Origin of the sequence: Niabella sp. (genome assembly GCF_030150205.1) — a bacterium.
Lineage (GTDB): Bacteria > Bacteroidota > Bacteroidia > Chitinophagales > Chitinophagaceae > Niabella.
Genome location: NZ_JASLGT010000027.1, coordinates 173015 through 230685, shown reverse-complemented (window position 1 = coordinate 230685; position 57671 = coordinate 173015). Strand labels below are relative to the sequence as shown.

57 protein-coding genes (2 of these 57 running past the window's edge) are annotated in these 57671 nt (G+C 45.1%); 42 read left to right on the top strand and 15 right to left on the bottom strand.

Annotation, left to right across the window (positions count from 1 at the left end; all coding sequences use genetic code 11):
* The 16 genes from Q1V85_RS21090 to Q1V85_RS21015 form a co-directional block, all read left to right on the top strand.
* Nucleotides 1-566 carry the 3' portion of an AraC family transcriptional regulator gene (locus Q1V85_RS21090; protein ID WP_300602849.1) on the top strand. Its footprint begins 289 nt before the window's first position, so 566 of the gene's 855 nt are visible here — the last part of the coding sequence; the start codon falls outside the window, past its left edge; the stop codon is at nt 564-566.
* Nucleotides 567-695: 129 nt separating this feature from the next.
* Nucleotides 696-1475 carry a C1 family peptidase gene (locus Q1V85_RS21085; RefSeq protein ID WP_300602846.1) on the top strand — a complete coding sequence of 260 codons (780 nt, stop codon included), beginning with the start codon at nt 696-698 and terminating at the stop codon, nt 1473-1475.
* A gap of 146 nt (nt 1476-1621) precedes the next feature.
* Complete coding sequence (locus tag Q1V85_RS21080; RefSeq protein WP_300602843.1) at nt 1622-2737, top strand: C1 family peptidase; 1116 nt, start codon at nt 1622-1624, stop codon at nt 2735-2737.
* Nucleotides 2738-2765: 28 nt separating this feature from the next.
* The gene (locus Q1V85_RS21075; RefSeq protein WP_300602840.1) at nt 2766-3134 is read left to right on the top strand and encodes a hypothetical protein; all 369 of its coding nucleotides are present in this window, start codon (nt 2766-2768) and stop codon (nt 3132-3134) included.
* A gap of 217 nt (nt 3135-3351) precedes the next feature.
* Nucleotides 3352-3660 carry a protease inhibitor I42 family protein gene (locus tag Q1V85_RS21070; protein WP_300602838.1) on the top strand — a complete coding sequence of 103 codons (309 nt, stop codon included), beginning with the start codon at nt 3352-3354 and terminating at the stop codon, nt 3658-3660.
* Between the two features lie 339 nt (nt 3661-3999).
* Nucleotides 4000-4443, top strand: coding sequence for a 50S ribosomal protein L13 (gene rplM / locus Q1V85_RS21065; RefSeq protein ID WP_300602835.1), 444 nt, complete (start codon nt 4000-4002; stop codon nt 4441-4443).
* A gap of 49 nt (nt 4444-4492) precedes the next feature.
* Nucleotides 4493-4882 carry a 30S ribosomal protein S9 gene (rpsI, locus tag Q1V85_RS21060; protein WP_300602832.1) on the top strand — a complete coding sequence of 130 codons (390 nt, stop codon included), beginning with the start codon at nt 4493-4495 and terminating at the stop codon, nt 4880-4882.
* Between the two features lie 48 nt (nt 4883-4930).
* Nucleotides 4931-5842: a 30S ribosomal protein S2 gene (rpsB, locus tag Q1V85_RS21055; RefSeq protein ID WP_300602829.1), complete on the top strand. Its 912-nt coding sequence runs from the start codon at nt 4931-4933 to the stop codon at nt 5840-5842.
* Nucleotides 5843-6046: 204 nt separating this feature from the next.
* Nucleotides 6047-6883 carry a translation elongation factor Ts gene (tsf, locus tag Q1V85_RS21050; RefSeq protein WP_300602827.1) on the top strand — a complete coding sequence of 279 codons (837 nt, stop codon included), beginning with the start codon at nt 6047-6049 and terminating at the stop codon, nt 6881-6883.
* A 503-nt stretch (nt 6884-7386) separates the two neighbouring features.
* Nucleotides 7387-7962: an RNA polymerase sigma factor gene (locus Q1V85_RS21045; RefSeq protein ID WP_300602824.1), complete on the top strand. Its 576-nt coding sequence runs from the start codon at nt 7387-7389 to the stop codon at nt 7960-7962.
* The gene (locus Q1V85_RS21040; RefSeq protein WP_300602820.1) at nt 7922-8617 is read left to right on the top strand and encodes a hypothetical protein; all 696 of its coding nucleotides are present in this window, start codon (nt 7922-7924) and stop codon (nt 8615-8617) included. Before Q1V85_RS21045 ends, Q1V85_RS21040 begins: the two co-directional genes overlap by 41 nt.
* Before the next feature lie 26 nt (nt 8618-8643).
* Nucleotides 8644-9549: a hypothetical protein gene (locus Q1V85_RS21035; RefSeq protein ID WP_300602817.1), complete on the top strand. Its 906-nt coding sequence runs from the start codon at nt 8644-8646 to the stop codon at nt 9547-9549.
* 262 nt (nt 9550-9811) lie between these two features.
* Nucleotides 9812-12169 (top strand): TonB-dependent receptor, encoded by a 2358-nt coding sequence (locus Q1V85_RS21030; RefSeq protein ID WP_300602814.1) that lies wholly within the window; start codon nt 9812-9814, stop codon nt 12167-12169.
* 344 nt (nt 12170-12513) lie between these two features.
* Nucleotides 12514-13224: a hypothetical protein gene (locus Q1V85_RS21025; protein ID WP_300602811.1), complete on the top strand. Its 711-nt coding sequence runs from the start codon at nt 12514-12516 to the stop codon at nt 13222-13224.
* A 9-nt stretch (nt 13225-13233) separates the two neighbouring features.
* Entirely contained in the window at nt 13234-14343 is a 1110-nt protein-coding gene (locus Q1V85_RS21020; RefSeq protein WP_300602808.1) for a hypothetical protein, read from the top strand.
* A gap of 27 nt (nt 14344-14370) precedes the next feature.
* A complete protein-coding gene (locus Q1V85_RS21015; protein ID WP_300602805.1) occupies nt 14371-15387 on the top strand; it encodes a hypothetical protein in 1017 nt (338 codons plus the stop codon).
* Between the two features lie 362 nt (nt 15388-15749).
* Here Q1V85_RS21015 and Q1V85_RS21010 read toward each other — a convergent pair whose 3' ends face one another.
* Nucleotides 15750-16235, bottom strand: coding sequence for a hypothetical protein (locus Q1V85_RS21010; RefSeq protein WP_300602802.1), 486 nt, complete (start codon nt 16233-16235; stop codon nt 15750-15752).
* A gap of 373 nt (nt 16236-16608) precedes the next feature.
* Between Q1V85_RS21010 and Q1V85_RS21005 the strand changes: the two genes are divergently transcribed.
* On the top strand, nt 16609-17124 hold the full coding sequence (locus tag Q1V85_RS21005) for a hypothetical protein (RefSeq protein ID WP_300602800.1): 516 nt from the start codon (nt 16609-16611) through the stop codon (nt 17122-17124).
* 504 nt (nt 17125-17628) lie between these two features.
* Here the strand turns inward: Q1V85_RS21005 and Q1V85_RS21000 are convergent.
* The 3 genes from Q1V85_RS21000 to Q1V85_RS20990 form a co-directional block, all read right to left on the bottom strand.
* A complete protein-coding gene (locus Q1V85_RS21000; RefSeq protein ID WP_300602797.1) occupies nt 17629-18462 on the bottom strand; it encodes a tetratricopeptide repeat protein in 834 nt (277 codons plus the stop codon).
* Nucleotides 18462-20093, bottom strand: coding sequence for a hypothetical protein (locus tag Q1V85_RS20995; protein WP_300602795.1), 1632 nt, complete (start codon nt 20091-20093; stop codon nt 18462-18464). The genes Q1V85_RS21000 and Q1V85_RS20995 overlap by 1 nt, the downstream gene beginning before the upstream one ends.
* Nucleotides 20094-20525: 432 nt before the next feature.
* Entirely contained in the window at nt 20526-21032 is a 507-nt protein-coding gene (locus Q1V85_RS20990) for a hypothetical protein (protein WP_300602792.1), read from the bottom strand.
* Between the two features lie 389 nt (nt 21033-21421).
* Here Q1V85_RS20990 and Q1V85_RS20985 point away from each other — a divergent pair, with 389 nt between their 5' ends.
* Nucleotides 21422-22294, top strand: a complete 873-nt coding sequence (locus tag Q1V85_RS20985; protein ID WP_300602790.1) for an alpha/beta hydrolase — start codon at nt 21422-21424, stop codon at nt 22292-22294.
* Between the two features lie 318 nt (nt 22295-22612).
* Here the strand turns inward: Q1V85_RS20985 and dinD are convergent, their stop codons facing one another.
* Entirely contained in the window at nt 22613-23449 is an 837-nt protein-coding gene (dinD, locus tag Q1V85_RS20980) for a DNA damage-inducible protein D (RefSeq protein ID WP_300602787.1), read from the bottom strand.
* Between the two features lie 326 nt (nt 23450-23775).
* Between dinD and Q1V85_RS20975 the strand changes: the two genes are divergently transcribed.
* From Q1V85_RS20975 to Q1V85_RS20960, 5 genes are all read left to right on the top strand, one after another.
* The gene (locus Q1V85_RS20975) at nt 23776-24006 is read left to right on the top strand and encodes a hypothetical protein (RefSeq protein ID WP_300602784.1); all 231 of its coding nucleotides are present in this window, start codon (nt 23776-23778) and stop codon (nt 24004-24006) included.
* Nucleotides 24007-24264: a membrane protein insertion efficiency factor YidD gene (yidD, locus tag Q1V85_RS25250; protein ID WP_366914024.1), complete on the top strand. Its 258-nt coding sequence runs from the start codon at nt 24007-24009 to the stop codon at nt 24262-24264.
* Nucleotides 24265-24310: 46 nt separating this feature from the next.
* Nucleotides 24311-24838 (top strand): hypothetical protein, encoded by a 528-nt coding sequence (locus Q1V85_RS20970; RefSeq protein WP_300602781.1) that lies wholly within the window; start codon nt 24311-24313, stop codon nt 24836-24838.
* A 23-nt stretch (nt 24839-24861) separates the two neighbouring features.
* Nucleotides 24862-25083, top strand: coding sequence for a hypothetical protein (locus tag Q1V85_RS20965; protein WP_300602778.1), 222 nt, complete (start codon nt 24862-24864; stop codon nt 25081-25083).
* 404 nt (nt 25084-25487) lie between these two features.
* Nucleotides 25488-28763: a DEAD/DEAH box helicase family protein gene (locus Q1V85_RS20960; protein ID WP_300602775.1), complete on the top strand. Its 3276-nt coding sequence runs from the start codon at nt 25488-25490 to the stop codon at nt 28761-28763.
* 527 nt (nt 28764-29290) lie between these two features.
* Here Q1V85_RS20960 and Q1V85_RS20955 read toward each other — a convergent pair.
* Nucleotides 29291-29512, bottom strand: a complete 222-nt coding sequence (locus Q1V85_RS20955) for a helix-turn-helix transcriptional regulator (protein WP_300602772.1) — start codon at nt 29510-29512, stop codon at nt 29291-29293.
* 423 nt (nt 29513-29935) lie between these two features.
* On the opposite strand from Q1V85_RS20955, the gene Q1V85_RS20950 reads away from it, so the two are divergent.
* The 3 genes from Q1V85_RS20950 (at nt 29936) to Q1V85_RS20940 (ending at nt 32555) form a co-directional block, all read left to right on the top strand.
* Nucleotides 29936-30400, top strand: a complete 465-nt coding sequence (locus Q1V85_RS20950; protein ID WP_300602769.1) for a hypothetical protein — start codon at nt 29936-29938, stop codon at nt 30398-30400.
* Nucleotides 30401-30620: 220 nt separating this feature from the next.
* Nucleotides 30621-31184: a hypothetical protein gene (locus tag Q1V85_RS20945; protein ID WP_300602766.1), complete on the top strand. Its 564-nt coding sequence runs from the start codon at nt 30621-30623 to the stop codon at nt 31182-31184.
* A gap of 294 nt (nt 31185-31478) precedes the next feature.
* On the top strand, nt 31479-32555 hold the full coding sequence (locus tag Q1V85_RS20940; RefSeq protein WP_300602763.1) for a family 43 glycosylhydrolase: 1077 nt from the start codon (nt 31479-31481) through the stop codon (nt 32553-32555).
* A gap of 225 nt (nt 32556-32780) precedes the next feature.
* Here the strand turns inward: Q1V85_RS20940 and Q1V85_RS20935 are convergent, their stop codons facing one another.
* Nucleotides 32781-33479 (bottom strand): DUF4290 domain-containing protein, encoded by a 699-nt coding sequence (locus Q1V85_RS20935; RefSeq protein WP_300602760.1) that lies wholly within the window; start codon nt 33477-33479, stop codon nt 32781-32783.
* Between the two features lie 137 nt (nt 33480-33616).
* Between Q1V85_RS20935 and Q1V85_RS20930 the strand changes: the two genes are divergently transcribed.
* The 8 genes from Q1V85_RS20930 (at nt 33617) to Q1V85_RS20895 (ending at nt 40254) form a co-directional block, all read left to right on the top strand.
* Nucleotides 33617-34684, top strand: a complete 1068-nt coding sequence (locus Q1V85_RS20930; RefSeq protein WP_300602758.1) for a hypothetical protein — start codon at nt 33617-33619, stop codon at nt 34682-34684.
* Nucleotides 34685-34821: 137 nt separating this feature from the next.
* Nucleotides 34822-35169 (top strand): gliding motility protein GldC, encoded by a 348-nt coding sequence (gene gldC / locus Q1V85_RS20925; RefSeq protein ID WP_300602755.1) that lies wholly within the window; start codon nt 34822-34824, stop codon nt 35167-35169.
* Nucleotides 35170-35286: 117 nt separating this feature from the next.
* Entirely contained in the window at nt 35287-35739 is a 453-nt protein-coding gene (locus Q1V85_RS20920; RefSeq protein ID WP_300602752.1) for a GatB/YqeY domain-containing protein, read from the top strand.
* A 7-nt stretch (nt 35740-35746) separates the two neighbouring features.
* Nucleotides 35747-36262 (top strand): CvpA family protein, encoded by a 516-nt coding sequence (locus tag Q1V85_RS20915; RefSeq protein WP_300602749.1) that lies wholly within the window; start codon nt 35747-35749, stop codon nt 36260-36262.
* A 128-nt stretch (nt 36263-36390) separates the two neighbouring features.
* Nucleotides 36391-37173, top strand: a complete 783-nt coding sequence (locus tag Q1V85_RS20910; RefSeq protein WP_300602746.1) for an alpha/beta hydrolase — start codon at nt 36391-36393, stop codon at nt 37171-37173.
* Between the two features lie 32 nt (nt 37174-37205).
* Complete coding sequence (locus Q1V85_RS20905; RefSeq protein ID WP_300602743.1) at nt 37206-37865, top strand: CBS domain-containing protein; 660 nt, start codon at nt 37206-37208, stop codon at nt 37863-37865.
* A gap of 21 nt (nt 37866-37886) precedes the next feature.
* A complete protein-coding gene (locus Q1V85_RS20900) occupies nt 37887-39374 on the top strand; it encodes a POTRA domain-containing protein (protein ID WP_300602740.1) in 1488 nt (495 codons plus the stop codon).
* Between the two features lies 1 nt (nt 39375).
* Entirely contained in the window at nt 39376-40254 is an 879-nt protein-coding gene (locus Q1V85_RS20895) for an NAD kinase (protein ID WP_300602738.1), read from the top strand.
* A 471-nt stretch (nt 40255-40725) separates the two neighbouring features.
* Here the strand turns inward: Q1V85_RS20895 and Q1V85_RS20890 are convergent, their stop codons facing one another.
* From Q1V85_RS20890 to Q1V85_RS20870, 5 genes are all read right to left on the bottom strand, one after another.
* A complete protein-coding gene (locus Q1V85_RS20890; RefSeq protein WP_300602735.1) occupies nt 40726-41181 on the bottom strand; it encodes a hypothetical protein in 456 nt (151 codons plus the stop codon).
* Nucleotides 41182-41274: 93 nt separating this feature from the next.
* The gene (locus Q1V85_RS20885) at nt 41275-41520 is read right to left on the bottom strand and encodes a hypothetical protein (protein WP_300602732.1); all 246 of its coding nucleotides are present in this window, start codon (nt 41518-41520) and stop codon (nt 41275-41277) included.
* Between the two features lie 36 nt (nt 41521-41556).
* Entirely contained in the window at nt 41557-42198 is a 642-nt protein-coding gene (locus Q1V85_RS20880; protein WP_300602729.1) for a ribonuclease HII, read from the bottom strand.
* On the bottom strand, nt 42195-43094 hold the full coding sequence (locus tag Q1V85_RS20875; protein WP_300602726.1) for a YegS/Rv2252/BmrU family lipid kinase: 900 nt from the start codon (nt 43092-43094) through the stop codon (nt 42195-42197). Before Q1V85_RS20875 ends, Q1V85_RS20880 begins: the two co-directional genes overlap by 4 nt.
* 15 nt (nt 43095-43109) lie before the next feature.
* Complete coding sequence (locus Q1V85_RS20870; protein ID WP_300602723.1) at nt 43110-44159, bottom strand: beta-ketoacyl-ACP synthase III; 1050 nt, start codon at nt 44157-44159, stop codon at nt 43110-43112.
* A gap of 179 nt (nt 44160-44338) precedes the next feature.
* On the opposite strand from Q1V85_RS20870, the gene Q1V85_RS20865 reads away from it, so the two are divergent.
* From Q1V85_RS20865 to Q1V85_RS20845, 5 genes are all read left to right on the top strand, one after another.
* Nucleotides 44339-44923, top strand: a complete 585-nt coding sequence (locus Q1V85_RS20865) for a sigma-70 family RNA polymerase sigma factor (protein WP_300602720.1) — start codon at nt 44339-44341, stop codon at nt 44921-44923.
* Between the two features lie 19 nt (nt 44924-44942).
* Nucleotides 44943-45956: a FecR domain-containing protein gene (locus tag Q1V85_RS20860; protein WP_300602718.1), complete on the top strand. Its 1014-nt coding sequence runs from the start codon at nt 44943-44945 to the stop codon at nt 45954-45956.
* Between the two features lie 6 nt (nt 45957-45962).
* Nucleotides 45963-48638 carry an outer membrane beta-barrel family protein gene (locus Q1V85_RS20855; protein ID WP_300602715.1) on the top strand — a complete coding sequence of 892 codons (2676 nt, stop codon included), beginning with the start codon at nt 45963-45965 and terminating at the stop codon, nt 48636-48638.
* A 389-nt stretch (nt 48639-49027) separates the two neighbouring features.
* Nucleotides 49028-50836, top strand: coding sequence for a translational GTPase TypA (gene typA, locus Q1V85_RS20850; RefSeq protein ID WP_300602713.1), 1809 nt, complete (start codon nt 49028-49030; stop codon nt 50834-50836).
* 163 nt (nt 50837-50999) lie between these two features.
* Nucleotides 51000-52127, top strand: a complete 1128-nt coding sequence (locus Q1V85_RS20845) for an ATP-binding protein (RefSeq protein ID WP_300602710.1) — start codon at nt 51000-51002, stop codon at nt 52125-52127.
* Between the two features lie 14 nt (nt 52128-52141).
* Here Q1V85_RS20845 and Q1V85_RS20840 read toward each other — a convergent pair whose 3' ends face one another.
* On the bottom strand, nt 52142-53932 hold the full coding sequence (locus Q1V85_RS20840) for a TlpA disulfide reductase family protein (RefSeq protein ID WP_300602707.1): 1791 nt from the start codon (nt 53930-53932) through the stop codon (nt 52142-52144).
* Nucleotides 53933-54445: 513 nt separating this feature from the next.
* Here Q1V85_RS20840 and Q1V85_RS20835 point away from each other — a divergent pair.
* On the top strand, nt 54446-54667 hold the full coding sequence (locus Q1V85_RS20835) for a hypothetical protein (protein ID WP_300602704.1): 222 nt from the start codon (nt 54446-54448) through the stop codon (nt 54665-54667).
* Between the two features lie 57 nt (nt 54668-54724).
* Nucleotides 54725-55330, top strand: coding sequence for a hypothetical protein (locus tag Q1V85_RS20830; RefSeq protein WP_300602701.1), 606 nt, complete (start codon nt 54725-54727; stop codon nt 55328-55330).
* A 190-nt stretch (nt 55331-55520) separates the two neighbouring features.
* Here Q1V85_RS20830 and Q1V85_RS20825 read toward each other — a convergent pair whose 3' ends face one another.
* Nucleotides 55521-55937, bottom strand: a complete 417-nt coding sequence (locus tag Q1V85_RS20825; RefSeq protein ID WP_300602699.1) for a VanZ family protein — start codon at nt 55935-55937, stop codon at nt 55521-55523.
* Nucleotides 55938-56037: 100 nt separating this feature from the next.
* The gene (gcvH, locus tag Q1V85_RS20820) at nt 56038-56415 is read right to left on the bottom strand and encodes a glycine cleavage system protein GcvH (protein ID WP_300602696.1); all 378 of its coding nucleotides are present in this window, start codon (nt 56413-56415) and stop codon (nt 56038-56040) included.
* A gap of 314 nt (nt 56416-56729) precedes the next feature.
* Between gcvH and Q1V85_RS20815 the strand changes: the two genes are divergently transcribed.
* Nucleotides 56730-57671: the 5' portion of a TonB-dependent receptor gene (locus Q1V85_RS20815; protein ID WP_300602694.1), read on the top strand. Its footprint extends 1497 nt past the window's final position; 942 of the gene's 2439 nt are visible here — the first part of the coding sequence; its start codon is at nt 56730-56732; its stop codon lies beyond the right edge, outside the window.

Genomic DNA, 57671 nt, shown 5'->3' with positions numbered 1-57671 from the left:
CCTTGCTGGAATACCCGGAATGTACCGGTATTGCCACACTGTTGCGGAAGTCTGAAAAGGGGCTTTTTTTTGACAGGCGGAAGGATATAGTAACGGAAAAAATAAAGCGACTATCAACGGCAATCGGTATGGAAAAGCTCCTGGGATTGATCGATATATTGCATCACCTGGGCAAGCTGCCGGCAATATCTTTAAGTACATCCGTTCTACCTCATACGTCAACAGATGTTGCAGAAGCGCGTATTAACAAAGTGTTTCAACATTTGTACCGGCATTATAAAAAGCCTTTGCATATCGATCAGCTTGCCCGGCTGATCCATTTGTCGCCTGGTGCATTCTGTAAGTTTTTTAAGAAAATCACCGGTAAAACATTTTCCGATTATGTAAACGATGTACGGATTGCAAAAGCCTGTACACTGCTCCTGGAAACGGACCGGAATATCACGCATATTGCTTATGAAGTGGGCTTTGAAAGCATTACTTATTTCAACAGGGTGTTCTTTAAAAAGAAGGAAATGACGCCGCGTGCATTCCGGGCCCGGTTGAAGCAATTGGAAACGGACTAAAACGGATACCGTAAAAATACGGTCTGCCCTGCGTACTATTCCTTTCGCCCGATTCAGGTATTGACATCCCTTGCATGGCGGTGTAATATTGTATCGTTAAAAAGATACACCACACCAAAAATAAATACCATGGCAAAGCCTTCTCAACAATTACCGAACCGCTCTCTGGGCTGGATACCCGATCTTCCCGATGCAAGAGATTTTCTTTATGCAGCGCCACTTAAAGTGATGCAGAAGCTGCCTGTGAAAATGGATCTGCGAAAAACCTGTCCGCCGGTGTATGACCAGGGAAGCCTGGGCAGTTGTACGGCCAATGCCCTGAGCGCGGCATTTGAGTTTGAAAAAAAGAAACTGCATAAAAAAACGTTCCGTCCCTCCCGGCTGTTTCTTTACTATAATGAACGGGTCATGATGAATACCGTACAGTCTGATAGCGGCGCCTATTTGCGTGATGGTATTAAATCGTTGAACAAACAAGGCATTTGCCCCGAGAAGGACTGGCCATATCATGAAGCGGCATTTACGCAAAAGCCCCCGGCCACCTGCTACAAAACAGCTCTGCAAAACCAGGTACTTTCATACTGGCGGGTTCCTGTGAATTTGACATCTGTTAAAGGATGCCTGGCGGAAGGGTACCCGTTCTCATTTGGTTTTACGGTGTATGAAAGTTTCATGACTAAAAAAGTTGCGGATACCGGCATCATGCCCATGCCCAATATTGCAAAGGAATCCGTAATGGGCGGCCACGCCGTATTGGCTGTGGGTTATAACGATGAATCACAAGCGGTGCTGGTGCGCAATTCCTGGAGCAAAAACTGGGGCATTAGCGGTTACTTCTGGATGCCCTATATGTATATCTCCAATCCCTCGTTCTGCCAGGACTTCTGGACCATCCGGGATGTAGAATAATTCACCTGATCATAATATCTGTACCTGCAACAGCGGTTCAACCGGTTTGAATCCGCAACAGGAGATGCATGCCCGCCGGCACCGGGTGGGAACCTGTGCTCTGTCATCAATTAAATCCCATTTTTTTAATAAGCAAAAACAAACACATGTCAAAAATCAACGTTGCGGCCATTCAGTCGTCCATCACTGAATCGGGCTTAACCTGGCAAGCCGCCAATAACGAATTTACCGCTATGACGGAGGCGGAACGTAAGTATTTCCTGGGTTTTACACCCGGTCCTCAGGAGCGGTCACTGGCGGCCCGCGAAGATGCTGCTGAAAAAGCCCTGCGGTCCTTTCAGCTCTCTGCTGCAGGGAAGGGTATCAAAAAGAAAAAAGCATTTGGATATCCGACGCTCTTTGACTGGCGCAACCGGAGCGGTCAAAATTTTGTTACTTCCATTAAGAACCAGAGTTCCTGCGGATCCTGCGTGGCTTTTGGGACCATTGCCACAGCGGAAACGGCCTACCGCATCCAGCGGGGAAATGCTGCATTGGCCATTGATTTTTCGGAAGCGCAGTTGTTTTATTGTTATGCAAAAAGCGAAGGGCGCAATTGCGCCAATGGTTGGTGGCCGGACCGGGCCCTGATTGCCTTCCGCGATAAAGGGCTGGTAGACGAAGCCTGCTTCCCGTATACACCCGGAGACCAGGCCTGCAATACCTGCAGCAATGCGGCAGACCGGCTGCTGAAAATAAGCGGCTTTACAAAGCTGACCACCACTGCCGCTATGAAAGACTGGATCAGCACCCGTGGTGCGCTGGTTGCCTGTTTTACGGTGTACACCGATTTCTTTAGCTACCGCTCCGGCATTTACCGGAGAGCCAATAACCATGTGGAAGGCGGTCACTGCGTATCCATAGTGGGCTATGATGATGTAAACCAGTGCTGGATCTGCAAAAACAGCTGGGGCGTTGGTTTTGGAGAATCCGGATTTTTCCGCATCGGTTATGGCCAGTGTGGTATCGACGCAGAAATGTATGGGGTGAATGGTATCGTGGAAACCCTGTGGACCGGAGCTCAGAAGATCATCGGCCTTTGGGCGAATGATGCGGCCAATAACGCATGGGCTTATATTGCTGATTTCGGATGGCGCAAGATTTCACCTGCCAGCGACAATATTCACCTGAACCTGCTTACGCAATGCATTTCTGCCAAGAACCGCGGAGCGGCCGTGAGTATTCACCTTACCAATGGCATCATCGACCAGATCTATAATTAAATGTTTCACCGGATTAAATAATCATACAATGAATGCAGTTAAAAAGGCATCTGCCAAAAAAACAACAAAGAAAAGTGCAACCGCTCCGGTTGCAGCGGTTACTACCACAGCGGCTGCGGCGGCTAAAAAAGCTAACGAACCTACATTGCTGCCTCCGGGCGCAGGCGGATTGACGGCCTGGAATAACAATGTAAAAATTGTGGGCACCTGGGGCATTGCAGAAAATAACAATGCATGGCTGAATGTGAGTGGTATGGGATTTCGAAGAATCAAGGAAAGCAATACCCAGGCATTACTGGCCATTTTAATGATCGGGGCACATGCACGCGATAAGAACAGTGTTGTAAATGTGCGGATCGAAGCCGATAATAAGGTTTATGAAATATACGCCTGGTAAGTAAAACAGGAAATAGAAAGGATTGCTTTCTGCTCCGGATAGAGTAAGATAGCAATCCTTGTTTTGATAGCAAAGGGCGTAAAAAGTTTATTTTAATTTTGATTTCCCGCTAATCTTCGCGGATTAAAATGCAGCGCAGATTTTCGCCGACTGATTTTGGTATTTAGCCAGGAGAAAGGCTGCCAAATAATAGTTTAAGCAACTTTTATAAACAACCATGGAAAAGAAAATTACATTAAAAGTGAACGAGGTTTTTCAGCTGCAGCTGGACAGCCTTGGAGGGGCGGGGTACAGCTGGGTAGTTACAGAAAACAATGAAGCCGTTACAGAGGTTATAGTGGGCACAGCCGGAGATAATGCAGCTGCGAAGAAGCTACCTCCCGGTGCGGCTGTAACGCTGAATGTGGCGATCCGCGGATTAAAACCGGGAAGTTCGCGCATCACGATCGTTCAAAAGCGGGTATGGGAAACGGATAAAGCACCGGCAGATACCTGCAGGATCACTGTGGTGGTAGCCGGTAAATAAAACTGCCTTGCTCTGGCATCATGCATTCACTACAGTGAGGAGGGCTGCTCCTGTTATTGGCATCGGGCTTTTCCTGTTTATTATATGAGGTCCGGTGTGTTTTAAAATTTCACCTGTTTTGACCAGGTTTTTGTGGTCCAAACAGACTTTTAACGTTCATTGGGACTATAGGATGTATTTTTTAGATCAAAATTATTGCTGATAGTCAATTAATTACAAAGGATGTGTTAAAAATACTTCCTTTTTTCGTTGTTTTTTAAGCAATACTCGTCTACCTTTGCACTCCCTTAGAAAAAGGGCCGGGGGATAGCCCGGGTCACTAAAAAATTAAATTTTAAAATGAGTAAACAACATTTCACTACGAAACATGCGAACGAGGCTACCGTGCAGCGTAACTGGTACGTTGTAGATGGTACTAATCAAACTGTAGGACGTATGTGTTCCCGTATTGCTGCTATTTTACGTGGAAAAAACAAAGCCATTTATACACCTCATGTGGATACCGGCGACTACATCATTGTGATTAACTGTGAGAAAGTAAAGCTTTCCGGTAGCAAAATGGATCAGAAAGTATATGATACCTACAGTGGTTATCCCGGCGGTCGTAAAGAGGAAACTGCATCTGATCTTCAAAAACGCCGCCCGGAAGTAATTATTGAGCGGGCTGTAAAAGGAATGCTTCCTAAAAATCGTTTGGGACGTAAAATGTACAAAAAGTTATTTGTATATGCCGGCGGTTCTCATCCGCATATTGCACAACAACCCAAAGAACTGAAGTTCTAATCATAAGTTACAAATCACATCCCAATCGGGATCAAATAAGAAATAAATAATGGAAAAGCAAAAAAATGCTGTAGGACGCCGTAAAGAAGCCATTACCCGCGTTTTCTTATCTAAGGGTACTGGTACTATTACCGTTAACGATAAAGACTATAAAAATTATTTTTCGCTGGTATATCTGCAAAACCAGGTAGATCGCCCGCTGAGAACCGTTGAAGTAGCGGATAAATTTGATGTAAAGATCACTGCTACCGGCGGAGGCGTAAAAGGCCAGGCAGAAGCAGCCATGCTGGGTATTGCCCGTGCACTGGTGGAAGTGAACGCTGAATTCCGTCCTGCTTTGAAAGCAGCTGGTTTATTAAGAAGGGATCCCCGTTCTGTTGAGCGTAAGAAATTCGGTCATAAAAAAGCAAGAAAGAGCTACCAGTTCAGCAAGCGTTAATCCTTGTATCTTCAAATTATCAATTTATCAAATTTTCAAATTAGTTAGATGGAAAATAATAATACATCCTTACAACAGCAGCTTCTGGAAGCAGGTGTACATTTCGGTCACTTAAAAAAGAAATGGAACCCTAAAATGTTGCCGTACATTTTTGCTGAGAAAAAAGGCATCCACATCATCGACTTAAACAAAACCGTAGAATGCCTGCAGGAAACTGCAGCTGCAATGAAACAAATTGCACGCAGCGGTAAGAAAATACTTTTTGTAGGTACCAAGAAACAAGCGAAAGATATTGTAACGGAGTGCGCACAAAGAGTAGGAATGCCTTATGTAACCGAGCGTTGGCTGGGTGGTATGCTTACCAACTTCAATACCGTACGTAAGTCGGTTAAGAAAATGCAGAGCATCGAAAAAATGCTGGGCGACGGTTCTTTCGACAGCATCACAAAGAAAGAGCGCCTGACATTAACCCGCGATAAAGAGAAAATGGAAAAAGTATTGGGAGGGATCGCCCAGCTGGGTCGTGTTCCTGCTGCTTTGTTCATCGTTGATATCGGTCATGAGCACATTGCACTGGCTGAAGCAAAACGCCTGGGCATCGGTACTTTTGGTGTGGTAGATACCAACGGAGATCCTAATAAAGTAGACTTTGCAATTCCTGCGAATGATGATGCTACTAAATCCATTGCCATTGTTGTAAACTACATCACTGCTGCTATTGCAGAAGGATTGAGCGAAAGACAAGCTGCAAAAGATGAGGATGTAGAAGATAATTTTGCAGACGAAAAAGAAAAACAAGCTGCAAAAATGCAGGCTGAGGCTGAAGCAGAAGCTGGCCGCGGTGGTCGTGGACGTGGAACCGGTACAGGTGCCGGTCAGGGTCAAGGCCAGGGCCAGGGTCAACGTCGCAGAACAACTACCGGTGGTGGTGGTTCAAGAGGCGGAGCTCCCAGAAGATAAATAAACGTTTAAGGTTTAAGGTTCAACGTTTGAATTTAAGGCAGGGCCTTAGTATTCAGATCCTGAATCTTAAACCTTACTCACTTTCATCCGGCGCTGTAATACATAGCCGGATTGATAACAATAAGATTCCATAAATAAGTCCGGTTTAAGATCTGAAGTGCCGAACTTCAAACCTTGAATCTCAAACTTTAAACAAAAACAATGAGTACAGTAACTATAACCGCACAGGATATTAATAAGCTGCGCCAGGCAACCGGCGCCGGTATGATGGATTGTCGTAAGGCATTAACAGAAACAAACGGTGATTTTGAAGCTGCAATTGACTGGCTGCGCAAGCAGGGTCAGAAAGTAGCGGCAAAAAGAAGCGACCGTGAAGCAAAAGAAGGTGTAGTAGTAGCACAAACTACAGCAGACAATAAGTCTGGTATCGTTGTATGTGTAAGCTGCGAAACCGACTTCGTTTCCAAAAATGAAGACTTTGTTGCTTTTGTAAAAAGCATTGCAGATACGGCAATCGCCAACGACATTAAGAGTGTTGACGAACTGAATGCTGCTGAAATCGGCGGTGCAAAGATCGCAGACCTGGTAAATGATAAACTGGCGTCTATCGGCGAAAAAATCGGTATCACCCGGTTCGAGAGAGTAGATGCTCCTTATGTGGCTGCTTATATTCATGGTGCTTATCGCATTGGTGTACTGGTAGGATTGAATAAAGAAGCTGCTGAAGTAGGTAAAGATGTGGCGATGCAGGTAGCTGCTCTTAGCCCGGTAGCAGTAGATGCGGCAAGCGTTCCTGCTGATGTGGTGGCACGCGAGAAAGCGGTGATCATCGATATCATGAAAGAAGACCCGAAGATGGCTGGCAAACCGGAAGAAATGCTGGCTAAAATTGCTGAAGGTAAAATGGCTGCATTCTTTAAAGAGCAGACCTTAACGGCCCAGGCTTTTGTAAAAGATGGCGGTAAATCTGTAGCAGATTACCTCAAAGAAAGCGGTGATGTAACCGTTACCGAATTCAAAAGAGTAGCATTAGGATAAACCTCACCGGTTTTGTAAAATAGCTTTAAGCACTCCGAAAGGGGTGCTTTTTTTATGTGCATTTCCGCGCAAATTCCTGTTATACGAAAGTGAATTATAACTTAGATCGATGTTTTCCCGTATAATGCCGATGAGATAGCCGTTTAGGCCAATGAAATTGGTCTATTACGGATCAATGTCGTTTCCTTAAGCAATTTTTATGATTGCCACAGATGCACAGATTGCGCCCGCGGCGCTTTTCTGCGACATTATTGTAGTTAAAGCCGATACCAAATCTGCGCATCAGCGGCTTTAAGGAAACGACATTGTATTACGGATATCCAATCGGTATTACCGGCTTTTTTTATTGTGGATCGATACCCCAAAAATACCTGGTGAAAGTTCAGGTGGCCTGCTTACCGGAGGTCCCCCGACCCAAAATATTGTTCATTTCTCCAGAAATCTTACTTTCTTACTGTAACAATTTTCAGTTTTTGTTATTACAAAATAAGAGGTAGACGCATTTGAATGATACTACAAACCAGGACGCATTGGTAGAACGTTGCCGTAAGGGGGATAAACAAGCCTTTTATGAGGTATACCACCGTTATGCGAAACTGATGTTGAACAGCAGTATGCGTATACTCAATAACCCGGCAGATGCGGCAGATATGGTACAGGAATCTTTTGCAATTGCATTCGACAGGCTGGAGACGTTCACGTACAAAAGTTCTTTTAAAGGGTGGTTAATGCGTATTGTGATCAATAAATCGCTTGGGTTGCTTCGGGAAAGAAAAAAAGTGCGATGGGTTGATGTGGATCTGATCGATATAGAACAGGATGTGGGAACGGAGATTCCGTATAACGGATATGCGTTTACGAATGACCAGGTAAAGGCGGCCATTGATCGGTTGCCGGAAAATTACCGGATCATTTTCACCTTATATGCAATCGACCACGTTTCGCAGGAGGAAATTGCTAAAATGCTTAAGATCAGCTATAGCAATGTGCGCACGATTTATCACCGGGCAAAAAATAAAATAAAGGAGTATTTACAAAATGAATACAGATCAAGATCCGCTGGAGCAGTGGATGAATGAAAACAGCGACTTCTTTAACGCACAGGAACCCCCAGCGATGCTCTGGCAACGGGTAAAGCATGATATAGATTCCCGGCATGAAAAACGGGCTAAAGTCCTGGTTGCGAAACCCTGGTTATATGGAGCCGCTGCGGCCATACTGGTGCTGATCCTTGGCGGCATGTTTTATTTTTCCAGGCATGGTAACACCGGTTCCGGCGGAGATCAACCGGTGGCAAAACGGGAGCCTATTGCTTCCCCTGACAGCATTGCGGAAAGACGGGAGGCAACAGTGCCGGTACCTAAAGATACCCGGCATCCGGAGAAAAGCAGCAACAAAGAACCGGAAGAAAAAGAAGAAGATGAAGCACTGTTCCATTACACCCGGCTGATTGAAATAAAACAAAACCAGCTCAATGCATTACTGCATACCGAACCGCGCTTATACAAGGCATTTGCGCAGGATATGAAGGCCCTTGAGAACTCTTATAAAGACTTAAAAGAACAGTTCCGGCAAAATGGAAACCAGGAACAATTGCTGGAGGCGATGATTGAAAACCTGAAAATGCAGACCGAATTATTAAACAGTCAGCTGGAAATCTATAAGGAACGCCGCAGGAAGGATAGCACATTAAAAGAGAATAAATCGTTCTCATTCAATGCGCGGATTTTATAACATCCATAAAACAACTGGTAAAGAACATGAACTACGTAATAAAAAGGAACCGGCTGCTGATCGCTTTTTTTAGTATCCTGGTCTTTTCATTTACCGCAAAGGCACAGGAACATGAGGCGCAAAAAAAAATGGAACAACACTATCCATTGAGTAAAAAGCAAGGCGTATCCGTTACAAACAGGTTTGGTACCGTAGCAATTCATAGCTGGAACCAAAACCAGGTAAAGGTGGAAGTAACAATCATTGCCCGGGCGGCCGATCCTGCTGCGGCACAAGACATCCTTGATGCGGTTACCATGGAAAGCAAAGAGGGGGAAATGATCAGTTTTGCAACACATATTACAGAAAATGTACAGGCTGGCAATAAAGGAATATCTGTTAATTATGCAGTGTATGTGCCTGAAGGCAACCGGCTTGATGTACATAACACGCTGGGCAATACCTTTGTTTCCAGTCGCAGCGGTACAACCAATATTACACAGCTTTTGGGCGACCTGACAACAGGCGACTTAACAAACGGGGGCAACATCGATAGCAAACTGGGAAAAGTAGCTATGGGCTTCTTGAAAAACGTCCATCTTAAAATTGGTCATGCGGAGGTAGATATCAAAGGTCTCGCTGGTACTATTAACGGAGATTTCCTGCTTTGCAAGCAGTTGAAACTGGGACTGACAGATCAGCTTAAAGCATTGGATCTGAAATTGTCTTATTCAAAAAATGCCGTGCTTTCATTGCCCGCATCTTTCAGCGGGAAATTTAATATCGAAACAAAATATGGAAAACTGGAGAATCAAACGACTGCCAACATCACTCAAACAACGCCGGAAGAATCATTCGGGTTCTCCTTTAAACGGGCTTATGCCGGGCGCATGGGGTCGGGCAAGGTACCGGTAACGATTTATAGCGATTTCGGGAACCTGTTATTGCAATAGTGCAAAAAGCCTTTTTGTATTGAACTGTTCTACTATGTTATATGCAGCAAACGGAAACAGCAAAGGAGTGGTATGCTTTAAAATGCCAATTTATTTTTATTAACGCCATTTCCTTAAGCAGTTTTTATAGCTGCTGCAGATGCGCTGATTACGCCTGCTGCGCCTTCTCCGCAATGCTATTGAATACGATTAAAGCCGATGCGAAATCTGCGCATCTGCGGCTGTTAAGAAACGACATTCATTCAATTATAAAACAACCCATATGAACAAAGGCTGGAGCTATATGTTTACAATGCTATTGTTGAGCACGCTGGGATTGAGTGCCCAGGATATTTCAGGTACTATAAAAAACGGACAGGGCGCAGGGTTTGGGAATGTTACTGTAGCCTTATTAAAGGAAAAGGATTCGTCTGCCATTAAATATGCTATAACAGACAGTTTCGGCAGGTTCCTGTTTGAAAAAGCGACCCCCGGATCGTATATCATCCGTGCCGGTCACACCGCTTATATAGCGCAATTTTCTGCCCCTTTTTTGGTTCGGGACGAGATGGTAACAGTTCCTTCGATCGTGTTGTACAGGGATGCAAAAGAACTTCAGTCTGTTACGGTGAATACCACAAAACCGTTACTGGAACGGAAGGTAGACCGGCTGGTGTTTAATGTAGAAAATTCAATTGCTGCCCGGGGAAGCTCAGTGGAGGAGGCCCTGCGGATCACGCCGATGCTGCAGGTAAGGGAGGATGGTATTTCCATGATTGGGAAGGGCGGACTGCGGGTAATGATCAACGACCGGATGGTTTATTTAAGCGGCGCCGATCTGATGCAGTATTTAAGAAGCCTGCGATCCGATGATGTAGCCCAGATAGAAGTGATTACCTCGCCGCCTGCTAAATATTCGGCGGCCGGTAATAGCGGCTTAATTAATATCGTATTAAAAAAGAACCCGTTGCTGGGCTGGAGCGGCGCTGTTGGTGCTACGTATTCCCAGGGGATACGGGCAGGGTTTAGTAATAATTTTACATTGAACTACCGGTCGGCACGCATCAGCAGTTCGCTTAAGTTGCGGCAGAACGTGCGGCGGGGTTTTACCGATGAAACGGCCGACCAGATTGGAACTACTTTTCAGATACTCAATCGTTTTCCACGTGCTACAGCTGCATCGGGGGTGGGCGCCAACCTGACCCTGGATTATAAGTTGAGCAATAAAAATAATATCGGCTTTATTTATGATGTTAATAAGTCGGATTATAAAATTGACCAGCAAGGTTCTACCACTTATCAAACCAATCGTATCTCCGATTCCGTATTATTTACGCCCTCCTATACAAAGCAGCCGGCAACAACGCACACCCTGAACGTTTATCACGATTTTAAGATCGATACCCTGGGCAAGCTGTTAAATACCAGTTTCAGCTTTTTTTCAAACGGACCGGAAAGCAGGCGGTCCTTTACCACAACATCCAGCCGGTCATCAATGGTTGACCAGGTAATCAATAATAGTAATGCGCAATACAACGTTTGGGCCTTGCAGTCGGATGTTACATTGCCCTATAAATGGGCGAAACTGGAAACCGGGGCAAAGTATACGTATTTTGATAATACGGCCGCGAATGATTATTATAATCTTTCAGGAACAGATTATGTTTCAGATACGGCAAAAAGCGACCGGTACAATTATGCGGAACAAAACATTGCGGCATATATCAGCACTGAAAAACGCTTCAGTAAGCAATGGTCTGCAAAGGCGGGGTTAATATATGAATATGCCGTTGTGGATGGGTTTTCGCCCACAACAAAGACCGGAACTAACTATGCGTACGGCAAGCTGTTTCCCACCGCCTATGTTACCTATAAAATCAATGATGTAAATACCTTTTCATTGAATTATTCCAAACGGATCAATCGTCCTTCCCTGAGCCAGATCAACCCGCGCAAACTTTATACAAATCCTTACAGTTATTATGTAGGAAACCCGTTGCTACAGCCTTCGTACAGTCATAATATCGAATTATCGTACCTGTACAAAAGTATGTTATCGTTTACCGTATTCGGGCAGCGTACATTGAACGGGGCCGGCAGCATCGTAAAAGTAGATGGTAGCTCAGTTATCATCAGTTCGGCCAATTATCTGACCCAAAATAATTTTGGTGCCTATGCGTCATTCAACTATAAAATTTTTAAGTGGTGGGAAAATAACAGCTCTGTTTCTTATAGTGGCTCCAGCTCGCAATCATCCCTGCAGGATATTGTAGTAAAGAGTGGGGCAATGCTCAATTACGGCACCAACAACACATTCATGCTAACAAAATGGCTGCGTTATTTTTTAAGTGCGTCGTATATGCCGGGCAATACGCGGGCCAATGTGTATACGTATGGTCAGTACTATGTCAATTCAGGCTTCAGGGCTTCGTTTATGGATAATAAACTACTCATCGGCCTTTCGTTCCTCGACGGATCCAAAAACCGGTACCGGCTCTATTACAAAGATTTTACCCAGTATACCAATACCAACTACCACTACCGCACATTCAGCTTGAATATTTCTTACCTCTTCGGCAAACCAAAAGTAAAGGAGAACGGGAAGCGGGTTGACTTCAGGGAAGCACAACGGGCCAATTAAAAGCAGCGTTACCGGCAATGCCTGTCCCTGGTCATAAATTTGGCAGGAGGGATGATGCCATATCAATCTTATCTCCTGTAAAACAACCGAATATGCCAAGGAATCAATAGTGAATGCTGACAGGGTATTTGCCCTTGGATTCCTGTTGGCTGATGGTTATAGTTGCTGTACTAAACCTATAAGGATCATCCGGTGATTTATTTGCCGGTTAGGCGAATGCCCTCCGTCCCGATGGGGAATTCCAGACCTCTTTTTCAGCAGTTCACCGGCAATCGACCTCTGTTCGCCGCCGGGGTACTGCTTTTTCTGTGGAGTTTTTGTATTTTAGCTTAGATTTATTGAATATGGATACAAAGCCTGGTAAGACGAGCTTCGGAATTCTCCGGAATATTAAAAAGCTGATTTTTGAAGATGAACATGTAGAAAGTACAGGAACACCCGATCCTGCTCCTGTTACGCCTGTAAAAACACCAGAACCTGTGGCGGCTACACCCGTTGTTCCGGTTTATGTGCAGCCCGTGCATACGGCAAGCATGCCCGGTACCGACCTTAAAGAAATGAAAGGAAAAGTGCTGGACCTGCTGGAAAAGCTCAATGAAGACGGGATCGACTTTTTTGAAGTGTGGAACGCTGCTGCAGATATGGGCACCATCGACGCTACCTCTATAAAGGCGGCATTTACCTCTTTAAAGTATGTAGACAAATCGCTCACCAAAGAGAAGTTATTAAAAACCGGTCGCAACTATGCGGTGCGGATACAGGAGGTGATTGCCCAGGATGTGGCACAAAAGGAAAATCAGAAACAGGGCATTCAAAATAACCTGGTAAAGGAGAAGCAATCGCTTGAAAAGGAGATCCAGGACCTGAAGGCAAAAATTGCAGACCTGCAGCAACAGCTTGCTGCAAAGGAGCAATCCTATAAAACGCTGGACGGCGCTTATGATAGCCAGCTTACAGATATCGATCAGAAGATCCTTATCGGTAAGGCTGCGGTAACCGAAGTGGTGACCGACATTGAAAAAGCGCTTTCAATTATTGAACAAAACATAAACTAAAAATTGACAATGGCAGAAAAATCTCAGGTAATCAACATCCCGGCAGAAATAAAAAGTCAGTTACCCATTTTCCAGGTACTGGGCGATAAATTGCCGGCACAGGTAATGACGCCGGAAGGTAAAAAAACAATCTCCGCTGTTTTTTTCTGGGCCCTGGTTATTGGCGGTGCGTTTGCATTTTTTAAATACCTGCCCGTGCTGCTGGAATATGCCCAGAAGAGCGTGCTGCTGGTAATTTTTGGTATCCTGCTCGTATCTCTGTTATTGCTGGCACCCAAGATCATTTCCCTGCTGAACCGCCTGGGAACCGTGCTGTTGTTTAAGGGGGAGAAAGAGATCATCCGAAAGAACCCTATTGAAACCCTGCAATTATTGGAGCGGGATGCAAAAGATACCTTAAAGCGCGTAAAGAATAAGATCGCCAATGTAGACGGCGTGCGTATCGATATGATCACCAGTGGTGAGAACGCGCAAAAAACAGCCGAAGAAAAATACCAGTATGCCCGGCGCTTTACCACCGAAGCGGGCAACCTGGAGGAAAAAGCCAAACAGGCGGCAGCCGGCGGCAATAACGAAAAGGCCAATGAATTTACCCGTGATGCAAAGGAAACCCGCACCAAGGCCTTCCTGCTGGGTAAAGAAGGCGAGGCAGAAGAGCAGAATGCCCGCAGCTATGCGCAATATGCCAACCAGTTCAGCAAAGTGCTGGAAGTATTAAAAGATAATGAGAGTGCCGCGCGCATTTATGTAAGCACGCTCAACAGCAGCATTTCCATTATTGCCAAAAAACTGGAAGCCACCCAAAAAATGAAGAGCGCCACGGAAGGGTTGGCGGATGTATTTAACATTAAGGACGGCTGGGCCTTCCAGGAAGCCATGAATGCCGCTACCGGCGCCATTAGCCAAAACATTGCCTCCATCCGTTCCAACCTCGATTTCCTGGATCAGAACAACAATATTACGGTTGGGGGAACGCCTTCCCAAAGCGAACTGGAAGACTTTATCAAAAAAGTGGATGAGCGCAATCTGAAAGTGCTCAATGTAACCGAAATGGCCAGTGCCAGTTATGAACTGAAGCCGGAAGAAAAAGTAGACCGGGGCTTTTCACTGCTGGATTAATCAAACAACAAAACACAGACACATACTATGGAACAAAGATCAACCTGGTCGCGGTTACGCTGGCCGATTAAAGCGTTTATTATTGCGATTCCCATCTTCCTGGTCGGCTATTGGGGATATAAAAGCGGCGTATTTAACAGCCATGATGATGTAAAAACCGAGGCCACCACCACTACTACCGGCAGCGACGAAGGCGCTAAACCTTCGGAAGCAAAAACAAAGACTACCGCTTCCGGCAGAACTTTTAACTATGAGCCGGAAAAACCCGTAAACGGCGAATTGAAAGGTGTGGTAGAAGTAGGCGCCTCCGGGTTTAATTCATTTATCATCAACATGGATGCGGAAAAGCGCTGGGAGATCGTTTCCAAAGATTTTGGCCAGTCCTTTGCCTATGAGGGCATGGCTACTACAGAAGATATCCGCGCGGGTTTGAAGAAATACATCGGCGATATGTTTGATAAAGGCGTACGCTCAAAGAACGTACATTTTGTGATCAGCTCCGGAGCGCAGAAGGAACCCAAAACACAGGTCATTGCATCAGAGCTTAAGAAGATGGGCTATGTGGTAAACCTTGTAACACCGGATCAGGAAGGCAAGCTGGCGCTCAAATCCGTGCTGCCCGCGGCTTACAGGGATAATTCTTTTGTAACCGATATCGGCTCTGGAAATACAAAAATTTCCTGGGTGGATGCTAGCGGCAGTGTACAGGCCGTAGAAACACCCGGGGCCAAGTACTATGAAAAGGGATTGAAAGATGATGCCATTTACAACGAGGTAAAAACCGCAGCGGCAAAAGTACCATCCGGCAAACGCGAGGTATGTTTTATCCTGGGTGGGGTGCCTTTTGAGCTGGCCAAGGAGATCCGTAACGGTGAAGAGCGGTATACCGTGTTGAATGGCCCCGATACCTATAAATCGGATAAAATAAAAACCAAGAGCGGTGTAAATATTTACAAAGCCATTATGGATGCGACCAATTGCGACACGTTTGTGTTTGACTGGGATGCGAATTTTACCATTGGCTTTTTGCTGTCGCTGAAATAACGCGCAGCTACGCAAGGGAAAGGTCTGGTTACAAGTGTAGCCAGACCTTTTTGTGTGTTAGGCGCAGAGCCAAAGAGCCTCAAAGGCTGGTGCCTGTATGCAGGGGACTGGTGAGACAGGGGAGACCGTTTTATCTGCGTGCGATGTTATGCAGATGTTGCCAATGCAAGAAGGTGGGTCATCGCCTTATTGTTTGCGGTCAAAAAAGGGGGTGTCTCACAAGTCACTTAATAGTGTGTTGTCATTCTGAACTTGTTTCAGAATCTATTGATAGATAATTATTATTAGATGCCGAAACTCGTTCGGCATGACAAATGAAAGACTTTTGAGACAACCCCTTTGATATATAACCCCGCAGCTTCTTAAAACCGGTACGCCAGTTTTGCTGAGCGGTTGCCCATATCAAAAGACATGCGGTTTGTGTATTTTTTTATCCGGTTGTTGCTAATAGCCAACATCGTGATACCCCCGCCCAGGGCCATAATGCCACCTGCAATACCCATCGCACCCACCACCACTTTTGCTTCTCCCGGAGTATCGGTTGAGGAGTAGTTATACCCGTTATTGGCCTGGTTATCTCCTGCAGCAACCAGTACAATACCACCGACGATACAGGCAACACCCCCGCCGGTTAATATAGCCCCCGACCTCCGGAGTTTTTGCCAATGCTCAATCGTTTTAGCCGCACGCATCTGCGCCTTTGCTGCATCGGGAGATTGGAATATGGTTTTCGATTGAGGGTCTTTCAAAAGAAAGGCAGCAGAAGGGATTGTCGTTTTTGCCAGGTCATTTTGAGCGCCGGCAGTAATCGCAGCTCCCATCGCCATAAACAGTAGTAGCTTTTTCATGTTAAATGTTTTTAGATAAAGATGTCGTCAAACGAATATAATTGTTTTGATTTCAAGATGGTAAAAGATTCTGTTAAAAGCCTTCGCGGGATGGGTTGGGGAGCGCTTTCGCCAGGATGTTCAACAGCAGGAGTCCTTCATTGCGATCGTTGCGGATCCATAGCGCACTTTGCCCGCCCGGATGACCAGTCGGACGGGCGTTAAAAAAGGAATACCGAAAACGTGAAGCATCCATATACAACGTAACGAAAATCTGCTAATTACCGGTATGGCGATACATGCCATACAGAGGACGCATTTCACGAATAAACCCTGCTATTGTTGCGTTTTGATCAAATACCTCGTTTTATTACCCAAAAAGCAAAACAAATTTATGAGAATCATTGCATCCATTGCCTGCCTGTTAACGGTTATTGCAGCCTGTAAAAAAGACAACAACCTGCAGGACGGCTATACTTTTACCATGGCGTTTAAAAATGAACTTTCGGTACCGGTAGAGATAAGAAGGGGACAGTTATGGCCCAGGAAACCGCTGATGCCCGATACGCTTGTGTACAGGGATACGCTTAAAATTGCAGCCGGCGGCGTATATGAAAATAAACAGTTCATTTGCACCGGAAACTGCAACCCCTTCCGGGTTCAATATACCAGTGTGGCACCGGCATATAACATAAGCAAAATAGTGATCCAGGGTAAGGAGCGTATGGATACCGCCTGCAATACAAAAGCCCTTATTTTAAAAGATCCGCTTTTCAAATGCGAAGATGGGCCCACCGGCACTCCAAATATTTACGCATACTATCAGTATAAGGAAACACAAGACGCAAAAGGAAATGTTATCCGCAGAGAGTATGTGTTTGATGCGGAGGACCTGGCGACGGTGAAATAACTTCCACAGTCGCCGGCGCAAAGGCCATGGCTTCCATCATCCTTGCTGCGTCGGAGGGGATAGCGATCTCCATCCCTTATTTAACAGGTTTTCTCTTTTTATCCTGTATTCTGAAAAATATTCTATTTTTATTGGTACTATATGCAAACAAAAGAAATCACCTTACTGTATCGTCCCGTCAACCAAACCGAGCTGGATCTTATTGCACGGTCCGGCTATAAACGGTTTCCGCCACGGTTGCCGGATCAGCCCATTTTTTATCCCGTAATGAACGAGGGATATGCCATCCAGATCACGAAAGAGTGGAACGTTCCGGCCTACGGCGTAGGATATGTAACCCGGTCTGCGGTAGACAGTATATACCTGCAAAAGTTTGCCGTGCAAATTTACAAAAACAGGGAGAGCTCATTGCCGAAGGAAGATAAAAGCCCAGCCATCTTCATCCTACCGTGCGGAAGTTTGACTAAAAGCCTACAGTGCTTCCCACGCTCTACTTCAAACAAGTTACAACGATTCCAGCATCCCTCTAAAATAGCACCCTTTCAGCTTTGCCTGAATGGCGGCCCTGTCTGGCTCATCGGCAGACATATAGAATAAATCCGGGATCTTAATTTCCGTTTTTCTAAAAATGATGCTATAATTTTTCATTGCCGGGTACCGGGAGTCGGCTTCTTCCTTTAGCAGGTCAACAGCTTTATCAAATTCAAGCGCCAGGCGCTTATACTCGCGGTATTTGTACAGAGAGATTAACCGTTGAACGACTTCCGTATTGCCTTCAGATTCGTGAAATATTGTTTGTAACAGGGCTTTTTCGCTGCTTGTGCTATCCTTTAGGTGCTCAAAAAGATCAGCATATCTTAATGACATATAGATATCCTTGCTTGCCTGGGCATTGCCACAAAAATGTTCATAGGAGTTTACATTGTTCGCCTGGTTCAGGTATACCAGTGCGCTGTCGTACTGTTTCAGACTGTCATACGCCTCATAAATGCCCATAGATGCGTAATGCTTCAAATTTCCAAAAGGGCTGGCCATAATATCGCCGCCAACCAGTGTTTTATCATCATATCCACTGTTTACTACTTTTTCATAAGCTGCTATTGCCTGCCGGTAGTCCTTCTTAGTGGCAAATGCATTTCCCAGATTGTAAAGTGCATTTACATATATCTTATTCCTGGGGTGGTGCTTAATAATGTAGTGGTAATTTGCAATTGCTGCGTCCGGTTTGCCGGCTCCTTCCCACTGAACAGCTTCATTGAAATAATCCTGCGGCATTTTTTGAGCATACGCGGCGGTCATTAATAAAACAATAAAATATGTCAAAATAAACCGTTTCATCAGTAGTTGATTTTTAGCTGTACAATATTTTTGTTTTCAAGGGCGTAAAAGATCAATAGGTGATTGTTAAAGAAGGCATAGGATGGGTATATATAGCTAAACTGCTCCAGCTTTTTATACACACGGTTATTGATATTTAAGAAATAGCTTCCTTCACCGGTTTTTTGAATTACGAAAAAGCCATCCGCTGTCAGGTCTCCCAATACAATTTCTCCGGGCTCCTTGTTGTTGCAGAAACTCATTTCCTTAAACGCCAGCATTGGGCCAGACAGGCGCCCTTTATAAATCAGGTACCCCTTATCATTGATCTGCAAATATCTTAAAGGCTCCTGCTCCCGGGCATTTTCCATCTGTTTGTAGGTAGGAGAGAAGTAATTGTGTACGGGAAAAAGATGGATGGTATCCCTCCGGTTATCATAGCCACCCAGTACCCGTTGGTGACCCCGGTATACATAAAAAGAATCATCAGTTACAAAAAAATGAGTTGAAACGCCTTCCGGGGTTATGTAAATGGGCGCGGCCCTTACTCCATAACGGGTAATGGGTTTGGGGATCTCTTTTCCATTAACAAATTTGTATAAATAATAATTTCTTTTTCCATAAACCGAAAAATTACCCTTATGATCCATAGCCGGGCTGTATATTTCATCATAGTTCAGTGTGTAATCCACCCCATTTACCACAAGGTGCGGGGTGCTGTCCTTTATATAACTGAACAAAAAGTTCTTATGGTCTACCACCTGCAGGTTTTGATACTCCTTTATATTTTCAAACAGATGGTTGTTAACAATCAGGATGCTATCTCTTCTTCCATCAATAAAATAGCCATTGTTGTTTTTAAGAAAGGATCCGGAAGGCTCACTTCCAAGGCGATAAGTACCTCCCGGGGTATATACCACATGCCTGAAGGCCGATGAGTCCCGGGTATTTCGCTTGCTGTAGCGGCTATAAATAAACCCGTTTTTATCATTGATCTGCAAATTGGAGAAAGCAAAATCAGCGGAATCAATATATTGATTACCGGCAAACAGCTTATAACGGCCTTTATCAAAAACGTAGTAGATGTAGCGTCCATTGTCACTAAAGCGTATCCAGCGTTCATAATCAAAGCTGATCTCCCTGGCTTTAATCTCCAGGGGGGATGGCGCCCCTCCATTAAGCAACCGGGATCCGGTCATCATGGTATCCGTATCGATAATTTTGCTGCCATTTACGTAATAGTTGATCCGGCCCTCCTTCCATTCCGGAACCGCAATAAAACGCTTGTCATAGGACACCGGGTACTTAAAGTCGATAAGATCTTTGCCTGTTACCGGGCCAAAAATATAAGGCTGGTTTATCAGGTAATACTTGTGCGTCTTGTTAGCTGTAGGGGTTAAGGTTTCTATTTGGCCGTAGGACTTTCTTTTTAGCGGGCCGGTGGTATCCTTGCCGGATATAAAATACTCCTCGTTTTTATTTTTTTCAACCCGGACCAGGTAATTGCCATTTTCATCAAACCGAATCTCTTCTGCATGCAGGATGCTGCTGTCAATATCTTTTAAAATAATTTTCTTTTGAAGCTGTTGTGCCCTGGCAGGGGTTATAGCAGCAATGCTTATGATCAGCGATATAAAGCAGCGATATTTCATGAAGTTTCCGGTATGAATGAAGTGCCAAATTTACACAATCCTGTAATATAATGATTGAAACAAGCGTAACGGAGCAATAGAGACGGATTCTCCGGCATTTCGTATTTCGCAGCAGATTCGCAGATCCAAACAACTTGATGCTGCCATATTCATCACCCTTACCCCTCTTAAACATGCCTCCTCCAAAAGCAAAAGCCCCACCCATCCGGCTGCGCCCCGTACCTGAAATCCTACCCATCTTACCTAAAACCCAAGCGGCCTTAGCTTTTTCCCAAACCCACCCACCTGTACAGGTAGGGGTACCCATCTCCAGGCTCCGGCGGCTGAGGTAAAGAGGTACCCCCGGGTATAAAAAAAAGCTCCGCGAGCGAAGCTTTAAGGTGGGTGGGGTACCTTATAAGGCGGGCCCTCCCAGGTATTTGCAATACGGGTTTAGGAATTAGGTACCGGCCCCCGGCTTTCAGGTGGAGGTACGGTACCTTTACCCTGACCGCTAAACCGCTGCCGCAGCTGCTCATACACCGTTTTCGTGCCCTGCACGCCCGATTCCGCCGCTGCGCCCAAAATTTTATACATTGCCAGGGCGCTGGAATACGCCTCACTGCCCGCCAGTAGCTGCGTATCCGCCAGCTTTTCTCCCAGTTGCTGCACCAGCATCACCAGCTCGTCCAGGGCATGGAACAGAGCCAGGTCCTTCTTCATATTCTCCACTTTTATAAACGCCGGCAGCAGTGCTGCATTATTGGCTGCCGCCTGTATGGCATCCTCGGTAAACACCTTGTTGCTCACACTAATTTTAGGCAGTGCCATGCGCTCTGCGTTGGTAAGGCCCACCAAAAAGGGTAGGGCCTGTTCAATAGCCATCAGCTGGTCTTTTACGGTTTGTACAACAGCGGGGGTAAGGGTAGCATCTACCCGGTTAAAGGTTGCATTTGTCATAATGGATGTTTTAAATTGTTAGGGAAAATTGTTTGCGTTGTTTTGATGTGTTTTAATATATAGCAGTTTTTATTACTGGTAAAAAGAGTGCTGCATTAAAGATAAAACAAATGAGTGTTATTTGATATATTTTAAAATATAAGAGGCTGTTAAAATAGCCGCTTTAGCTATAGAGCGCCCCCGCATAACGAAGCGAGCGCAGCGTAACGAATAGGTTCCTCCCGTATAGGCCTCCCGGCCTGTGCGCATCCATAACTTACCAGCGTTCAATGCCACCCCCCGGCAAAATCCACCCCCAAACTTGTCGTTTTCACCCAATATCCAATTCCCCAATCCCATCCATCTTTGTAGGTTCAATAAAACAGGCATACAACGCAAAAACAGTCGTTATGAAAAAGAGCATGAATACCCGCAATATTTTCAACCCCCTACTTTTAATCACCATTATTATGCTTACAGCAGCTACATCACAGGCACAACCCACCCCGGCCGACAGCGGCTATGCGCCCCTCAACGGCATCAAGGTTTATTACAAGGTATATGGACAGGGTCAGCCCCTGGTGTTATTGCACGGCGCTTTTATGACCATCGACGGCAACTGGGGTCCGCTTATTCCCGAGCTTTCAAAAACCCGCAAGGTCATTGCGCTGGAGCTGCAGGGGCACGGCCACACCCCGTACTCCGATCGGCCGTTGTCCCACGCCACCCTGGCCGCCGATGTGGCCGGCGTAATGGATTACCTGCATATAGACAGTGCGGATGTGGTGGGCTATAGCTTTGGCGGCGCCATCGCCTACCAGTTTGCCATACAACACCCAAAGCGCGTAAAAAAACTCGTCATCATTTCCGCCACTTATAAAAGTGAAGGCTGGCTGCCCCAGGTAAACGCCGCCTTTAAACAAATGAAGCCCGGGCTTTTTGATCAATCGCCCATGCACACCGCCTACAATGCCGTAGCGCCGGATACCACAAAATGGATCCCCTTCCTGCAGCAAATGATCGCCTCCGCCCAGCGGCCCTTTAACCTGGGCGATGCCAACATTGCAAAAATTACCGCCCCCGTGCTCATCATTGCCGGCGATAACGACGGGCTGGATAAACTGGAGCTCATCAAAACCTACCAGCTGCTGGGCGGCAATGTGGTGGCCGGTTTTGGCCCCGCCCCCGCATCCCAGCTGGCCATTGTACCCGGGCAGGGGCATGTAAGCCTTATGGAGCAAACCACCACGCTGTTGAACCTCCTCAACGGCTTTTTAAAGTAGGGGGGCATTAGTATTATCGTCATCCCGACCGAGCCCGCAGGACGAGCGGAAGGATCTCTCCTGCGGCGGTTTTTATGAATCCGGTCCCGGAGGTTTTCGGGATGCCTATGGCGGCGGAGTGGAGCCTGTCCCGCAGAAGGCGGGATCACTTACTTCAGCTGTGGAATAAGCATCAGCCATCGCCCACACCAGGGGCTATCGGCCCCATACATAACACTCTATGTCCCCCGGGTCTCCCCGTCCCCAAAATAGTACCAGTACCTTTAAACGCAGGCTTCCCGGCCTGCGCCGCGCCAGCGCCGGTACTACAAAAGCCATTCACTTTTTCCGGGTATCTTTCAATATCTTTTTTGCATCGCCATCCAGCTTACGTCTCAGTTTTGCAATGTCTTCTGCCGGGGGCAGTGTTTCCGGTTGTACGCCGCGCTCGTTCAGCATATCTCTTACGGCTTTATTATTGTCTACATGCTCTTTTGATATTTGCTGACCGCCTTTCAGGTCTTTTTCCACTACGTTATGACTGGTGAGCTCTGTAGCAAAATCCTTGGCTTTAATGGTAAGCGTAGGCAAAAAATCCGCCAGGGTCCGATTCGCAGGTACGCTCAGCTTCTTCTTCATATCCGCCGTGCTAAAGCCGCCAAACAAGGCCTGGTCGCCTTTAGAGCGGATCAACGCAAAACTTTGCTCATCCACCCCACGCTCGTAAATAATGCCCGACAGTTTTTTCTCCGATTTGGTCAGCTTCTCCCGGGCCGATACCCTTGCCACATCCAGCAGGCGCTGTTCAATAATTTCTTGCTTACGGGTTTGTACCGCAAAATAAGTTTGAGCAAACGCAACGGCCGGCTTAGCGGGGTCGCCGTTCTGCGCTACCAGGTAGCAGGCGTAGCGGGTAAGCGCAATATCCAGAACAGGACGTTGTGCTCCCTTAGCCAATTCGATCATTTTCGTGACATCACGAAAATGATCCGTCACTGCTTCCCCGGCGGCTTCGCAGGATTTACGTGCTTTATCCAGCGCATTCAAAAAATTTTCCCAGCGGCTATAGCCCAAAATAGGTTGAAGTTCCCGGGCGCTCCAGCATTCCACGCCTTTTACTTCATAGCAGGCGGCTTCAAATTTTTGTAATAATTCGGTGATTAATTCTTTTTTCATGGTTATATATTTTAGGTAAAGTTAAAAATAAAGCTTGATGAATAGTGGAGCATTCCCGTTCATCCCGACCGGCCCCGGTTGACCGAGGGAGGGAGGAAGCTCTGTGGGATCTTGTTTTTAGGTGCATTCTTGCGCAGGCCTCCCGGCCTGTGCATACCCGTAACTTGGGTGCTACCTAAAGCGGCTTCTGTAATTATTGTACTGCAAAATATATTAAGCTAAGTAACAACGCCGCACAGGCCGGGAGGCCTGCGCGAGTAATGTGCTTTACGGTTTTCCGTAATTTTTGTTCTTTGAGCGCTGATACTTTTGTATCAAAAGCAATTATGAGAACGTACAAAGTAGTGCCTTATGTGGCCAATATTACGGTTAAAGAGACCACAGGGAGCGTGGCACAAAAGCTGGAAGTACTTATTAACGATTTTGCATCTCAGGGCTGGACGTTCGAATCGGTAGAGAAATTTGAAACCATAGTTGATGATCCCGGGTGTTTTGGTATCAACGCTAAAACGTCCACCACTTTCTTTCAATTGGTCGTGTTTTCTAAAGAAAATTAAATGCGATATTTTCTGCTGCTTATAATACGATTGTACTGGCTGACGCCTGAAAAGAACCGGCGGCGCTGCCTCTTTAAAGAGACCTGTAGCCGGTATGTATACCGGATCACCCGGCAGCAAGGGTTAAGAGCCGGCCTTGCCGCTTTAAAAGACCGACGCAGGAAATGCAGACCTGGATATTATTATATTAATAAAAATGCAGTGCGTATGGCAGATTGTTGCATTGTGCCTGCTGAACTATTAAACATAAAAGCCTGAAAGGCTACAAGAAAAGACGCATAAAAAACATTTAAAAAATTTGCCAATGAGACCTTTAAATTTGACCATCCTATTAATCATTATTGTTCTGAGTTCATGCAACCGGTACTACTTAGTTGAAAGTTCAGATCCGGTAAAATATTCCTCAAATGATTTTATTTCGAGTCTGGAATCAGAATATAATACAGATTTTGTTGCTCCATATAATTACTTCCTGTTGCGGAAAAAGAAAAACTTCGGACAGTCGAATTATGGAATTATTTATGGAGACCAAGCTGGATACATTTCCAGCTCCAACGGTTTTACATTATCTCGCCCCATATCAAAGAAGAGGTATAAAAAGAAGTATGGCGCATCATTTCGGGCATACAAACAAAAGAGCAATGAAGTAAAAATCGCCTACTTTCAAAAGAAAAGAGCAGAAGACGACAGCGCCTATAAAGCCAGATCTTCTGGTAGTTCTGATACATATACGCCCGGTACCGGCGGTCCAGTTCATGTGCAGGGATATTATCGAAAAGACGGTACCTATGTACGTCCTCATACAAGGAGCGCGCCCAGCAGAAGAAGATAAAATAAGATCTAAAAATTGGAACCATGACACAACGCAAACCGTACAATCCCAATACCAAATATGGCAGGCGCAAGCTTAGAGAGCAAGCCCATTATAATTATGTAAATGGAACTCCCGAGTACAGGAAAGATATTGATAATATAAAAGCAATTGTTTGGGTAGTTATTATCGCTATAGTTATAATAATAGGGTTTATTATTTATTCGGTTTCCGGTGTGGAGGGTTTGCTCAGATGGCTTAAATAGAAACTTAGGCCTTACCTGGTTTACTCCATTCCTTCATCCGCTTCTCCATTTCTGCAACCAGCTCTCGGTTATTTTGAAAAACAATATTGGATTGAATTAAGTGTTACAGTTTGGCGGATGCTTCTTCCAAACGTAACAGACAGTCCCTCCTGGCCTGTGCCCATCCGTTATTTGACAGCTGCCTGCAGCTGGTGTTTATAATCGCTATATCCCCAAGGCAGGTCACACTGAGTAACAGCGCCGCGCAGGCCTTTGGCCTGAGCGTGGTAGATCTTTTTTACTTATATTTATGATATACAAAGAGGCATTATAAGAGGCTGGCTTATTTTCCAGATATTATTGGATAACTCAAATATAAAACTTACTAGCTGATAAGATTTAATGCTTATTATAAAATACCAAATATGAATCGCTTGTTTCCAGAAGAGAAAGTGTGGATTACTTTCAATGGCATATATAAAGACAAATTCAAAGGCAATCGTAGAGAGTATTTCATCGGAACGGAGAAAGGCCTTCTGCAAAAATTTTCAGGAGATGTCTACTCTGGATATGAGTTCATATCAGACAACGGTTGCAAATACTTTATTTCCACAAATAAAAGTCAAATCCCACCGAATTATGATGCAGCATTTGTAATAGAAAAACCGAAAGAAAAACTGACTATTCCAATACTTTCTAAATGTAAAAAGAAACTAGAGTATATTAAACCGCCCTCTATTCAAAATGTTATAGAAAGTTGGAAGGATTGTTTTACTTACAAAAAAGAACTTAAGGACAGGTCAGGAAACATAATACAATTTGGTCTTAGGCCTCCTCAAATTGGCGCATTACATTCGATTCAGGCTCATTGGAGTATTTCACCTAAGCCTGCGTTAGTTGTAATGCCAACCGGAACTGGGAAAACCGAAACAATGCTTTGTCTAAGCGTTGCTGAAAAATGCCAAGGACTATTGGTTATAGTCCCATCCGATTCATTGAGAACTCAGATTTTTAATAAATTCAAAACACTCGGCATTCTAAAAAATAGTGGTTTTGAAGTTATTGCTCAAACAGCCAAGAATCCCATAGTGGGGTTTCTCAAAACAGGTATAAAAAATATTGATGACGCAAATGGTATTCTAAATTCAAATATTATTATATCTACTCCGCAAATCATCACAACGATTTTGAAAGATGATTCTAAAATCAAAGATCTTTTTCTTAACTGGTGTGGTTATTTAATTATGGATGAGGCCCATCATAGCCAGGCAAAGGAATGGAATATTATCAAATTACAGATTGAATCACTAAATAAACCAATACTTCTTTTCACTGCTACTCCATTCCGAAACGATAAAAAACGTTTAGCAGGAAAAATTATATATGATTACCCTCTGTCTTTAGCTCAAAAAGACAACTACTATAAAAACATCATTTTTCATCCTATTCTTGAATTCAATCCCAAAATAGCAGATAAAAAAATAGCCGAAAAGGCTATATCATTGCTAGAACTCGACAGATTGGAAAAGCTTGATCACATATTAATGGCAAGAGTTGACACAATGAAAAAAGCGGAAGAAATATTTGAGTTCATTTACAAACCATACAAAGAATATAATCCGGTTTTTATTCATAGCAATATAAAATCTGCCGAAAGGAAGATGATTTTGGAAGATATCGTAGCAGGGAAGCATAAAATAATTGTATGTGTAGATATGCTCGGGGAGGGATTTGACCTACCGCAATTAAAGATTTGTGCCTTACATGATATTCACAAAAACATCACTACATCATTTCAGTTTTTTGGAAGATTCACAAGAGAATCGTCTTTAAATCTGGGAAAAGCTTCTATAGTTGCCAACATCGCTGACCCTAAACTAAAGGGAACATTGAAAAAACTATATCAAAAAGATTCTGATTGGGACAAAATCATTAGACATGCTAATGAAGACATCATGGGTGCGGTAAAAAAAGAGCAGGATTTTTTTCAAAATTTCTCTGATGTAGAAATTTCGGCAAAAATCCCACTTCGGAATATAACACCTGCCATGAGTACTGTAGTATTCAAGCTATATGATACAGAAATACAATGGACGCCGGAAAATTATGTCGCTTGTTTTACCAATGAAAAGTATGAAACAGTTTCTGTTGAACATGAGGAGGAAAACCTATTAGTAATTATCGCAAAAAAAACTGACACAGTTAAATGGGGTCAAATTGAAGACCTCTTAACTTGTGAGTACGACTTATACATTCTTTATTTAAATCTTGAGCAAAAGCTGTTATTTATCAATAGCACAAATAATGGCACTACTCACGACAAACTTGCAAAAGCTGTTGTTGGTAAAAATTTGAGCTTATTTAATGAAGCTGAAATATATAAATGTTTAGATGGCATTTTTCAATTAGAACTCTTCAATCTGGGTTTAAAATCAATTTTAAGTGGTCCTATTAGTTTCACTATGTATGCTGGAAGTAGTATTATAAGTGGATTGGACGAATTAGACAAAAACACAAAATCCAGCTCAAACCTTTTTGGCGTAGGTTACGAAAATGGAGAAAAAATGACTATAGGATGCTCATCTAAAGGACGAGTGTGGACCAAGTTGGTCAAAACGATTCCCGAATTTTGCTTGTGGTGTGATGCCCTTGGAAACAAACTATTGGATGACACTATTGATGTTAAAAACATTTTCAAGTTCATACAAAAACCCGAAAGGAAAACAAACTTTCCTTCCGATAAAGTACCCATAGCGATCAAATGGAACGAAGAACTATATATAGATTCCAATATGGCAACGTACCTTGGTACACCCATTGTGGATTTCACTATGACTATCCTCGCTTATAGCAATAATTCATTAGATTTTCAAATATTCTCGAATCAAGCTGCAACACAATATCGACTAGTCATTAAAAAATCTATCCGAGGATATGAATATTCTCGGATAGCGGGAATGCCATTTAACATTAACTATAAAGGCGATCAAATTGAAATCATTCAGCTATTTCATGAATTTCCACCGATTATTTGGTTTCATGACAACTCCAAAATGTACAATAACATATTTTTTTCTTTCAAAGGCAAAATATCAATATTCGACACCAGCAAGTTAATTCCTTTAAAATGGGATGGGGTTAACATTAAAAAAGAATCACAAAAAAAGGAAAAAAGAAATGATTCCATTCAGTATTATATAATAAATAAACTTAAAACTCAAGGAGATTACAAATTAATATTTGATGACGATGATGCCAATGAAGCAAGCGATATTATAGCAATTAACTTTGATGAAACAAATAACATTCGGATAGAGCTTTATCATTGTAAATTTTCTTCAAAGACCCAAAGTGGGAGTCGCCTCAAAGATCTATATGAGGTTTGCGGTCAAGCTCAAAGGAGTTTTCATTGGAAACACAATACATTTGAACTTTTGCAGCATATGGTAAGACGACAAAACAAACGTATGGACCAATATAAAAAAAGCCGGTATGAGATTGGGGGTGATGAAGAGTTAAGGACGCTGACTAATATGATAACATCAGGATACTGTAACTTGGATTATAGCATTTATGTTGTGCAACCTGGTATTTCCAAAAAGGCAATAGAAAAGGAAAGCGAGCATTTAAAAATACTTGGGGCTACGGACTTACTTTTAAAAAAGACGGGTAACACATTTTATGTAATAGTTAGTGACTAAAGTTGTAGGACCTATTTAACTTCAAAAAATCAATAAAGATAACTTCATGGCTCGAGAAGCAGCTATAGTCACTTCTTGCTATTTTTTAGACGAATAAGGCAAATTACCTTTGCCTTTAATGGCAAAAGAAGAAAATATAAAAATCAGTTTTTGGGGAATTAAGTTGGAGGCCAACAACCCAAGCAAGAAAAGTATTACCATATTAGTACTGGTTATGGTGTTCCTATTAGCGCTGCTAACTTTATGCTGGCTGCTTAAAATAAATAGCGTTCTAAATACTATTGGAAATTGAACAACATTCACAAACGTGAATTATTTCTTCTTCCGTATCAGGATGTATGCCAGCACCACAAGCATAACGGCTGCACAGCCAAATTTTATATTCTTTTCATAAGCCGGGGCAAATAGAAACGCAAAATTGGCGGCAAAAAAAGCAACAACAGCAGTTATTACAGCAATATAATATTCGGTGGACCATTTTTTCATAAAAGCAAGAACAGTAAATAATCAATAGATAAAACACAAAGCTATTTCTGCCCCACCAGTTTCACCCCCTCACACACATACTCCAACAATTCACCCGGTTTTACACCGATAGCCAGGGCAATCAGGTATAATTCTTCAACCCTTAATTTGGCAGTAGGGTTGATCGTTAATTCACTTAACCGAGGCTTGCTTAAACCGGTTTTTCGAGCAACTTCTGATTTATTAGTCGATCGGGCCTGTAAATATTCTCCAAGTCTTGTCATTGGGTTTCAATAGTTTCTGGAAATAATTAATGGTTTAATGTAAATAAATCCAGAAAATCGAAAAAAGATTTGGAGATATTGTCCGACTTACTGTAAATTCGTACAGAAAGTCTTAAAAAAATGATTAAGCCATGAAACACTTTTGGATAAATAGTACTTAGCAATAGACTGCAAAATACTTAGCGTATTTGCTTTATTTCCGTTCCTAAATTCTACGACTTTTTATGACGACGGGATGATAAGGTAAATCGCTCATGTTTTTCTTTATTGTATATAGCATATATTTAAAGATTAAAGCGTGGGCGTTCTTATTTCGTTGTCGGGGTGTCGTAGCCCTTTAGGAACAATAAGGACTAACCCACGCTTCTTTTTGCGTGCGGTGGTCCGGCTTTAAAAATTTTCCAGTTGCTAAAATCCATCGCTATGCACGCCGTTACTACACCTATACAAAACACCCACCCCTTTAATGAAGAGCAATGGCTGCCCGTGCTCTTTTTACTGGCAGATACCCAAACCTGGCTGCAACAATTGCAGGGGCAGCATCTGCGCCAGCTACCCGTAAAAAACCGTAAAAAGCTGCTGCGCAAAAGCTGGTACCTCAGCGCAAAGGCCCTGGCCCATATATTAGAGCGCCACTACCACAAAGTAGCCCGCCACCCGCTGGCCGGCAAATTTACCATACCCATACCCGCCATTGTAGCCGCCATAAAAGACGCGGGGCAGCAAACACCGCAGCAGCCGCAACCCGGCGGCCATTGCCAACGTGTATATGATACCGGGGCCACCATGGGGTATAACAACCGCGGCCAGCCGGTAACCACTATAACCGTAATAGCGGATGCCGCGGGGGAGATCATTACCGCCTTCCCCGGCACGCCAGACCAGTGAGGTCTGTACGCGGCGGGCGTTAGACCGCACAGGTTTCCCTCCGCCAAAGAGCAGGCCGCTACCACAACAACAGCCGACACCGGCCCGCTGTCCCCCGTGTCCGCATGTCCCCCAAATAGCAGCAGCTTGCACTGGCGATAATAATACTTCAGAGATTTCTCCACTACGCTGCGCTCCGGTCGAAATGACGGAAAACCTATCACCCCAAAACAAAAAACATATGAAAAACCCCAGAACACCCGACCCCTTCCACACCCAATTCTGGTGCAATGAAGCTACCACCAATCCCTACCGTGCCTTTTACCTCTGCTTTAGCCATGCGGGTAAAATTCATGAGCTGCGCAAAATACTACAGCATGTATTGCTGTTTATGGAACGGGAAGAGCCGCAAACGGATATACCCGTGTACCGCGTATGCTGTGCCTTTATGGCCATTAACTCCGTTATTACCGCAGCGCATTATATTTATACCCATCCGGAGCCGGAGCCCGTGGCCGGGTGGCCGGGCTACCTGTCCGTACTCAAAAGCAAACTGCCCTATGAACAAACCAGTTATACGTCCTACTTTATATCCGAAGCGGAACATGCCAACCTGCAGGAAGTGCTGAAAATATTTTTCGGCTACCAAAGCTGTGACGACTGGAATGCCGAACTGCACCTGCTGCTGTACCATGCCCTCACCCATTGGAGCCTGCCGGTGGTAGTGGACCTGTTCTCTCATTGGTTTTACCTCTCTAAACTGCTGGAAGCGGCCTGGCTCTTTGCCGAATGGGAGGTGGAGTAGGGGCTGCGGCATGTATATATGCCGGTGCATGAGGGCACGCAACTTGGCCGCAGACCACGCACCGCGGCTGCAACACAAAATGTGCCCTGCCTATGGCACTCCGTCTCTTATTAGCGGGTGCCATCTCCGGAATGAATTCCGGAGTTGCCCGCTGCACCTTACCGCTGTAAAATTTGTAGGGCCCCTGTAAATTTTGTGTTACCAAAACAGAGCCGGGGAATAGCGCCGGGTTTCCGGCTTATTTGTTGATGCGGGTAAGCGGAACATCTTAACTACAAAATTAAAACTACAACAATGAAAACAACAACGCTGGGCATCCTCCTCCTTGGCCTGCTGCTTACTGCATGCAAACAAAACGTAAAAGATACAGAACTAACGGCCGCCAGGGCCGCCAACCCTAAATCAACGCTGGCGGCATTGGCATCGGTATACCAAAACCCGGTAATACCGAATGCGCAGGACCCTAAAGACCCGCAGGTATTTAAGGCGGCAGACGGTAAGTTTTACCTGGTGCACCCGGATGATAATAAATACAAGATCTACTCCTCGCCCGACCTGGTAAACTGGACCCTGAGAACCGCATCCGGCTTTAGCAAGGCTACCGGCTCCTTTTGGTCGGCCGGCAGCTTTAAATACGGCAGCACCTATAACCTGTATTATACCTATGTGCAGGGCGCCAATAACAAACGGATTGGTGTGGCCACGTCCACTACGCCGGAAGGTCCGTATACAGATGCCAATGCCAACCTGGTGGTGAAAACGGATGCCTCCGGTGGCTATATTCCGGTCATCGATCCGTCGGTGTTTAAAGACCCTGCCAATGGTAAGGTATACCTGTACTATGCGCGGAACGTGGGCACGGGTACCCTGCCGGATCTGCGCTGTGTGGAGCTTACCGCCGATGGGTTAAACACGGTAGCGGGTACGGATAAGCAGGTGCTTACGATTACGCAGGATTGGGAAAAGATCAATATAGAGCACCCGCTGGTATACTATGCACCCAACGCACAAGCCAGTCACCGCTACTATATGTTGTACAATGGTGCGGGTGGCGCGTTGCCCCGTTATGCCATCGGGTATGCCTATGCGGCTTCCCCCACCGGGCCTTTTACCAAGGCCGTGGAGGGTACCAGTACGGGCAATAACCCCCTGGTGGCGCAGGACCCGGCCAAGGGTATTTATGGCCCGGGTGCGCCCAACACGGTGGTGGATGATGCCGGTGAGCGCTGGCTCATCTACCGTATAAAAACCACCAATACCGAGGCCTGGAACGACCGCGCTATTTGTATTGATGTACTGTTCCGCAATACGGCCGACCAGCTGATTTGCACCCCCACCAAGGGCACCAACCAAACGGCTCCTACCTTTTAATGATACCCCAACCTCAACGGGCCTTGCAGCAATGCAGGGCCCGTTGCTTTTATAACGGTTTACGCTAACTGTTTTCTTTGGCAATATTACGGTGGTTCCCGGCATCACCCGGGCAAATCAAATTGTCCTCCCTATCCCCCCAGCCCTCCTTGTCCCCATACAACCAACCACCCCCAATAAAAAAGCCCGGCTAAAAACCGGGCTGTATCATTACTAGTAAATACCCTAAAGAAAACGCTTCTTTTTAAAGCCACCGCCGTTGTTGTTGTTATTATTGCGGCGGTTATTGTTTCCGTTGTTGTTGCCGCCGTTTCCGTTGCGCGGCTGAAACTTATTGCGCTTGTTAAAGTTGCTTTTGTTATCGCGGCCGTTATTATTATCCGGGCGAAACGCTTTTACACTGGGCGTATTGGTAAAGGCCAGCTGACCATTGGTAATATCGCTCAGCTCGCTTTGGATAGCATCATCATGCACAATTTCCTTATGCCAGTTGCTATACGCCAGCTTCATGTAATAGGCAATGCTGTTGGCAAAGCCCTGCTTTTTATCAGGATCTGTTTCTTCCAGTCCCTTTTCTATAAGGGCCTCCAGGTTCGATCCCAGGTGCGCCAGCTTGGAGCTGCGGGTAGGGTAGGGAATGGGATCCGGCTTGGCGCTCAGCTCTTCCTTGGTAGGTTTGGGATAGGGCGCATCCACATCCAGCTTAAATTCGGAGATCTGGAACAGATGGTCCCATAATTTATGTTTGTAATCTTCTACGTTTTTCAACGAAGGGTTCAGGATGCCCATTAACTCAATAACGGCATAGGCGTTTTTCTTTCTTTTTTCAGGGTCTTCAATGGTTAAGATGTATTCTACCATCTTCTGCACATTTCGGCCATACTCCCGTATGGTCAGATGATTCCTTGTAGTATTATATTCCATAAAAATGTTTGGGATCGCTCAAATGTATGTAAGTTCAATATTTGGATACGTTATACCTTATACCTTTGCAGCTAATCACAAAGATAGACAAAATCGATTTAATTGAACAGAATTTTCAACGAACCCCGGATTCAGCAGTGTCAATAGCAATTTACAGTCGCAATATAAAAAAAGATCTTGTTTTAGATCGGTTTAATAACCTGGTAATAAATCGTTTACAGCAGTATTTGCCAGGCGCGGAAATGCTGGTTTTTTCACCGGTTGCTGTCGCAGAGCAGGCCCTGCCGCACCCGGATATGCGGGTAATACCGGTTTTTAAAAAGCAGTCCGGATGGCTGCGGCGGGCGCTGGAAAAGAAGTGGACCCTGCCCAACCTGCTGAAAAAGAACCATGCGCAGGCCCTGCTGCTGGCAGATGTAAAAGAGCTGTTAAATATAAAACTGCCCCAGTTTTTGCTGGTGGCAGATGATGCCGCATATATAAAAAGCGGGCACCCGTCCCTGCACAAACCGGCCGGACTGGTGGTAAGCTCCCTAGCTCTTAAGGAAGCATTGGTAAAACATTCAGGCGTGCACGCTAACAAGGTTTGGGTGGTGGAGGGGCTGATGGCACCGGGTTTAAAACCCCTGGACATAAATGCTCAATTTGACTTTAAAGACCGGGTAACGGAAGGCCGGGAGTTTTTTATTTGTGCCGATGTGCATTGGACACGGGGGCAATTGCTGACCTTGTTAAAGGCCTTTTCACGCTTTAAAAAGATGCAGCAATCCGGCTGGAAGCTGCTCATCACCCAGGGGGGAAACCATCCGCGGTCCGCATTCAGCGCCGTTTTTGCAGCCTTGGATACCTATAAATACCGGGAGGATGTGGTGTTGTTTGAAAGCGCCGGCCCCGGGGATTACGCCGCAGCCGTGGGCGCGGCCTATGCCGCCGTTACCTTTCAGCAAAACGCGGGTTTTCCCGCTGCCGCCTGTGAAGCGCTCCAATGCCAGGTGCCGGTAATGGCCCCCGTGGCACAAAAGGGCCGGGTACATCCGTCGGCCCTGTTATTTGCCGATGAAGCCGCCCTGGCGCAGCAACTGATGGAACTGTATAAAAATGAGGGCCTGCGGCAACAGCTGGTGCTGCAACTGGAGCAGGACCCGGTAAAACCGGCGCCGGAAACGGGGCTAAACCTGCTTCAACAGCGGCTTTTGCAGGCCTGATGGTGATTGCTTACATTTGCGGTGCTGCAACCGGCTGCCTGAAGGGCACCGATAGCCGCAAAAATGCAGGATGCGGAAGGTATCCGGGGGTACCGGTTTTTAGCACCTGGGTCATTAAAGAAATAATAAAAACAGCGATGAAATCAACGATCACGATAAATGTGGAACTGGATGAAAACAAGGTTCCATCCGATATTAGCTGGAATGCCACCGCCAGCACGGCAGAAAAAGAGAAACGGGCCAAGGCGGTCATGCTGTCTTTATGGGATGGGGCAGAGCGGGCCGCCCTGCGGATAGACCTGTGGACCAAGGAAATGATGGTGGATGAAATGGCCGATTTCTTTTACCAGTCGATGATGACCATGGCCGATACCTACGGACGTGCCACCCAGTACCACGACCAGGTAAAGGAACTGAAGGACTTTGCCCAGGAATTTTATAAAAAGTTCCAGGAAAAACAACTGGAACAACAAAAAGCAACGTAAATGCGGAACGCTTAACGCTAAATGCGCAATGCAAAAGGCGGAACGCTAAAGGCTGAATGCTAAAAGCTGATAGCTGACCGCTGATAACTAAAGACTGAACACTGAAAACTCAATAACATGTCACTGGAACAAACCATTAATGAAGATATAAAGAAGGCAATGCTGGGCAAGCAGGAAGTAGCATTGCGCAGTTTAAGAGCCATTAAAGCCGCTATTTTGCTGGCTAAAACGGCGGAAGGTGCCAAAGACAGCCTGTCTGCCGATGACGAAATAAAGCTGGTGCAAAAGCTTGTAAAACAGCGTAAAGATTCGCTGGAGATCTTTGAAAAACAAAACCGGCCGGACCTGGCGCAAAAGGAAAAAGAAGAAATTGAGGTGCTGGAAAAATACCTTCCGGCGCAGCTGAGCGTGGAGGAAATAAAACCCATTATCGCCGGTTTTATTGCACAAACAGGCGCTGCTGGTCCGGCAGATATGGGCAAAGTAATGGGACTGGCCTCAAAAGAGCTGGCCGGTAAGGCAGACGGAAAGACCATTGCCGCCGTGGTAAAGGAACTGTTGGCTCAATAAGCACCGGATGATCATTGATCTTGTTTTTGCCGTGCTGGTATGCCTGGCGTTGTTGAAAGGCTACCGGAAGGGGTTGATCGTAGGGCTTTTCTCCTACCTGGCACTGGTGATCGGCCTGGCGGCGGCTATGAAATTATCTTCGGTAGTTGCCGGTAAAATCGGTACCATTGTAAAACTGTCCGACAAATGGCTGCCGGTGGTGGCCTTCCTGGTGGTACTGGTAGGGGTAATCCTGCTGGTGCGGTGGCTGGCAAAGCTGCTGCAGTTTTCGGTAGAAAAGATCATGCTGGGATGGGCCAACCGGCTGGGGGGTATGGTACTGTTTACTATGTTGTACCTGGCGGTGTTCTCAATCCTGTTATTTTATTTAAACCAACTGCATTTGCTGCCTGCAAACACGGTAAAGGATTCCGCCACCTTTGGTTTTACCCAATCCTTCGGAAAACGGGCAATGGATACCATCGGCCTCCTGATTCCGGCCTTCCGGAACCTGTTTGAGCAACTGGAGCAGTTCTTTAATTGAAAAATTAATAATTTAACTATTGTTTTGACAGTATTTTTTTTATAGAATTTAATACTTTTATATAAATTAACATTTTGATTCATTATTAAAATCAATATATTAGCAGCTATATTGCTATAAACAAAGGAATGGAATACGAAATAAAACAGCACGATAAGTTCAGGTACATTGAGGAAGGCGAGGGACAAACGCTGGTGCTGTTGCATGGTTTGTTTGGAGCTTTGAGCAATTTTGGAGATCTGATCAATTATTTTAAAAATCATGTGAAGGTTGTGGTACCCATGCTTCCGCTGCTGGAAATGGATATCCTCAACACCAGTGTAAGTGGCCTGGCCAAGTACGTGAACAAATTTATTGAAACCCGGGGCTACGAAGACGTACACCTGCTGGGTAACTCCCTGGGCGGTCATGTGGGGCTGGTATATCTTTTAAGGAACGAACCCAAAGTGGTGAAGTCACTGATCCTTACGGGCAGCTCCGGCCTTTTTGAAAACGGTATGGGCGACAGCTATCCCAAAAGAGGCGACCGGGAGTACATCCGCAAAAAAACGGAGTACACCTTTTACGACCCGGCTATGGCTACGGAGGAACTGGTAGATGAGGTGTTTGATATTACCAACAACCGGTTAAAAGTGATCAAGATCATTGCGCTGGCCAAAAGTGCCATCCGCAATAACCTGGGCGAGGAATTGAGCCGGATCACGATCCCCGCACTTTTAATATGGGGCAAAAACGACAATGTAACTCCCCCGTTTGTAGCGGAAGAGTTTAAAAAATTACTCCCAAATAGTGAGCTTCATTTTATTGATCAATGCGGCCATGCACCCATGATGGAAGTTCCGGCCGAGTTTAATAAAATTTTGCTTAATTTTCTGCAAAGACTGGGAGCTGTTGCAACAAATGTCTCCTGAGAGCTGTCTTACCCGTAAAGACAGACGGTACCATGTTAGTTAAAGATTTATCATTTGAAGCATTGCCACAACTCAAGTTGTCGGACCGCGTTTATCAGGTATTGAACCTGATGCAGGAACACCATGTTATGGACCTGGCGGTAACCAATGAAGGCAAGCTGGCGGGCCTGGTCAATGAAAACACCTTGCTGGATGTGGATGACGAGTTATTGATTAGCGAAATACCACAGCCGCTGCGCAGCTATTCCGTAAAAGAAGACGAACATTTTTTAAAAGCCTTTGCGCTGGCTACCGCCAACCATTTATCAGTGGTACCGGTGGTAGATAAGGAGAATAACTTTATCGGTGCGATCGAATCTGGCAGACTGGCCGGCTATGTAGCGGACTTTTTGCAGTTGCAGGATCCGGGGGCATTGATGGTACTGGAAATTGAGTCCAGTCAATATTCCTTTGCCGAGATCACAAAAATTGTGGAGGCCAATGATGCGCAGATCACCCAATTAAATACCCGGCCCATCCGGGAGCGGAACGCACTTGAAGTCACCATTCGGATTAATAAACTGGAGGTATCAGACATTGTAGCTAGTTTTCAGCGGTATGATTATTTTGTTAAGTACTATTTTGGAGAAGAGCTATACACCAATGAGCTAAAAGAGAATTACGAAAACCTGATGAACTACCTGAATATATAGCACCCGTAATGATCTTTTAATGTGAAAATTTTAACCCTGAAAAATAGCGTTCTCCTTCTTATCCTTATTTTATCGGGGTGCTACACAACTATATTTGCGCAGCAGGATACCATTCCTACCGGCAACAGGGAGGTCAACAAAGCCTCACCCGTTACACAAAATGATCCGGGTATTGACAGCCTGCCGCATTCCCTGGAAAAGAAATTCATCATCCGCAATATTATTTTTGACGGCAACCGGAAAACCAGGGATACTATATTGCTGCGCGAGCTGCCTTTTAAAAGAGGCGATTCTATTTTATTAAGGAATATACCCGAACTATTCGAGCTGGCAAAAACACGGATCCTGAACCTGGACCTGTTTCAAAAAGGGAATGTATCGGTATTGTTGTTTGATCCGCCCTATATCGATATACGGGTGGAGGTGATTGAAAAATGGTACTTGCTGCCCCTGCCATACTTTAAACCCATCGACCGCAACCTGAACCAATGGCTGTTTGAAAAAGGCGCCAGCACGGCCCGGATCGATTATGGTGTAAAACTGTTGTGGGATAACGTTACCGGTAATAATGATAAGCTGCGTTTTTATTTTATAACGGGTTATACCCGGCAGCTGAGCTTCGGTTACCAGCGGCCGTACATCGATAAAAGACAGAAATGGGGCATCAATGTTCAGGTAGATGTGGGCAAGAACCATGAAGTGCTGTACAATACCCTGCACGATAAACAGCAGTTTATAAAGGACTCCAGTTTTTTAAGAAACTTTTTCAACAGCAAGCTTGAATTTTCTTACCGGAAACGGATCTATACTACACATTATTTTGGTCTGGGTATGCATTCGCTCCGGTTGGGTGATACCGTATTCCGTTTAAACCCGGATGTGATCAAGCGCAGTGGCGAGCAATTAAAATATGGCGAGATCTACTACCGCATGCGGTATCAGAATGTGGATTATACCCCTTATCCTACTCAGGGCCATGCAGCAGAAATTTTCCTGTCGAAGCAGGGCTTTAACAATGACATGAACGTTTGGCAACTCAACGTAAAAAGCATTGGCTACTGGCGCCTGGGTAAGCTTTCCTATTACAGTATCGGTGCCAGCGGTACCATCAAAGTGCCGTTTAAACAACCGTATTATAACCAGCAGCTGCTGGGTTATGGCGATATGTTCCTGCGGGGTTATGAGTACTATGTGATCGACGGGGTTGCGGGTGGGTTGGTAAATGCCTCGCTGGCCACCCGGCTGACCAATTTTAGCTTTTCGCTTCCGTTTAAACGGGTGTTCCCCGTACCGGTTCCGCTGAAGATTTACAGTAAGATCTTTGGGAATGCAGGCTATGTATATAATCCGCATCCGAACCCAACCAACAAAATGCCCAACCGCCTGCTGTTTGGCGGCGGTATTGGCTTTGATATTTTCACCGTTAATAACTTCACATTGAAAGTAGAGTTCTCCTACAACCATTTAGGTGAAAACGGTATATATTTACAGAAGAAGGATATTTATTAGCATGACTATTGCCGTTTACAGCCGTGGTATCGATCAGTTACAACTGGAAGATGTAAAAACGTTTTTCCAGGAACTGCGGGCCTATGGCCTCAGCTATATCGTGTTTCGCCCGTTTTTTGATGAGATCAAAGCGGATGTGGGACTGGATGAGGCGACCCGCGTATTTGAGCACACGGCCGATCTTTCCCGGGACGTGGAATGTATTGTAAGCCTGGGCGGCGATGGTACCCTGCTGGATACGGTAGCACTGATCATGGATAAGCCCATTGCCATTATGGGCATTAACTTTGGCCGGCTGGGATTTTTATCCAGCATTGGCCGCGATAACCTGCGGCTGGCAATAAAGTCCCTCGCTTTAAGAACCTATGTAACCGAACAGCGGACACTGGTACACCTGGATGCGGACATGCCGTTGTTTGGCGACAAGCCTTTTGGGCTGAATGAATTTGCCATCCACAAAAGGGATACGGCTTCCATGCTGAAGATCCACACCTACATCAACGGGGAATTTCTGAATGTATACTGGGCCGATGGTCTGGTGGTAGCAACGCCTACCGGGTCTACCGGTTATTCGCTCAGTTGTGGTGGTCCGATCGTTTTTCCGGATTCGGGCAATTTTGTGATCACACCAGTGGCGCCGCACCACCTCAATATGCGTTCGCTGGTGGTCAACGACAACAGCATCATTTCATTTGATATCGAAAGCCGGTCGGATGATATCATCTGCGCGCTGGATTCCCGCAAGGAGATTGTTACCAAAAACGTATCGCTGGCGGTGAAAAAAGAATCCTTTACTATTGCGCTGGTGCGCCTCAGTGAAAATAACTTCCTGCATACTTTACAAACAAAACTTATCTGGGGCCTGGACCGGAGGAACTGATCTTGTTGTTGTCATCCTGAGTGTAACGCAGTGGAGCCGAAGGATCTCTGTGCATACAGGCAGTCCGACGATCGGGGGACCTTTCGGCTTCGCTATGCTGCGCTCAAGGTGACGAAAGGGTATTGTGTCATAATTAAAGTGCTTTTTTACTTATTGAAGATGATGGCGTAAAGATTTCTCGGCTACGCTCGAAATGACGATGATCATCGTCACCTCGACCGCAGCGGAGAGGTCTCTACGAGCATACCCAAGCAATGAAATGGGATTTTTACTTGTTGAAGATTTACGTAAAGATTTCTCGGCTGCGCTCGAAATGACGGCGATTATTGTCGCCCCGGTCACGGTGTCTCCCACAAGGGATGCCGGAAGCAGTAACATTGGAATAGCTCAGGGCCTTTGCGAGAGACCCTGCGGGGGAGCAAAAAAAAGCACCGGCTAATGCCAGTGCTTTTGTGAATTAATTTAAAACATTTAAGAACCCGATTCGGTACTTTCCGTTTTATCCTCCTCCTTATCTTTTTTCTTTTTCTTAAAAGGATTCGGTGGCTTGGGCGGATGTGGCGGGCGGCGGTCTTCTTTCTCTACCTTACTTTCCTTGGCCTCTGTTTTTGAATCGCCAGACTCCTTAGAAACGGTTTCTTTTTTGTCGCTCTTATCGTTCTTTGCCTCTCTCGCTTCTTTGTTCTTTACATGACGGTCGTGTTCGCCCTTCCAGTAATCGCGCTCATTGGTGCCCACTTTTTTCCAGAACTCTTTCTGCCGCTCATGGCGCTCTTCCGGCGTTTCCTTTTCTGCCTTCTTCGATTTTTTTGTATCCGATTTCGATTCTGTTTTTTTATCGTCCTTGTCGTCTGGTTTAGCACTCTGCGCATAGGAGGCACTTAAAAGGCCCATTCCTAATAGCAAAAGAAGAAAAGATTTTTTCATATATGTTTTATTTAAATAGTAAACATCCTCAAAAAATGCCACCAAAATTATTAAGAAACGAGGAATACTGTTATACCTGATTCCGGGTATATTTTATGGATGCGGCGGCAGGGGCGGACGTGGTGGCAATGGTGGCCGGGGCGGATGATGCGGACGCCGTGCCGGGCGGTAATGGGCATGCCGCTTTTTATAATACTTTTTGTGATACTGTTTTTTAGGTTTTTTGTAATGAGGCGCATGTGGCCGGGGTGGATGCGGCGGCCTCGGCGGGCGCGGCTGCGCATCGGAACTGATGAATGCAAATACCGCAATCATCATTAAAAGAAACACTTTTTTCATATATACAGATTTATTTTACAAACTGAATATCCAAAATCAATGCCATTCGTCTTCAGGAGCGGGCGGCTGACCCGGCAAAATGTTAAAACTTTTCCGGTGGTGTATGCAGATCCCGTTTTCCTCGATCGCTTTCCGGTGTGTTAACGTGCCGTATCCTTTATTGGAGACCCAGTTGTAATGAGGAAATTCTTCGTGAATTCGTTGCATGTATTCGTCGCGATAGGTTTTGGCCAGGATACTGGCAGCGGCAATATGCGCATATTTTCCATCGCCTTTAACAATACAGGTATGCGGTACTTGCCGGTAGGGAATAAAATAGTTTCCATCTACGGCAATAAAGGACGCCGTTGGATTGAGGGCGTCCAGTGCAAGGTGCATGGCCTTTTGAGAGGCCTTTAAAATATTGATGGCATCGATCTCCTCCACACTTACCTGGGCCACCGCAAAAGCAATGGCCTTTTTTTCGATATAGTAGCGCAGCTCTGTCCGGATCTCCGGCTTTAGCAGTTTACTGTCATTGAGCAGGGGATGGTGAAAACGCTTCGGAAGAATAACCGCCGCCGCAAATACCGGGCCCGCATAGCATCCCCGGCCGGCTTCATCACAGCCGGCTTCCAGCAGGTCCCGCTGAAAATTAAGCCGCAGGCGGGGCAGATCAGATAGTGCTTTCTTTGTCATTGTACCAATAGCCGGAAACAGCTTTTTTCAATTTCGATATTCAGTTTTTTCTCGGTGTTTACCGGTTCCCCGTCAATATGCATAGGGGCCTCGCTCCAGTTGCTGATACGGATGGTTTCTGTTTGAAAATAAATAATGCCCCGCTTTTTCCGTACCTCTTCAACGGTTTGTACCTTGTTCCGGCCCCCCACCTGTATGAGCGTATTATACAACATGGCCATTTTCGATTGCTCGGTAACGATCACTACATCCAGCAAACCATCGCTCAGACTGGCCTTGGGGGCGATGGTAAAATGATTGCCAAACTGGTTGCTGTTGGCAATGCTGATGAAGTAGGCCTCTGTTTCAAACCGTTTTTCGCCCAGCTTTATTTTAAAGGAATAGGGCTTGGCCCCAAAGAAATTTTTAAAAACCTGGTTCACATAGGTCATCAATCCCCGCTGCGGCTGGTTGGCAAAATCATGCGCCACTTTTGCATCAAAGCCTAAGCCACAAAGCATGCAGGCAAACTTGCCGTTTATGCGGAACCCGTCTACCGGGATGCTTTTATTTTTGAAAATAATATCCAGCGCTTTTTGCGGTGTTTTAGGGATCCCGGCTCCAAATGCCAGGCCGTTACCCGATCCGGAGGGGATGATGCCAAATTGCACCGGCAGGTGCTTCAGGCTGTCTACCACCTGGTTTACCGTGCCATCACCACCGATCACCACAACATCTGTGTATTTTTCATCAATAAGCGTATCATACAGGTACGAATAATCGCCGTTGGCCACGGAAGGAAAAAAGGCAAAAGGAATCCCTTCCCGCAAGGTTTCCCGGGCAATAATGCTGGAAACCGCGTCCTTCGATTTCGTACCCGATATCGGGTTAATGATATAACCTATTTTCCGTTTCATTCGGTGTTTTATAATCTACCATCTTAACAAGGCGCTGCCCCAGGTAAAGCCGCTGCCAAAAGCCGCCAGGCACACCAGGTCCTTTTCTTTTACCCGGCCATTTTCCCAGGCTTCACACAAAGCTAAGGGAACAGACGCGGCTGTGGTGTTTCCATATTTTTGAATATTGTTAAAAACCTGGTCATCCCGCAGCCGGAGGGTTTGCTGTACAAACTGGGAAATGCGCAGGTTGGCCTGGTGCGGAATTAAAAGCTGCAGCTCTTCCGGCTTATGCTGATTGGCGTTGAGTGCTTCCATAATGACCTCCGGCATTTTTACTACTGCCTTTTTAAATACGGCCTGTCCATCCATATGAGGATAAAAATCTTCTTTATCTAACAGCTCCGGCGTAATAAAAACGCCTCCGTATTTTTGGGGCGGAACGGGTGGCCGCCATTCCGGCCGGTGTGCGCCCGCATGAAAACCGGGATTGGGCATGCTCAGCACTTCGGCGTCCGCGCCATCGCTGTGCAGGTGGGTGCTTAAAATACCGCGTTCCGGATCCGGTGAGGGCTGTAAGATCACTGCTCCGGCCCCATCACCAAAAATAACCGATACATTACGCCCCCTGGTGGAAAAATCCATGGCATAGGAATGCACTTCCGCACCAATCAGCAGGATATTCTTATACATCCCCGTCTTTATAAACTGATCGGCCACACTGAGTCCGTATAAAAAGCCGCTGCACTGGTTGCGTACATCCAGTGCGCCTACATCTTTAAGTCCCAGTATACGTTGTACCAGCACTCCGCAGCCGGGAAAAAAGTAATCCGGGCTCAGCGTGGCAAAGATGATAAAGTCGATATCACTGACTGTTATGCCGGCCCGTTCGATGGCTATTTTCGCGGCTTCGGCTCCAATGGTAGCTGTGGTTTCCTCAAAGCGGCGTACATACCGCCGTTCCCGGATGCCGGTACGCTCCTGGATCCATTGATCGCTGGTGTCCATAAACTGTGTCAGTTCCGTATTGGTTACCACATTCTCCGGTACATAGCTCCCGATTCCGGCAATGATTGTCCGATTCATAAACAAATGCTTGTAAGCGGCAAGATAAATATTTTGACGATAAAATGTATTCTTTGCAACACCGGCAGGTGTAAAATAGCCGGTTCCTGTACCGGATAAAAAATAGTTATACAGTAAGTAATTTAGAAGAATGGGGTGTCTAATAAACAAAACCCCAGATCAATGATCAAATTTGAAGCATGCATACAGAAGAAATAAACGCTTTAATTGAGGGTCTGAAAAAGGATGATGCGCAGGCATTTGATCAGCTTTTCCGGCTGTTTTACCGGCGGCTGTTAAAATTTGCGCTGCAATTTTTGACCGTGCAGCAGGACGCGGAAGATGTCGTTTCCATTTTTTTTGTCCGTCTCTGGCAAAAGAGAAAAAATCTGCCTGTGATTCATTATCCCGAAACCTATTTCTATACGGCTGTCCGAAATACCTGTCTGAATTATAAACGAGCACATAAGCTTAGGATGATAACAGACAGCAATGACCCGGGAACGGATCATCATCCTGCGGAGTCGAAGGAGTTGCAACGGTTGCTGGAAAAAGCAGTTCAGGCGCTGCCCCTGCAGCGAAAATTGATTTTTATGCTGGTAAAGGAAGACGGGCTCAAATGCAGGGAAGTAGCGGTCATTTTAAACCTTTCCGTACGTACGGTAGAAAGCCAGTTGTACAAAGCGGTTAAAACACTGGCTGGTGAAATCAGCGGCCACCTGGGCTATGATCCACAAAAAGCAAAGATGGCCAGGAGCCTGGGGATGCTGCTTTTATTGATGTAAAAACAAAATATTTTATAAAATGGACAGGGATTTATTTCTGACCTTGTTGACGAAAAAAATAAGCCGGGAGCTTTCTGATAACGAGGCGGCATTGCTGGAAACGGCCATAACCGAAAATGCCGAATATGCACAGATCGCCGGTGCTATAACGGCGTATGAATGGCCACAGGCAGGCATTACCGATCCATTTGTGCAGGACAAACTGCGTGCTACCAGGGCACGGCTTGCACAACCCGGTATAGACGGGCCGGTGCCGGCACTGGAGCCGCTTCGTCAAAAAATGAGGTATGGATTCTTATTGAAAATTGCTGCCGTCCTGTTGGTAATGCTTGGGCTGGCTTTTTGGTTATTTAACAGTAACAACAAAGCGGCAATGGCGCCTGTTGCCGGTATGGATACGCTCCGCAGCGGAGCACAACCGTTGTATACCACACTGGAAGATGGAACCAAAGTACAATTGAGTGCATCTGCGTTTATCCTTTATAACCGTGCATTTGGCCGGAAACAGCGGCATATTATTTTACACGGCAACGCCTTTTTTGATGTGGCAAAAAATGCTGCAGTTCCCCTGGTGGTACAGGCAGGCCCGGTAAATATTACCGTTAAGGGCACTGCTTTTTACATAGATCAGAAAACGCCTCAAAATGTATCAGTGGCCTTACTGCGCGGACTGGTGGAAGTAAGTAACCGGAGCAATCTAAATGATAAAGTACTGCTAAAACCTAACCAAAAATTATCCGTTACTGAAACAACACCCAGCTCTCTGCAATTTGACATTACGGCTTTGCAGCTGCCCGGTGATACAGGTCCCGGGGCCGATACACTAAGCTTTAAAAAGGAAAAACTGGAAACACTGGTGCCTCGTCTTGCAAAAAAATACAATGCCAGCATTGAGATCCGGAATGAGCTGTTGAAAGAAAAAAGGTTCAGCGGCATGTTTACTACCGAAACACTGGAGGAGGCGCTGGAATCATTGCAGATTTCCTACCCGTTTTTAGTTAAGACAGAAAATAATGTGATTATACTAGAATAAGGATTTATGAATAAATTGTTTTTTGTGTGCCTGACCGGAATGCTGCTTTTTATTTTCGCTACCGGCGCTGCACAGGATCGGAAGCTAACGCTGAAAATCACTAATAGCCCGCTGCCACAAGTGTTGGAAGAAATACAACGTAAAGCGCGTTATAATATTTTATACAGTGATGAGGTAGTGCAGGATACTATGCGTACCCGTATTGAAGCAGTGCGCAGACCGGTTTCAGAAATATTGCAAATGATACTGCCACCCCAAAACCTGTTTTATATCCTGCGTGGTAACGATAAAATCGTAATTGGGAGTGAAACGCTGCGGAAACAGGGAGTAACCACAGCATTTGCTTATTCTGATATCTCGGGGAGGATATTGAGCGAGGAGAATGCACCGGTACCTTTTGCTACTGTTTCTGTTTTGCAGGATAAAACCACATTAATGAACACGGCAGCAGATGAGAGGGGGTATTTTCAATTACATTTTCCCTTTAAAAAAAATGCCCACTATACTGTTGAAATATCTTCGGTTGGCTATGTTTCCCAAACACAGCAATTGCATTACCCGGATACAGTGGCATTGAACAGGATCGTTCTTATAAAAGAAAAGAGCAGCCTGGCGAATATAACCGTTACCGCCCGAAGGCCATTGATTGAGCAGCAAGTAGATCGCCTGGTATTTAATGTGGAAAATTCCATAGGTGTACTGGGAGGAGATGCCTTGGATGCATTACGTATTACGCCCAGGGTTCAAATAAGAGGTGATAATATTGTTATGATTGGCAAATCCGGTTTACGGGTAATGGTAAACGACAAACTGCTTCCGCTTTCCGGCGAAGCGTTAATAAGTTACCTGAAATCCATTCCTGCAGCCAGTATCAGGAAGATAGAAGTGATCACCACTCCGCCATCAAAATACGATGCTGAAGGCAACAGCGGCCTCATTAATATTCAACTGAAAGAAGCAAAAGCGAATGCATGGAATACTACACTGCGGGGCAGTTACAGGCAGGCTAATTACCCTCAGGCGAATGCCGGGGTTAATTTTTCGTATAAGAAAAATAAAATAGCACTGCTCGCAGATCTTGGTGTTTCGCAAAGTACATCATTATATACCAATGATATTTTTTATCATTATCCCCGGGAGGTATGGCATAATGAGGTGTGGAGTAAACAAACCGGAAAAGGAATCTCCGGTATTGTAAACCTTCAATACAGTCTTACCAAAACAAAAACGATAGGCGTACAATATAATAGTTATACCGGTAAGAATATTACATACGAAGAAACCAATTCAAAGGGTGTTGCGGAAAACAATCCGGTAAAGGAATTCCGGACGGATGGCAGTACCGGATCACAGCCGCGCAGCCATTCGCTGAATCTAAACTACAACCAAAAAATAGACACACTGGGAAAAAATTTTTCTGTCGATCTGGACTACTTCGATAACCGGAATCCCCGCAACAATGCATTCGTATCCGATATGAACTTCATCCTGCAGGATAGTGTTGTGCGACAATACGTGATCAACAACAGTCTGCAGCATATTCAAAACTACTCCGGCAAAACAGATTTTTATATGCCTTATAAATGGGCTACTGTGGAATATGGAGCCAAGCTGTCTGCGACCCAAACGAATAACAATGTAAGCGCCGACTTTTTTAATGATCCGCAGAAAGCCACCGCTTATTTTTCTGAAAGAGACACGTTTCAATACCGGGAAACAACCGGGGCGTTGTATTTTTCAGCAACTAAAAAGATCAGTAGTAAAGTAGAAGCAAAGGCCGGCCTGAGGGGAGAATACACGCAAACCTTGGCGCATTCCATTACTGCAGATAGCCTGGTGCGCCGCAGCTATTTTAAACTCTTTCCTACCATTTACCTGCTGTATAAACCCGGCGGAAAAAATACCTGGTCGGCAAACTTTTCAAGGCGTATTTCCCGTCCCACATTCTGGTACCTCAATCCTTCCAGAACGTATATGAACTCCAATTCCTATGCAGAAGGCAATCCTTTTTTGCAACCCTCCTTTACCTATAATTATTCGCTGAATCACAGTTTTAACAATCTGCTGAATACGAATGTTTACTTTTCCGATACAAAGGATGGGTACAGCCAGTTTACCTATCACGATACCATAAAGGATATCCAGATATTCAGGCGTCTTAACTTTTATAATGGCTGGTCCGCAGGTGTTTATTCCTCGTTGAACAAACGGTTATTTCCCTGGTGGGAGCACAATTCCAATATCAATTTCAGCTATAATAAAACGCGCAATTTTATTCCCCAGGTAAACAAGTATTATACCGGCTATGGCGGCGGCTTTTCCACTTCCAATACATTTACATTGAATAGCGCACAAACCTTTTTTACGACGGTCTATTTTAGCTATAATGCGCCTTCAAAAAATAATTTTTACAATGTAACCGCTTCTTCCTCGCTGGACATCGGGTTCAAGTATCTGCTGGCCAAAAAGAAATGGGTACTGGGGCTTAATTTTTATGACGTTCTGAAGGACGACTATTCCATGATTCATTTTTTGGCAGATGGAATACGGCAATCTTACACGCAGTACTACGATTCGCGGGCGATGCGGCTTTCGGTCAGCTATAGTTTTGGTAATAACAAAATTTCCGTTTCTACCCGCAAAACCGGTAACCAGGAAGAAAAAAACAGATCGGGGAATTAAGGGCTGCTAAAATTGTACATCTATATATTAAAAGGAACATAATTGAAGAATCAGGACCGAAAATAATACATATTCCAGGTTATCCGGTGTTTATGCATATATAAATGCCTGTAAATAAACAGGAACAGTCTGGCTCGCCCGCAATCCGGCCGTTTTGCACCAAAAAACGAGGAGGGGACAGGTTTTAAAAGTAAAAAGAAAAACAAAATAATGTCCTGGCCAAGAGGCAATCAATAGGATTTCAACGGTTTAAGCCCGTGAACAGGGTGCTTTATCGTAGTAAAATTGCCGGAATTTATGCTATTTTTTCATTAAATCGGCCGGTGCCGGTTCAAAAAATTGTGCTGTAGCGCAGATTTATCGTACCTTTGCGCCTCCAAATTTTAAAAATGAATTTAAGAAACATCGCAATCATCGCGCACGTAGACCACGGAAAAACTACATTAGTAGATAAAATTTTACACGCTACTTCTGTTTTCCGTGAGAACCAGGCCACCGGTGAACTGATCATGGATAACAACGATCTGGAAAGAGAGCGGGGTATTACCATTTTTAGTAAAAATGCAGCCGTTACTTACAAGGATACAAAAATTAACGTAATTGATACACCCGGTCACGCCGATTTTGGAGGAGAGGTAGAGCGTGTTTTGAAAATGGCCGACGGGGTTATTTTGCTGGTGGATGCCTTTGAAGGGCCGATGCCGCAAACCCGCTTTGTGTTACAAAAAGCACTGGCCCTGGGATTAAAACCGATCGTGGTTATTAATAAGGTAGATAAACCGAACTGCCGCCCGGATGAAGTACATGATGCGGTATTTGATCTGTTCTTTAACCTGGATGCTACCGAGGAGCAACTGGATTTTCCTACCTTCTATGGCTCCGGAAAGAACGGCTGGTTCAATGACTCGTTAACACCGATCGATAATATCAATCCTTTATTGGATGGTATTTTAAAATATGTGCCGCTTCCAAAAGTAGCAGAAGGTCCGCTGCAAATGCAGATCACATCGCTGGATTACTCTTCTTTCCTGGGTCGTATCGCCGTAGGTAAAGTAGGCCGTGGGGTAATCAAAGAAGGTCAGCAGATCGCCCTGATGCAGGAAGATGGTGTAAAAAAGACCCGTGTAAAAGAATTATATGTGTTTGAGGGAATGGGCAAAAAGAAAGTAACGGAAGTACAGGCCGGCGATCTTTGTGCGGTGGTAGGTATTGAAGACTTTAATATTGGTGATACCATTGCCGATGCAGAAAATTCAGAGGCACTGCCGCGGATCAGCGTGGATGAGCCTACCATGAACATGTTGTTTGGTATTAACAACTCTCCGTTCTATGGTAAGGATGGTAAGTTTGTAACCAGCCGGCACCTGCGCGATCGTTTGGAAAAAGAAACAGAAAAGAACCTTGCCCTGCGCGTGGAAGAAAGCGAAGGCGGTGAAGCCTTCCTGGTATACGGCCGGGGTATTTTGCACCTGGGTGTACTGATTGAAACCATGCGCCGCGAGGGATATGAGTTAACCGTTGGTCAGCCCCAGGTAATTACCAAAGAGATAGACGGCAAAAAACACGAACCGTTCGAAACCCTGGTGGTGGATGTACCGGAAGAGTTTGCCAGCAAGGTGATTGACCTGGTTACCCGTCGCAAAGGAGAAATGCTGGTAATGGAAACCAAGGGCGAAATGCAGCACCTGGAATTTGAGATCCCTTCCCGCGGATTGATCGGTTTACGTACGCAAATGCTGACCGCTACCACTGGTGAGGCTGTAATGGCACACCGGTTCTCTTCTTACCAACCCTGGAAAGGAATGATCCCCGGCAGAAATAACGGTGTGCTCATCTCCAAGAACCAGGGCCGGACAACCGGTTACTCTATTGATAAATTACAGGATCGGGGTACCTTCTTTGTAGATCCGGGTGAAGAAGTATATGCAGGACAGGTGCTTGCAGAAAACATCAAACCGGGCGACCTGGTAGTAAACGCTACAGAAGAAAAGAAGCTGACCAACCACCGTGCCAGCGGAAGCGACGATGCTACCCGCATCGCTCCTAAAACGCTGATGACCCTGGAAGAGTGCATGGAGTACATTCAGCATGATGAGTGCATTGAGGTAACGCCTAATTTTATCCGGATGCGTAAAGTAGTACTGGATGAAATTGAGCGCAACAAGATCGCAAAGAAAATGGCCGCAGAAGCTGTTTAAATAATTATAAATTAATTTCTTATACGCTTTCGGATAACCGGAAGCGTATTTTTTTAGCATATAAATGCAAATTCCGTCAGTTAAATGACTATATTTATGTAAATTCCGTCAGTTAAATTACTGTATTTATATAAATTCCGTCAGTTTCTGTATTTTTGTATCCATGATCGAACGCGCGCTTTTTAAAAAACTGGTAAAGGATGCGGCCCGCCAAAAGGTGTCGTTGCTTGTAGGTGCCCGGCGCGTAGGCAAAACGGAATTATTGCGGTTGGTAAAAGAGCATTTTAAAGAAGATTGTTTGTGGTTGAATGGTGAAGATGAAGATACCGCCCAATTACTGCAGGAGCGTACGGTGGCTAACTACAAACGGCTATTGCAAAACAGTAAACTGCTGATCATTGATGAAGCCCAGTACATTCCTGATATTGGCCGGAAAGTAAAGTTGATGATCGATGAAATAAAACCGCTTCATATTATCCTGACGGGATCCAGCAGCTTTGATCTGCAGCAAAAAGAAGGAGAGCCGCTTGTGGGACGTACCATTACGAATTACATGTACCCGGTTGCCCAGATGGAGCTGGCGCCCGGCGAAAACGCCCTGCAAACACGGCAAAACCTTCCCGACCGGTTGATTTTTGGCAGTTACCCGGAGGTATTGACAACAACGTCCCTTTCAGAAAAGCAGCAATATCTGCAGGAGCTCGTCAACACCTATTTATTAAAGGATATTCTTGCCTTTGAAAATATCCGTAATCCTCAAAAAGTAAAAAGCCTGCTGGTATTGCTGGCGCACCAGATCGGCAAGGATGTTTCCTTCGAAGAAATGGGCAGAAGCCTGGGGATCAGCAAAAACACCGTAGAGCGGTACCTGGATCTGCTGGCAAAATCATTTGTATTGTATAAACGGCAGGGCTTTAGTAAAAACCTGCGAAAGGAAATTGTAAAAAGCAGCCGCTGGTACTTTTTCGACAATGGCGTGCGCAACGCCCTACTCAATAGCTTTCAGCCATTGGCGATACGGCCGGATACCGGCATGCTCTGGGAAAATTATGTGTTAAGCGAGCGTATAAAATACACCGCCTATCAGCAAATAAATGTCAACAGCTATTTTTGGCGCACCTATGATCAGCAGGAGATCGATCTTATTGAAGAAAGGGCCGGCAGTATTGCGGCATACGAAATGAAATGGAATGCGGCTGCAAAGCTACCGGTGGCCTTTTCAAAAGCATACCCGGATGCTGCATTTCATACCATAAGCCGGAACAATTACGAAAGCTTTATTACCGGATAGTCCTTATTTCACCGTTAGTTCCGCATCACTTCAATCATAGCCCGCATTTCTTCCACCAGGTTATCGGTATTGCCATCAAAACCCACTACTTTAAAACGGATATTGCCATTACCGTCGATCAGGAATTTTGCCGGGATGCCATCAACCGCAAAATTGTCGGAAACCTTATTGTTGGCATCCAGCAATACGTGGAAGTCATACTTGTTCTTTTTAACAAAATCGCCCACTTTAGATACCATCTCACCGGGTTGAGCGCCTTCCCGCGTATTTACAAACAGGAATTTTACGTCCGGGTCATTCTGAAACTGATGCTGTGCTTTCAGCATGCCCGGGAAAGATGCCCGGCAGGGGCCGCACCAGGTTGCCCAGAAATCAGCAACCACGACCTTTCCTTTTAAAGATTCCAGGGATACTTCTTTACCATCGAGATCATTCAGAACAAATTTCGGAGCGGGTTCGTTGATCATCTGTTTCCTTAGCTCATCTTTCAGCTTCTCCCGGTACACGGCCTGCAGCTTGTCGAGGTAGGCCGCATACCCTTTGTCTGATTTATTTTTGGAAACGTAGCCATTTTTTAAGAGTTCGGTGATTTTTGGTGTGCCCTTACCTTCTTTGATCAGGTCTTCGATCTCTGCTTGCACCGCATTTTTACCTTTTATCTTTTCTTTAAAAACCAGGTAGCGCTCGATAATATTGGTATTTGTTTTACCGGTTTTCTGAACCGCCGTTTCCTGTACTTTAAGAGCCTCTGTACGCTCGTTCAGTTTCCAGAGGATAAGGGCATAGGTATCCATATAATTTCCCAGGTTATAATCCAGGCCTTTCAGGTATTCGGCCTTGGTGCGATAGTCCGGTTTGGCGGTTGGGGCTGCTATTTCTTTTTTCATATAAGCCAACGCCTCGGCTGACAGTTTTTTTGCAAATTGTAAACTATCTCCTTTGTTATCCAACCCTTTTCCCGAAAGCTCCCAGGCGGTTTCGTTGTAAGCCAGCGCAAGTGCTGTATTGCTTTCCGTTTTAGGAATGTATTTATGGAAGTCGACCCATTTCCGGGCTACGCCGGCATTAAAGGCCATCTGGCCATACATGCTGCCACGCATGTTTGCATAGCTTTCTGCTTCAATGGCCGTGGTTGCGGGAAAATCTTTTTGAAGGCTATCCAGCATCAGCATCCGTTTTTCAAGATCCTGCTCCCGGTATAAGACATTGAGCCGGTCACTTTTAGCAGCGGTTCCTTTGGGATACATCGACAGGAGCTCCTTTTTTATTTTCGCGGCATTGTCATTGTCTTTCAGAGCAAGGTATGTGTATTGTAGGGCAATATAATCCGCTTCTGTTTTATCCGCTTTTTGCTGCAATGCTTCGATCAGCGCTTCTACTTTTTGCTTTCCGTTTTCTTTATCAGCTTTCATTAAAAGGCGTGCATAAGGACTGGCATGTTTAATTTTAAGTTCCGGGTAGGCTTCAAATTCCTGGTTGTAAAGCGCCAGGTTGGTTTCCGGTTTTACTTTCATATCCAGCATAAACCCTCCAAAATCATTTAGAGATGCCAGGGCTGCCGCGGCATTTTTTACCGGTTTGTTTTCCTGTGTTAATAATAAAGAATAGCCCTGTTCCTTATTATTGTCCATTTGGTTATCCTGCTTAAAAGCGATCAGCAGGGCCTTGGCCGTGTCGCTGGTAGGAATGCTGCCGGTCCATTTGCCATTTGTTCTGGAAGCGGTTACTTCCGCAGCCCGGATATTTCCATCGTAAAGGAAAACGGCGGGTGTAACAGCCGCAGCATTTTCCAGCGGAGTACCCATTGGGTCATATTCAAATTAAACAATATCACCGGGCTTCGGCTGTGCTGGGGTGAACCGGAGATTTACATATTGTGCCCATATAAAAAAAGGGCCCAGGACCAGCAGGGACGTAAGCAAAAATTTTGATTTCATATGTATGTCGTTTTAGGTTTATACGTCCCCGGAAAAATTTAAATATCCTATATGGAATTTTAAATTTAAAAAAGAATGCGATTCCATTGCCGCACCATAAGCGCTGTTTCTAAAAGAAAGGTGATCATTGCTACAGGTCTCATGTAATAATTGCACGCTATATTTTTCTCACTCATCGTTCTCCGTTTTCCATAAATCTCCCTGAACTATAAATATAGTTATAATTTTTTGTTTCTGGAGTACCGGTTTATTTTTTAACAAATGCAGTTTTTAGGCTGTTTTAGGAATGCAGTTATGCCGGATGGTCGTCTATTTGACGGGCGGCAACATTTCGGGGACCTGGTTGTTTAAATAGCAAGAACAATAAAGTAATTTTGCGCAATGAAAAAGAAAGTACTGTTTGCAGTTGTTTTTGTCCTTGGTCTTATTCAAACGGTGCAGACCTTCGCTCAATGCTCCATCTGTACCAAAACCACACAGCAGATGGGCGATGGCCCCGCAAGGGGATTTAATTCGGGGATCCTTTACCTGGCTTTTTTACCATTGGCCCTGATCGCCTTCCTGGGGATCCGGTGGTGGCGCAACGAAAAGAAAAATTCCTGATTCTCCGGCATTGATCTTATTTTGTAGAAAATTTTTTAAACCTAAAACGAAAACAAAATGTTAGATCAAATCCTGAACCTTGTAAAACAATACGGGCAGCAGTCTGTTGTTGAAAACCCCGATGTTCCAAACGAGTACAATAACCAGGTAATGGCAGAGGCCGCCAATACCATTACCGGCGGGTTCCAGAATATGGCCAGCGGCGGCGGGCTCCAAAGCATTATTTCTTTATTTACGGGTGGTGGACAAAGTCAGGGAGGCAGTAGCATTTTAAGCAATCCCATGGTAAGCATGATGATCGGCCATTTGGCAAACCGCCTGGTTTCCAATATGAACCTGAACCCGGCTACGGCCAATAATATTGCCAGCAACCTGATCCCGAATGTGCTCAACGGCCTGGTAAACCGCACTGTAAGCAATGAACCCCAGGACAGTGGTTTTAACCTAAACAGTCTGATTGGCAGTTTAACCGGAGGGGGTGGCAATAGCACGGCTTCAGCAACCGGTGGTTTTGATTTTCAGGGATTGTTAAACCAGGTTTCAGGGCAGGGTAGTGTTGATATCAGCCAGATCATTGGCCAGGTAACACAAAATGCACAAACACATCAGCAAACTCAGCAATCCGGAGGCCTGGCCGGTTTAATTTCCGGATTTTTTAAATGATTTCCGGATTTGGCATAGTTTCTGCTTTATGTATCCTGTACACGTTCTTTATATAGAAAATGTTTTGAAAAATCGGTTTTGCATTATTTTAACATTCCGATTGTAATAAGTGGCAAGGATATTGCGTTTCTATTTGAAAGAACAACAAATATTAAGTTTTAAAAAAGATAGTCAATTTTCTCATAAGCAGTTAGTTTTGGTTGCGACCCCTGTTTCCACAGGGGTCTATTTTTTTGTATAGGTAAACACTTGCAAATAATCCAATTGCAGCACCGATCCCATCAGCAATAATATCTCCCGTGTCGAAAGACCGGTTGGGTATGTACCATTTTTGAACATATTCCATGGCAATGCCATATGCCAGTGCCCCAATGCTGATCATTAAAAAGAGGCGGAACAATTTTTGGCCGGGTCCTTTTTTTTTCATCAACCAGAAATTCCAGATCCCTGCCAATATGGAGAACATGCCAATATGGATCCATTTATCCAGTTGGATCGTGCTGAAAAAATCCTCTTTAGGAAAGGCCGAACCCGGCAGGGTCAGCAGCACAACGGTCAGCACCGAATATAAAAAAGCACCTATCAAAATATAGCCCGTTTTCACCATTCTATTATTTACAGGTTAGAAATAAAAAAGCCAAACACACAAGGTGAATGGCTGTAAAATTTATTGAATATATAATCAATTTATTTTCTGGTCCGCATGATCAGCCCACCAACGACTGGTACCCGGCTGCATCCAATAACGCGGCAACATCCGAAGGATTGGATACTTTCATTTTGATCATCCAGCCTTCACCATACGGGTCGGTGTTTACCAGTTCCGGGGCATTGCCAAGCGCTTCGTTCAGTTCGGTAACTTCTCCGTCAACCGGCAGGAAAAGATCCGAAACCGTTTTTACAGCTTCAACCGTACCAAAAACATCCCCCGCTTTTAACGAATTGCCAATGGTTTCCACTTCTACATAAACGATATCGCCCAGTTCTCTTTGTGCAAAATCAGTAATGCCGATAGTGGCCACATCGCCTTCAAGGCTCACCCATTCATGATCTTTGGTATAACGCAAGGTTTCAGGATAACTCATAACAATATTTTTGAGTACAAATATGAGTAAAGGAACCCAATATTCCATTTTTAAAGGAATAATTTTTAAGGGAGCGCTCTTTTTCTCAAAAGCTGTATAAATGGTGTAACATTTCTTTCTCCTGAGCGATTTATTGTATCAGGAAACAGTAGCTCCGGGGTTACCGGTCCCCAGGGAACCGCATATCAGGGACACCGCCCAATCCATTCAAATGGTATTTTATCACAATTAACGGAGGTTTTGCCCCATTTACCGGCAGAAGCTGGTCTGGAGGAAACCGGAGCAATAGTTTTGTAGCAAACAATGAGAGAAATATGAAAAAGCTAATGATAGCCGGTTTTTGTTTATGGAGCGTATGGGCACAGGCACAAAGCATTTCAGGAAGCGTAACCGGTCCCGATGAAAAGCCGTTAGAGAAAGCCTCTGTCACGCTTTTAAATGCAAAAGATTCTTCTGTACAAATGCTTACCGCTGCAGACAAAACCGGGAAGTACCGGTTTGATCAGTTGCGGCCGGGCACCTACCTGGTAATGGCTTCCAATGTGGGTTACGCAAAAAACTATTCGGTACCGGTAACCGTTGATGGTAAGGATGCTGCGGTACACGCCATTGTGCTTGAAAAAGCGAATACGCAACTGACCGGCGTGGTGGTTACCTCAAAACGTCCTCCTGTTGAGATAAAAGCAGGAAAAACGGTAGTGAATGTGGATGCTTCCCCTACTAACGCCGGGCTGAATGTATTGGAGATCCTGGAAAAATCGCCCGGTGTATCGGTAGATGCTGATGGAAATGTGAGTCTTAAAGGAAAAGCGGGCGTACTGATCCTGATCGATGGCAAGCAAACCTACTTAAACGGTACACAGCTGGCTGCATTTTTAAAAAGCATTCAGTCCAGCGGGTTAGATCAGATCGAGATTATGACAAATCCCCCGGCAAAATACGATGCAGCGGGTGGAGCAGGTGTCATCAACATCAAAACAAAAAAAGGCGTGGTAAAAGGTATGAACGGAAATGTGAACCTGAACTATGCCCAGGGCTTTTATCCCAAATACAATGGTGGCGCTAACTTTAACTACCGGAATAATAAAATCAATGTATTCGGAAGTTATAACGGCGGCACCTGGGAAGGATTGGGCACGTTAACCATTCACCGGAACTTTTATAAGGACGGCGCATTTTCCGGTTCTTCAGACCAAAGTACAGACCGGCATAATAAAAGTGAATGGCACAATGGCAAACTGGGTTTTGACTACAAT

What these genes read in the sequence shown, in the direction of transcription:
- Q1V85_RS21085 (WP_300602846.1), top strand. Translation starts at nt 696, where the DNA reads ATGGCAAAGCCTTCTCAACAATTACCGAACCGCTCTCTGGGCTGGATA.
- Q1V85_RS21080 (WP_300602843.1), top strand. Translation starts at nt 1,622, where the DNA reads ATGTCAAAAATCAACGTTGCGGCCATTCAGTCGTCCATCACTGAATCG.
- Q1V85_RS21075 (WP_300602840.1), top strand. Translation starts at nt 2,766, where the DNA reads ATGAATGCAGTTAAAAAGGCATCTGCCAAAAAAACAACAAAGAAAAGT.
- Q1V85_RS21070 (WP_300602838.1), top strand. Translation starts at nt 3,352, where the DNA reads ATGGAAAAGAAAATTACATTAAAAGTGAACGAGGTTTTTCAGCTGCAG.
- rplM (WP_300602835.1), top strand. Translation starts at nt 4,000, where the DNA reads ATGAGTAAACAACATTTCACTACGAAACATGCGAACGAGGCTACCGTG.
- rpsI (WP_300602832.1), top strand. Translation starts at nt 4,493, where the DNA reads ATGGAAAAGCAAAAAAATGCTGTAGGACGCCGTAAAGAAGCCATTACC.
- rpsB (WP_300602829.1), top strand. Translation starts at nt 4,931, where the DNA reads ATGGAAAATAATAATACATCCTTACAACAGCAGCTTCTGGAAGCAGGT.
- tsf (WP_300602827.1), top strand. Translation starts at nt 6,047, where the DNA reads ATGAGTACAGTAACTATAACCGCACAGGATATTAATAAGCTGCGCCAG.
- Q1V85_RS21040 (WP_300602820.1), top strand. Translation starts at nt 7,922, where the DNA reads ATGAATACAGATCAAGATCCGCTGGAGCAGTGGATGAATGAAAACAGC.
- Q1V85_RS21035 (WP_300602817.1), top strand. Translation starts at nt 8,644, where the DNA reads ATGAACTACGTAATAAAAAGGAACCGGCTGCTGATCGCTTTTTTTAGT.
- Q1V85_RS21030 (WP_300602814.1), top strand. Translation starts at nt 9,812, where the DNA reads ATGAACAAAGGCTGGAGCTATATGTTTACAATGCTATTGTTGAGCACG.
- Q1V85_RS21025 (WP_300602811.1), top strand. Translation starts at nt 12,514, where the DNA reads ATGGATACAAAGCCTGGTAAGACGAGCTTCGGAATTCTCCGGAATATT.
- Q1V85_RS21020 (WP_300602808.1), top strand. Translation starts at nt 13,234, where the DNA reads ATGGCAGAAAAATCTCAGGTAATCAACATCCCGGCAGAAATAAAAAGT.
- Q1V85_RS21015 (WP_300602805.1), top strand. Translation starts at nt 14,371, where the DNA reads ATGGAACAAAGATCAACCTGGTCGCGGTTACGCTGGCCGATTAAAGCG.
- Q1V85_RS21010 (WP_300602802.1), bottom strand. Translation starts at nt 16,235, where the DNA reads ATGAAAAAGCTACTACTGTTTATGGCGATGGGAGCTGCGATTACTGCC.
- Q1V85_RS21005 (WP_300602800.1), top strand. Translation starts at nt 16,609, where the DNA reads ATGAGAATCATTGCATCCATTGCCTGCCTGTTAACGGTTATTGCAGCC.
- Q1V85_RS21000 (WP_300602797.1), bottom strand. Translation starts at nt 18,462, where the DNA reads ATGAAACGGTTTATTTTGACATATTTTATTGTTTTATTAATGACCGCC.
- Q1V85_RS20995 (WP_300602795.1), bottom strand. Translation starts at nt 20,093, where the DNA reads ATGAAATATCGCTGCTTTATATCGCTGATCATAAGCATTGCTGCTATA.
- Q1V85_RS20990 (WP_300602792.1), bottom strand. Translation starts at nt 21,032, where the DNA reads ATGACAAATGCAACCTTTAACCGGGTAGATGCTACCCTTACCCCCGCT.
- Q1V85_RS20985 (WP_300602790.1), top strand. Translation starts at nt 21,422, where the DNA reads ATGAAAAAGAGCATGAATACCCGCAATATTTTCAACCCCCTACTTTTA.
- dinD (WP_300602787.1), bottom strand. Translation starts at nt 23,449, where the DNA reads ATGAAAAAAGAATTAATCACCGAATTATTACAAAAATTTGAAGCCGCC.
- Q1V85_RS20975 (WP_300602784.1), top strand. Translation starts at nt 23,776, where the DNA reads ATGAGAACGTACAAAGTAGTGCCTTATGTGGCCAATATTACGGTTAAA.
- yidD (WP_366914024.1), top strand. Translation starts at nt 24,007, where the DNA reads ATGCGATATTTTCTGCTGCTTATAATACGATTGTACTGGCTGACGCCT.
- Q1V85_RS20970 (WP_300602781.1), top strand. Translation starts at nt 24,311, where the DNA reads ATGAGACCTTTAAATTTGACCATCCTATTAATCATTATTGTTCTGAGT.
- Q1V85_RS20965 (WP_300602778.1), top strand. Translation starts at nt 24,862, where the DNA reads ATGACACAACGCAAACCGTACAATCCCAATACCAAATATGGCAGGCGC.
- Q1V85_RS20960 (WP_300602775.1), top strand. Translation starts at nt 25,488, where the DNA reads ATGAATCGCTTGTTTCCAGAAGAGAAAGTGTGGATTACTTTCAATGGC.
- Q1V85_RS20955 (WP_300602772.1), bottom strand. Translation starts at nt 29,512, where the DNA reads ATGACAAGACTTGGAGAATATTTACAGGCCCGATCGACTAATAAATCA.
- Q1V85_RS20950 (WP_300602769.1), top strand. Translation starts at nt 29,936, where the DNA reads ATGCACGCCGTTACTACACCTATACAAAACACCCACCCCTTTAATGAA.
- Q1V85_RS20945 (WP_300602766.1), top strand. Translation starts at nt 30,621, where the DNA reads ATGAAAAACCCCAGAACACCCGACCCCTTCCACACCCAATTCTGGTGC.
- Q1V85_RS20940 (WP_300602763.1), top strand. Translation starts at nt 31,479, where the DNA reads ATGAAAACAACAACGCTGGGCATCCTCCTCCTTGGCCTGCTGCTTACT.
- Q1V85_RS20935 (WP_300602760.1), bottom strand. Translation starts at nt 33,479, where the DNA reads ATGGAATATAATACTACAAGGAATCATCTGACCATACGGGAGTATGGC.
- gldC (WP_300602755.1), top strand. Translation starts at nt 34,822, where the DNA reads ATGAAATCAACGATCACGATAAATGTGGAACTGGATGAAAACAAGGTT.
- Q1V85_RS20920 (WP_300602752.1), top strand. Translation starts at nt 35,287, where the DNA reads ATGTCACTGGAACAAACCATTAATGAAGATATAAAGAAGGCAATGCTG.
- Q1V85_RS20915 (WP_300602749.1), top strand. Translation starts at nt 35,747, where the DNA reads ATGATCATTGATCTTGTTTTTGCCGTGCTGGTATGCCTGGCGTTGTTG.
- Q1V85_RS20910 (WP_300602746.1), top strand. Translation starts at nt 36,391, where the DNA reads ATGGAATACGAAATAAAACAGCACGATAAGTTCAGGTACATTGAGGAA.
- Q1V85_RS20905 (WP_300602743.1), top strand. Translation starts at nt 37,206, where the DNA reads ATGTTAGTTAAAGATTTATCATTTGAAGCATTGCCACAACTCAAGTTG.
- Q1V85_RS20895 (WP_300602738.1), top strand. Translation starts at nt 39,376, where the DNA reads ATGACTATTGCCGTTTACAGCCGTGGTATCGATCAGTTACAACTGGAA.
- Q1V85_RS20890 (WP_300602735.1), bottom strand. Translation starts at nt 41,181, where the DNA reads ATGAAAAAATCTTTTCTTCTTTTGCTATTAGGAATGGGCCTTTTAAGT.
- Q1V85_RS20885 (WP_300602732.1), bottom strand. Translation starts at nt 41,520, where the DNA reads ATGAAAAAAGTGTTTCTTTTAATGATGATTGCGGTATTTGCATTCATC.
- Q1V85_RS20880 (WP_300602729.1), bottom strand. Translation starts at nt 42,198, where the DNA reads ATGACAAAGAAAGCACTATCTGATCTGCCCCGCCTGCGGCTTAATTTT.
- Q1V85_RS20875 (WP_300602726.1), bottom strand. Translation starts at nt 43,094, where the DNA reads ATGAAACGGAAAATAGGTTATATCATTAACCCGATATCGGGTACGAAA.
- Q1V85_RS20870 (WP_300602723.1), bottom strand. Translation starts at nt 44,159, where the DNA reads ATGAATCGGACAATCATTGCCGGAATCGGGAGCTATGTACCGGAGAAT.
- Q1V85_RS20865 (WP_300602720.1), top strand. Translation starts at nt 44,339, where the DNA reads ATGCATACAGAAGAAATAAACGCTTTAATTGAGGGTCTGAAAAAGGAT.
- Q1V85_RS20860 (WP_300602718.1), top strand. Translation starts at nt 44,943, where the DNA reads ATGGACAGGGATTTATTTCTGACCTTGTTGACGAAAAAAATAAGCCGG.
- Q1V85_RS20855 (WP_300602715.1), top strand. Translation starts at nt 45,963, where the DNA reads ATGAATAAATTGTTTTTTGTGTGCCTGACCGGAATGCTGCTTTTTATT.
- typA (WP_300602713.1), top strand. Translation starts at nt 49,028, where the DNA reads ATGAATTTAAGAAACATCGCAATCATCGCGCACGTAGACCACGGAAAA.
- Q1V85_RS20845 (WP_300602710.1), top strand. Translation starts at nt 51,000, where the DNA reads ATGATCGAACGCGCGCTTTTTAAAAAACTGGTAAAGGATGCGGCCCGC.
- Q1V85_RS20840 (WP_300602707.1), bottom strand. Translation starts at nt 53,932, where the DNA reads ATGGGTACTCCGCTGGAAAATGCTGCGGCTGTTACACCCGCCGTTTTC.
- Q1V85_RS20835 (WP_300602704.1), top strand. Translation starts at nt 54,446, where the DNA reads ATGAAAAAGAAAGTACTGTTTGCAGTTGTTTTTGTCCTTGGTCTTATT.
- Q1V85_RS20830 (WP_300602701.1), top strand. Translation starts at nt 54,725, where the DNA reads ATGTTAGATCAAATCCTGAACCTTGTAAAACAATACGGGCAGCAGTCT.
- Q1V85_RS20825 (WP_300602699.1), bottom strand. Translation starts at nt 55,937, where the DNA reads ATGGTGAAAACGGGCTATATTTTGATAGGTGCTTTTTTATATTCGGTG.
- gcvH (WP_300602696.1), bottom strand. Translation starts at nt 56,415, where the DNA reads ATGAGTTATCCTGAAACCTTGCGTTATACCAAAGATCATGAATGGGTG.